Below are 44,835 nucleotides of genomic sequence, written 5' to 3'. Positions count from 1 at the left end.
GTCATGGGGCGGCGCAGGGACGGTCGCGGGTCCGTCGTCCTACAAGCATATCGGTGTTTGCGGAGTCGACCGCGCGCGGGCCGGTCGCACAATGCGGCGGCTGTCCCCTGTGCGTCAAGTCTCCAAAGAACAAGCCATGCATCCATCGACCCCCGACTCCGTCCATGACCCGGCCGCGCCCGAGGCGGCCCCCACGCTTTCGGCCGAACTCGCCGCGCCCACCGTCAGCCGCGCCTACCGCTGCCAGTGCGGGCGCCCCGTGTTCCTGCGCAACAGCGAGTGCCTGGCCTGCCACACGCCGCTGGGCTACGTGATCGACCGCCTCGGCGTGGTGCCGCTGGCGCCCGCCGAAGGCGAGGGCGCCTTGCCCGACACCTTCACTGTCTTCGGCGACCCGCACGGCGCCACCTACCGCCGCTGCGCCAACCTCATGACGCCGGCCGCCTGCAACTGGATGGTGGCGCAGCCGCGCGAGGGCGAGACCATTCCGGCCGACACGCAGGGCCTGGCGCCCGGCTACTGCCTGGCCTGCAGCGTCACGCGCACCATCCCCGACCTGTCGGTGGAGGCCAACGGCGAACTCTGGCGCAAGCTCGAGATGCCCAAGCGCCGCCTGATCTCGCAGCTGCTCGCGCTCGGCCTGCCGGTGGTGAGCCGCCATGCCGATCCGGTGCACGGGCTGGCCTTCGACTTTCTCAGCAACATGCCGGGCGCCCCGCACGTGATGACGGGCCACGAGCACGGCCTGATCACGCTCAATGCCGAGGAGGCCGAAGACGCCGTGCGCGAGCGCATCCGCGCCGAGATGCACGAGCCCTACCGCACGCTGCTGGGGCACTTTCGCCACGAGATCGGCCACTACTACTGGGACCTGCTGGTGCTGCCCACGCGCTGGATCGACGACTACCGCGTGCTCTTCGGCGACGAGCGCGCCGACTACGGCGCCGCGCTGCAGCAGCACTACGAGCAGGGCCCGCCGCCCGACTGGGCGCAGCGCTTCGTCAGCAGCTACGCGAGCATGCACCCGTGGGAAGACTGGGCCGAGACCTGGGCCCACTACCTGCACATGGCGGACACCGCCGACACGGCGATGAGCTTCGGCATCGACGCGAGCAATGTGGAACTCACGAGCGACCTCTTCACCGCCGCCGACCTGTGGCAGCCCGAGCATCCCGACGCCGCGAAATTCCTCGACTTCATCAACGGCTGGGTGCTGCTGACCAGCATGCTCAACGAGCTGTCGCGCAGCATGGGCCAGCCCGACTACTACCCCTTCGTGCTGCCGCGCGCGGCGGTGGGCAAGCTGCAGTTCATCCACGGCGTGGTCACCGCGCAGCGCAGCGGCACGGCGCCGACGATGGTGACGGCGGGGGATGTGGCGGAAGCCGCGACGGAGGCTGCCGAGCCTGCACAGGGGCAGACCCAATCGCAGTCGCAGGGCGACGTCGCTCAGTCCTGAGGCGGCGGCTTTCCTGCGGCACAGCGCGCGCAGATGCAGGCCTGGCCGCGCAGCGCCGGCGGCAGCGTGTCGAGCGGCGCCAGCGAAAAATCGGCGGCCATGCACCAGCAGGGCGGCTGCGCCTGCCCGGTCTCGCGCTCGACCTCCATCGCGCAGCGGTTCGCCTCGCCGCACAGCGGACAGCGCGCGGTGTCGATGACCACCGTCATGCGAGCGCGAAGGCCGGCAGCTTCTTCGGCACCGCCACGTTGCGCAGCGTCGCGTACACCGGCAGGCCGTCGCGGTAGGCGGGGTAGTCCTCGCCCGCGATCAGCGGCAGCAGGTAGCGGCGGCACTTCTCGGTGATGCCGTAGCCGTCGTCCGAGATGAAGTCGCGCGGCATCGGCTTCTCGACATTGGCCACCGCTTCGAGCGGCGCCGCGCCCAGCGTGTACGCATAGGGCACGTCGCTCGTGCGCTCGATGGTCGGCATCACCGCGTTGCGGCCTTCGAGCGCCAGCTCGACCGCGCGCTGGCCCAGCTCGTAGGCCTGCTTCACGTCGGTGGCCGAGGCGATGTGCCGCGCCGCGCGCTGCAGGTAGTCGGCCACCGCCCAGTGGAACTTGTGGCCCAGCGCCTCCTTCACCATCTGCGCCACCACCGGCGCCGCGCCGCCCAGCTGGGCATGGCCGAAGGCATCGCACGCGCCCTGCTCGGCCAGGAAGGTGCCGTCGGGATGGTGGCAGCCTTCGGACACCACCACCGAGCAGTAGCCGTGCTGCTGCACCATGGCATCGACGCGCGCCAGGAAGCGGGCCGCGTCGAACTCGATCTCGGGGAACAGCACCACCACCGGAATGCCATGGTCGGCCACCAGCCCGCCGGCCGCGGCGATCCAGCCGGCATGGCGGCCCATCACCTCGAGCACGAACACCTTGGTGGAGGTGGCGGCCATCGAGCGCACGTCGAACGAGGCTTCGAGCGTGGACACCGCCACGTACTTCGCCACCGAGCCGAAGCCCGGGCAGCAGTCGGTCAGCGGCAGGTCGTTGTCGATGGTCTTGGGCACGTGGATGGCCTGCAGCGGGTAGCCCATCGACTGCGACAGCTGGCTCACCTTGAAGCAGGTGTCGGCCGAGTCGCCGCCGCCGTTGTAGAAGAAGTAGCCGATGCCGTGCGCCTTGAACACCTCGATCAGGCGCTCGTACTCACGGCGATTTTTTTCGAGCGACTTGAGCTTGTAGCGGCACGAGCCGAAGGCGCCCGAGGGCGTGGTGCGCAGCGCCGCGATCGCCTCGGCCGGCTCGGCGCTGGTGTCGATCAGGTCCTCGGTGAGCGCGCCGAGGATGCCGTTGCGTCCGGCATAGAGCGTGCCGATGCGGTCCGGGTGCTGGCGCGCCGTCTCGATCACGCCGCAGGCCGAGGCGTTGATGACCGAGGTGACGCCGCCCGACTGGGCGTAGAAGGCGTTGAGGATGGGCATGCGCGGCATTCTCCCGCAGCCCTTTCCATGGCGCCAGTGGTGCCAAATGCGGGGAGCTTCAGCGCCCGCCGAGGCCCATCGCGCGCGTGATCACCTCTTTCATGATCTCGTTGGTGCCGCCGTAGATGCGCTGCACGCGCGCGTCGGCGTACGCGCGGGTGATCGGGTACTCCCACATGAAGCCGTAGCCGCCGTGCAGCTGCACGCACTCGTCCATCACCTTGCACTGCAGGTCGCTGGTCCAGTACTTGGCCATGCTCGCGGTGGCGGTGTCGAGCTTCTCGGCCATGAGCAGCTCGATGCACTTGTCGACGAACACCTGCGCCACCTGCACCTCGGTCTGCAGCTCGGCCAGCGTGTAGCGCGTGTTCTGGTAGTTACCCACGGGCTGGCCGAACACCTTGCGCTCCTTCACGTAGGCCACGGTGTGGTCGATGGCCGCTTGCGACGCGGCCACCGCGCTGATCGCGATCTGCAGCCGCTCCCACGGCAGCTGCTCCATCAGGCAGACGAAGCCGCGGTTGACCTCGCCCAGCAGCGCGTCGGCGGGCAGGCGCACGTCGTTGAAGAACAGCTCCGAGGTGTCCTGCGCCTTCAGGCCCAGCTTCTTCAGGCGCTTGCCCTTCTCGAAGCCCGGCATGCCGCGCTCGACGAGGAACAGGCTCGTGCCCTTCGCGCCCGCGGCCGGGTCGGTCTTGGCGACCACGATCACCAGGTCGGCATGCCAGCCGTTGGTGATGAAGGTCTTGCTGCCATTGAGCAGGTAGCTGCCGTCGGCTTGCCGGATGGCGCTGGTCTTCACGGCCTGCAGGTCGCTGCCCGCGCCGGGTTCGCTCATGGCGATGGCGCCGACCATCTCGCCGCTGGCGAGCTTGGGCAGGTAGTGCTGCTTCTGCGCCTCGGTGCCGTAGCGCAGGATGTACGGCGCCACGATCTCGTTGTGCAGGCCGAAGCCGATGCCCGTGAAGCCGCGTGCCCACAGCTCCTCGAACTGGATCACCGAATACAGCAGGTCGGCGCCCGCACCGCCGTAGGTGTCGGGCAGTGCCATGCACAGGAAGCCGTTCTCGCCGGCCTTGGACCAGACGGCGCGGTCCACATAGCCCTGCTCTTCCCAGTCGTCGTGGAAGGGCGCGATCTCCTTGTCCATGAAGCGGCGGAAGCTGTCGCGGAAGGCCTCGTGGTCGGCGGTGAAAAGGGTGCGTTCGATGGTCATGGGGACGTCAGCGGATTTCGAAAACTGGGGGGCGCTTCTGCAGGAAGGCGCTCACGCCTTCACGGAAGCTGGGGCGGTCGATGAGCGCGCGCTGGCGCTCGCTCTCGTAGTGCAGTTGTTCCTTCAGTGTGTGGTGCTCCGAGGCCTCGAAGGCCTCGCGCGCTTCGAGCACTGCGTGCGCCGGCAGGCGCGCGAGGCGCTGCGCGATGGCGCGGGCCTCGTCCATCAGTTGCTCGTCGTCGGCGCAGGCCCAGATCAGGCCCCACTGCACGGCGCGTCCGGCGCTCAGGCGCTCGTCGAGCAGCGCCATGCCCATCGCGCGTGCACGACCGGCGCGTCGTGGAATGGCCCAGGTGCAACCCAGGTCGGGCACGATGCCCAGCTTGGGCAGGAACGGGAGGTAGAAGTAGGCACTGCGCGCCGCAATGGTCACGTCGGCCGCGAGCGCCAGGCCCACGCCCGCACCGGCCGCCGGACCGTTGACCGCTGCCACCACCGGCACCGGCAGCGTGCGCAGCGTCTCGATGAGCGGGTTGCTGAGCTTCTGCATCCACTCGGCGGTCTGGTCGCCGAGCGTCTGGCCGGGTTCGCCGGGCGGCGCCATCGCGCTCAGGTCGGCGCCCACGCAGAAGGCCTTGCCGGCGCCGGTGAGGATCACGGCGCGCACCGTGCGGTCGTCGCGGATGCGCTCGAGCGCGTCGCGCAACTCGACCTGCAGGTCTTTCGCGATCGGGTTCAGCTTGTGCGGCAGGTTCAGCGTGAGCGTGGCGATGCCGTCGGCCTGCTCGCACAGCACGCAGGGTTGGGGTGTGGGTTGCGGCGCGGTCATGCGAGCGCTGCGCCAGAAGTGGTGGTCATGGGCGTGTCCCTTTCAAGGCCAAGAAGGAAAACGGACGCCCAAAGCAAAAAGCCGCCTGTCGTCACGGCGGCGCGCGGTGCTGCTCCCTGCGGGGGCGGTCCATGGCATCGAGGTTCGATGCCACGGCGCCCGCGGTCAAGCCGGGGACAACCCGTGCAGTGCCAGTCGCCAAGGCGACCGCACGCGAGCTTGTGCGCGCGAGGCCGGGTTCGGCAGCGCGGCGGGCTGCGCGTCCGACACCGAGATGCACGACGACTCCAGCGCCGACACCAGCACGCGCCGGTGCTCGGTGCTCTCGAAGCGCTCGCCCGGCCCGAGCACGATGTCGCGCGGGTCGCGGTCGAGCGTGATCCACACCGCGCCGCTGCGGCATTCGATGCCCACGCCCGCGCCGTCGGGCACGGCGAAGACGGCGCGGCTGGGCAGGCTCACGTGGAAGCGCGAGCTCGACGAGGAGAAAAAGGTGGAAGGGGACCGGTCGGTGGTGCTCATGGGAACCTCCATTGCATTCGTGATACGAATGAATATAGTGAGCCGAACCCTCTCTTACACGCGGTCATTCGGAACTCGTTGCATGCCTACAGAGAATGCGAAAACCCCTGCCGGCGAGCTCCCGCCGCTCGAGCTGCTGCGCAGCTTCGAGGCCGCCGCGCGCCGGCTCAGCTTCACGCTGGCGGCGGGCGAGCTGCACCTCACGCAGTCGGCCGTGAGCCGGCAGATCCAGCAGCTCGAAGCCAGCCTGGGCGTGCTGCTGTTCGAGCGCCGCCACCGTGCGCTCGCGCTCACCGAGGCCGGCGGCGTGCTGCAGCGCGCCGTCACCGACAGCCTGGAGCGCCTGCGCGACGCCACCGCGCGCGTGCGCGCCAGCGCCGCGCCGCGGCAGGTGTCGATCACCACCACGCCGGGCTTCGCGTCGCTGTGGCTCATTCCGAAACTGGCGCGCTTCACCAGCACGCATCCGCAGGTCGACGTGCGTGTGTCAGCCACGCTCGACGTGCTCGACCTGGACGTGAGCCGGCTGGACCTTGCGGTGCGCTTCGTTCCCATCGGGCGCGGCGTGGGCCCGGCGCTGTTCGAGGAATCGGTGATCCCGCTGTGCGCGCCGCAGGTGGCCGCGTCGCTGCGCGAGCTGTCCGATTTTTCCAAGCTCACGCTGCTGACCATCGAATACCCGGACCACAGCGAAGCCCCGACCGCCGACTGGGAGCCGTGGCTCAAGGTGATGGTGCTGGAAGACCTGCGCATGAAGAGCACGCTGCGCTTCTCGCAGTACGCCGATGCGGTGGCCGCCGCGGTGGCGGGGCAGGGCGTGGTCATCGGGCGCCTGCCGCTGCTGCGCGAACTGGTGCGCGACGGCCGGCTCGTGGCGCCGCTCGGCCAGGGCGTGGCATCGCACCGCGGCTACTTCATCGAGATGTCGCGGCGCGCCGCGGGCAACCGCGACGCGCAGGACTTCGCGCAATGGCTGCGCGACGAGGCGGAGGCCGCGCAGCGGAGCTGACGAAGGGCCGCCGCCCGCCTGCCGATCAACCTGGCAGCAGCACCTTGTTGACGACGTGGATCACGCCGTTCGACTGGTAGACATTGGCGATCGTCACCGCCGCCGTGCCGCCCTTGGCGTCGGTCACCCACACCGTGCCGCCGCTCATCGTCGCCGTGAGCGTGCCGCCGCTGGCGGTCTTGAGCATCGCCTTGCCGCCGCCTGCGTTGATCGCGCTCGTCAGCGCCGCGCTGTCCATGCGCCCGGGCACCACGTGGTAGGTCAGCACCTTGGTGAGCGTGGCCTTGTTCTCGGGCTTGAGCAGCGTGTCGACCGTGCCGGCCGGCAGCGCCGCGAACGAGGCGTTGGTGGGCGCGAACACCGTGAACGGGCCCGGGCTCTTGAGCGTGGCCACCAGGTCGGCCGCCTTCACCGCGGCGACCAGCGTCGTGTGGTCCTTCGAATTCACCGCGTTGTCGACGATGTCCTTCGTCGGGTACATCGGCGCGCCGCCGACCATGGGGGTGGCGGCACTGCTGCTGGCGTTGCTCATGCCACTGCCGGCGCACGCGCCGAGCAGGACCGACACGCCGAGGGCGATCACGAGTTTTTTCATGGATGTCTCCTGGAAGGAAAGGCTCTGTGGAAACCGCCAACAGCTCGGAGGCGCGATGCGCTTGAGATGCCATACGGCGCGATGTGCGAAGCGGATTCAACCGATGTGCCCTGTCAGCTTTGCGCCACAGCGCGCCGCGCCGGGCTTGCGCACGGCGAAGGCCCTCGCCAGAATCCGCCCTTCCTTTTTCAGCGACCGTTTTTCCAGACACCGCGCACGGCGACGATCAACCTCCCGGGCGAGAACACCATTCAATGAACCGTTCACTGAACACCTGACGCACACCGACCGCCCCGGCCGGATGTGCACCTTCGCATCCGCCGCGGCCGAATCGACAAGGGCCCCGCGCGCAACTGCATTCGCCGGGGCCTTTTTGTTTTTTCGGAGTGTGTGCACATGAGTGCTCAACGAAAGGCCCGCGACGACGACAAGCGTCTGGGCCGGTTCTACTTTGCGGTGCCCGCGTCGGCACCGCGCAATCCCGTGGTGGCCGCGATGGCCCGCCGCGAATCCAGCCAGGGCGCGGGCCGCCACCTGCGCACCCACCGCGCCGAGCGGCGCGCGCAGAAGGTGGCGTTGCAGAAAGCCGCGCGCGACTTCGGGCGGAGGGCCGACGATGCGTGACGACATGGACAAGGTGATCGTCGAGCGTCCGCGCGGCGGCTGGCGCGTGCAGGGCGATGGCCGCCCGTGGCGCAACAGCCCCGAGCGCGGTTCGCACCTGGGCATGAAGCGCGGCCTGCAGCATCCGAAGTGGCTGAGCGAAAACCTCCAGCCGCTCAAGCGCTGGCTGCACAAGCAGGTGCACCGGCCGTGGGACAAGGTGTACGCCGAGCTGTGCGCGGGCATCGATCGCCGCAGCACGGTGCAGGCGCACATCTTCCTGCACGTCGACGACTTCGTGGCGCGCGACGCGGTGCTGTGCGACGGCGAAGTGCGGGTGCGGCCCTACCGCTGGGGAACCCGCGACGGCGTGCCGCTGCACGAAGCGCCGGGCGTCGAGCTGTTCGTGCACCCGGTCACCGGCATCCTGCTGCCGAACCGGCGTCTGCGCGAGGCGCGCGCGGCGCGCCGTGTGGACCGGGCCGCGCGGCGCGGCGGCACGCCTTACGCGGTCTTCCACGTGATCGACGAGACCACGCAGTGGCACTGCGTCGAGGGTTGCTGGTTCGAGGTCGTGCTGGCGAAGTTTCCCGAGCGCACAGGCACGGCGCAGCCGGAGCCCAGGTGCTATGACGTGCTGCGCCGCTGCATGGTCACGCGCTGCGGTGCGGCGCGACGTTCCGCGCCGGGCCTGCCCACGCACTTCGACATGTATGGGCGTCACGATGTCTATGCCGTCGCCAAGCGCCAGCTGAGCCGGCGCGAGGTGCGGGCGCGGTTGGGGGATGCGGCGTGAGGCGGCGTGTCGGTGATCAGGGCGTGGGACGTACCGGCACCTTCGCCCGCGGCAGCAGCAGAAACGCCAGCGTCCCCGCCGCCAGCATCCCGCTCACCGTAAGGAACACCGCGCGGAACGGCTCGCTGCCCTGGGCCACGGCCCAGGAGGCGGCGACGCCGGTGGTCCATTGCATCAGCGAGACGCCCAGGAACATGGCCATGTTGAGCAGCGCCATCGCACGGCCCGTCACGGCCGCCGGGTAGGCGTTCTTGGTGTACGCGTACAGCAGCACGCTGTAGCCCGAGAGCATGCCGTAGACGATCGGCAGGCCGATGTCGATGGCGCGCGACTGCGTGAGGGCCATGGCGGCGAACATCGCCGCGCCGGCGAAGGCGCAGCGCATCATCCAGCGCGTGCGGCGCGCGCCGCCGGGGTCGAGGCGGCCGAACAGCATGGGGCTGGCCATGCCGGCGACGGTCATCACCAGCGCCACGTTGCCGCTGGCCACGAGCGAGAGGCCGTGGCGGTCGTGCAGCACGGGGCCGAGCCACAGGCCGCGCAGCGTGATGAAGGCGGCATACGACACGCAGGCGAAGCACAGCAGGCCGAGCGTGTGCGGCATGGCGAACAGCGGCAGCAGGTCGCGCACGGCCTGGCGCAGCGACTGGCGCTCGGGTGCGGGTTCGTCCGATGCGATCGTTGTTGTCGTGCGTGCGGGCTCGTGCACGCGCCAGAAGATGACGATCCACGAGAGCACGGCGAAGGCGGTCAGCGCGGCATAGCCGGCGCGCCACGAGGCGGCCTCGATCAGCAGCGCCAGCGGCGTGCCGGTGAACAGGATGCCCATGCCCGCGAGGCTCATCACCAGCCCCGACATGGCGGTGAAACGCGCGGCGTCGAAGTGCCGCGCGATGAACACGGTGCAGGCCAGGAAGGCCGGCGCGCAGCCCACGCCGATCAGCGCCTGCCCCAGCAGCAGCGCGCCGAAGCCCGGCGCCACGGTGCACAGCGCGGCGCCCGCAATGGCGAGCGGAAAGGCGGTGAGCACGGTGCGGCGCACGCCGAAGTGGTCGATCGACACGCCCATCGCGAGCTGCATGATGCCGAAGGTGAAATGGAAGGTGCCGGCCCACGTGCCCAGCGCCTGCGGCGTGAGTCCGAAGTGCTGCGTGAGCGGCGTGGCCATCATGGCGCCGACGGTGCGAAAGGCCTGGCTCAGCGCGAAGGCGGTGGCCAGTGCGACCAGCATGGCCGCGGCCGAGGTCGACCCGCGGGTCGGGGGCGGCGAAGCCGCGTGCTTGTTCATCGGGAGAGACGGAGACCGGAGAGAGAAGAGGGCGGCGTCGATGCTACCGGCATGTCGCGCCCCATGCAGAACGGCGCCCGAGGGCGCCGTTCGTTGCGTGTCTCCGAGGCGTCAGCGCCGGCGGTGGCCGGCACTGCGCAAGGCGCGCGTCAGGCCGCGGCCTTCACCTTCAGGCGCCAGGCGTGCAGCAGCGGCTCGGTGTAGCCGCTGGGCTGCTCGATGCCCTTGAACACGAGGTCCTGCGCGGCCTTGTAGGCGGCCGAGGTGTCGAAGTGGCCGGCCATCGGCTGGTACAGCGCGTCGCCGGCGTTCTGCTCGTCGACCACCTTGGCCATGCGCTGGAAGGCCTCGTCGACCTGCGCCTTCGTGACCACGCCGTGCAGCAGCCAGTTGGCGATGTGCTGGCTGGAGATGCGCAGCGTGGCGCGGTCTTCCATGAGGCCGACGTTGTGGATGTCGGGCACCTTCGAGCAGCCCACGCCCTGGTCGACCCAGCGCACCACGTAGCCCAGGATGCCCTGCACGTTGTTGTCGATTTCCTGCTGCTTCTCGGCGTCGGTCCACTTGGCTTCGGCGGCGATCGGCACCTGCAGCAGCGCGTTCAGGATGTTCTCGCGCTCGCCGTCGGCGTCGATCTTTTCCAGTTCCTGCTGCACCGCGGTCACGCTGACCTGGTGGTAGTGCAGCGCGTGCAGCGTGGCGGCGGTGGGCGAGGGCACCCAGGCGGTGTTGGCGCCGGCCTTGGGGTGGGCGATCTTCTGCTCGAGCATGGCGGCCATCAGGTCGGGCATGGCCCACATGCCCTTGCCGATCTGCGCCTTGCCGCGCAGGCCGCAGTTCAGGCCGACGAGCACGTTGTTCTTTTCGTAGGCACCGATCCAGGCGCTGGACTTCATGTCGCCCTTGCGGATCATCGGGCCGCCCTGCATGGCGGTGTGCATCTCGTCGCCGGTGCGGTCCAGGAAGCCGGTGTTGATGAAGGCCACGCGCGCGGCGGCTTCGGCGATGCAGGCCTGCAGGTTCACGCTGGTGCGGCGCTCCTCGTCCATGATGCCGAGCTTGACGGTGTTGGCGGGCAGGCCCAGCAGCTGCTCGACGCGGCCGAACAGCTCGCTGGCAAAGGCGACTTCGGCCGGGCCGTGCATCTTGGGCTTGACGATGTAGATGCTGCCGGTGCGCGAGTTGCCCTTGCGCTTGACGTCGATCATGGCGATGGTGGTGGTGACCACGGCGTCCAGGATGCCTTCGGGGATCTCCTTGCCGCCTTCGTACAGGATGGCCGGGTTGGTCATCAGGTGGCCCACGTTGCGCAGGAACATGAGCGAGCGGCCGTGCAGCTTCAGCGGCTGGCCGTTGGCGCCGGTGTACTCGCGGTCGGCGTTCAGGCCGCGCGTGAAGGTCTTGCCGCCCTTGGCGACTTCTTCGGTGAGCGTGCCCTGCACGATGCCCAGCCAGTTGGCGTACGCGACGACCTTGTCGGCCGCGTCGACCACGGCCACCGAGTCTTCCAGGTCGAGGATGGTCGAGAGCGCGGCTTCGAGCACGAGGTCGCTCACGCCGGCCGCATCGCTCTTGCCGATGGCGGTGCTGCGGTCGATGCGGATGTCCAGGTGGATGCCGTTGTGCTTGAGCAGCACCGACGACGGCGCGGCGGCGTCGCCCTGGTAGCCGACGAACTGCGACGCATCGGCCAGGCCGGTGGTGCTGCCCTGCAGCGCGACGACCAGCTGGCCGTCCTTCACGCTGTAGCCGGTGGCGTTCTTGTGCGAACCGTTGGCCAGCGGGGCGGCCTGATCGAGCACGTTGCGTGCGAACTCGATGACCTTGGCGCCGCGCACGGGGTTGTAGCCCTTGCCCTTTTCGGCGCCGCCGGTTTCGGGAATGGCGTCGGTGCCGTACAGCGCGTCGTACAGCGAACCCCAGCGCGCGTTGGCGGCGTTCAGGGCGTAGCGCGCGTTCAGGATCGGCACCACCAGCTGCGGGCCGGCCTGCAGCGCGAGCTCGGAGTCGACGTTGGCCGTGGTGGCCTTCACGCCCTTGGGTTGCGGCAGCAGGTAGCCGATCTTTTCCAGGAAGGCGCGGTAGGCCGGCATGTCGGCGATCGGGCCGGGGTTCTTCTTGTGCCAGGCGTCGAGTTCGCTCTGCAGGCGGTCGCGCTCGGCGAGCAGGGCGACGTTCTTGGGCGCCAGGTCATGGACGATGGCGTCGAAGCCCTTCCAGAACACGTCGCTGGCCACGCCGCTGGCGGGCAGGACCTTCTCTTCGACGAAGCGGTGCAGTTCGGTCGCGACCTGGAGTCGGTGGGCGGTGGTGCGGTCGGTCATGTGTTTCTCCTTGGGGAACGCAATGCAAAAAACAGGAAATCGGGGGCGGCGCAGCAGTGGGGCGCACTTGCCCCAGGTGAAGCCATGGGAGAACTGTATTCGATACTTTGTCGGCCAGTAAGAGCCGAAAGTGAGATTTATCTGTGACAAAAATGAAGGTAATCGAACAAGGTCCCAGTCCCGCTTCAAAGGGTAGGCCCTGAGGCCGGGCCGGTGGCAGCTGTATATATTTAACTTCTTAAATAATCAGCTCCCGCCGCAATGATCCTCCTGGCTTCCAACGAAAACCCGCTCGGCATGCCCGAGTCGGCCCGCCGCGCCGCCGCCGCCGCCCTCGAAGGTGCGGGCAACTACCCCGACAGCAACGGCACCGCGCTCAAGCAGGCGCTGGCCGCGCGGCTCGACGTGCCGCCCGAGTGGCTCACGCTGGGCAGCGGGTCGAGCGAGATCCTCGAGCTCGCGGCGCAGGTCAGCCTCAAGCCGGGCGAGAACGTCGTCTATTCGCAGTACGGCTTCATCGTCTATGCGGCGGCCACGGCGCACGCCCACGCGCGCGCCACCGTCGTGCCTTCGCGCGACTTCGGCCACGACCTGGACGCGATGCGCGCCGCCATCGGCGACGACACCAAGCTGGTCTTCGTGGCCAACCCGAACAACCCGACCGGCACCTTCATCGATGCTGCGCCGCTGCGCGAGTTTCTGCAATCGGTGCCCGCGCACGTGACGGTGCTGCTCGACGAGGCCTACACCGAGTACCTGTCGCCCGCGCAGCGCTACGACAGCATCGAATGGGTGCGCCGCCTGCCCAACCTGATCGTGGCGCGCACTTTTTCCAAGGCCTTCGGCCTGGCGGGGCTGCGCATCGGCTACGGCGTGTCGCAGCCGGCGCTCACGGCGCGCATGAACGCGCACCGCCCGCGCTTCAACGTGACGACGCCGGCCCAGGCTGCGGCCGTGGCGGCGCTGGGCGACGCCGACTTTCTGGCGCGCACCTACGAACTCAACACCGCCGGGCGCGAACAGCTCGCCGCGGGCTTCACCGCGCTGGGCCTGCCGCACGTGCCGTCGTCGGGCAACTTCGTGATGGTGCAGGTCGGTGATGCGCCGGCCGTGCACGCGCGCCTGCTGGCCGCCGGCATCGAGGTCTCGCTGCTCGGCCCTTATGGCCTGCCGCAATGGCTGCGCGTGAGCGTCGGCCTGCCGGCGCAGAACGAGGCGCTGCTGGCCGCGCTGCGCTGAAGACCCCACGCACACCGAAGAACAACCACCCCGAGGAGACCGCCCCATGCAACGCCGCCAGTTCGCAGCGCAGGCCGCTGCCGTCATCACCGCCACGGCCCTCGCGCCGATGGCGTTCGCGCAGGAGCGCACGGTGCGCATCCTGATCGGCTTTCCGCCGGGCGGCTCGGCCGACGTGGTCGCGCGGATCCTGGCCGACAAGATGCGCGTGTCGCTCGGACAGAACGTCATCGTCGACAACAAGCCCGGCGCGGCCGGCCGGCTCGCGCTGGCCGAACTCAAGCGCTCGCCGCCGGACGGCAGCGTGCTCATCTTCTCGCCCAGCGGCGCGATGGTGATCCACCCGTGGCTGTACGCGAACCTCGGCTACGACACGGTGAAAGACTTCACGCCGATCTCGCTCGGCAGCACCTTCGACTTCGCGGTGACGGCCGGACCGGGCGCGCCGGCGGGTGACCTGAAGGCGGTGCTGGCCTGGATGAAGGCCAACCCGGGCAAGGCCAACTACGCGACCTCGGGCGCCGGCACGGTGCCGCACTTCGCGGGCCAGCTGCTGGCGCAGGCCTCGGGCGTGCCGATGACGCACGTCGCCTACCGCGGCGGCGCGCCGGCCGCGCAGGACCTCATCGGCGGACAGGTGCCGCTGATGGTCGACACCGCCTCGGAAACCATCGAGCACCACCGCGCGGGCAAGGTCCGCATCCTCGCGGTGACAGGCGAAAAGCGCAGCCGCGCGCTGCCCGACGTGCCGACGCTGAAAGAGGCCGGCATCAACGTGACGGCCGATGCCTTCTTCGGCTTGTATGGCCCGCCGGGCATGTCGCCCGAGCTGGTCGCGCGCATCGACAAGGCCGTGGCCGACGCGCTGCGCCTGCCCGACGTGCAGGAAAAGATCTACGCGCTGGGCCTCGTGCCGGCGCATGCGGGGCCGGCGGAGCTGGCGACGATCCAGGCGACGCACCTGAAGCGGTGGGAACTGCCGATCAAGAACTCCGGCTTCAAAGCCGAATCCTGATGCTCAGACCTGCCCGCTGAGCGCCTTCGCCGCCGCGCGCACGGGCTCGATGTAGGCCGCGTCATAGCGGTGCGTTGGCATCGTCAGCGTGACCGCCGCGGCCAGGCCGCCATCCGCATGGAACACCGGCGCCGAGATGCCCGCCAGCTCGGCCGTGCGGTCGCCCACCAGCGCGCAATAGCCTTGCGCGCGGATCGCGTCGTACAGCTTGCGCTCCCTGGCGCCGCGCGGCCGTTCGGCCTCGGGCCCGAAGGCGATCAGCACGCGCGCGCCCGCGCCCCGGTCGTTGGGCAGCAGGTCGCCTGCGCGCACGTGGTCGCGCACGACGTGCGACGAATCGACGCGGAACTGGCACAGCCGCACCCAGCTGTCGCCCTGGTCCTGCCGCACGTGGTACGCCGCGCTCTCGCCGGTGGCGGCGGCGAGCGTGCGCAGCACCGGCACCACGAGGCGGTCGAGCGACTGCGACGCCGCGTACAGCCCGTGCAGCCGCGCGATCTCCAGCCCCAGCGCATAGCGCCCGTCGTCCTGCCGGCGGATCAGCCGCGCATGTTCGAGCGAGGCCAGCAGGCGCAGCACCGTGCTCTTGTACAGCTGCGTGCGCTCGGCGAACTGCGCGAGCGACAGCGCCTCGTCGCCGGGCCGGAAGGCCGACAGCAGGCTCAGCGCGCGGTCGACCGCGGCGGCGCCGCCGGGGGCGGCGTTGAGGTCGGACACCGATTCGGTCTGGGCTTTGCGGGGCATGGCGTGGCTTGACAGTCGGCGGGCTTGCCGATTTAATTCTGTTTGTCAGAATATAGTTCTGCAAGATAGAACAGTCAAGAAAGCACCCGATGACCTCCCCCGACGTTCTCATCAGCGAGGTCGGCCCGCGCGACGGCCTGCAGTCCGTGAAGGCCACCATGCCCACGGCCGACAAGCTGCGCTGGATCGACGCGCTGCATGCCGCCGGCCTGCGCGAGATCGAGGTCGCCTCCTTCGTGCCCGCGAAGCTGCTGCCGCAGATGGCCGATGCCGCCGAGGTGGTGCGCCATGCCGTCACGCTGCCCGGCCTCGTGGTGATGGCGCTGGTGCCCAACCGCAAGGGCGCGCAGGCCGCGCTCGAGGCGGGCGTGCACAAGCTCACGATGCCGGTGTCGGCCAGCGTCGCGCATTCGCTGGCCAACGTGCGCAAGACGCCGACCGAGATGGTCGAGGAGGTGCGCGCCATCGCCGAACTGCGCGGTGCCCTCGCGCCGCAGGTGAGGCTCGAAGCCGGCATCTCCACCGCCTTCGGCTGCACGCTGCAGGGCTTGGTGCCGGAAGACGACGTGATCCGCCTGGCGGTGCAGTGCGTCGAGGCCGGCGCGCAGGAGGTCGGCCTGTCGGACACCGTGGGCTACGCCAACCCCGCGCAGGTGCGCCGCCTCTTCAAGCGGCTGCGCGCCGAACTCGGCGTGCACGCGGGCGCGGCCCACATGCACAACACGCGCGGCCTGGGCATTGCCAACTGCCTGGCCGCGTGGGACGAGGGCGTGCGCACCTTCGACGCCTCGCTCGGCGGCCTCGGCGGCTGCCCGTATGCGCCGGGCGCGTCGGGCAATGCGGTCACCGAAGACCTCGTCTTCATGTTCGAGGCCATGGGCGTGCGCACCGGCATCGACATCGACAAACTCATCGCGGCGCGCGCGCCGCTCAAGGCCGGCCTGCCCGGCGAACCGGTCTACGGCATGACGCCCGAAGCCGGCCTGCCCAAGGGCTTTGTCCAGGAAACCCTCTCGCATGTCTGAAGCCAATCCCTTGCCCTACGCGGGCGTGCGCGTCGTCGAATTCACCCACATGGTCATGGGCCCGACCTGCGGCCTGCTGCTGGCCGACCTGGGCGCCGAGGTCATCAAGGTCGAGCCCATCGAGGGCGACAACACGCGCCGCCTGCTGGGCTCGGGCGCGGGCTTTTTCCCGACCTTCAACCGCAACAAGAAGAGCATCGCGCTCGACCTGAAGAAGCCCGAGGGCGTGGAGGCCGCGCTGCGCCTCATCGCCACCGCCGACATCGTGAGCGAGAACTTCAAGCCCGGCACGATGAAGAAGCTGGGGCTCGATTACGACACGCTCGCCAAGCTCAACCCGCGCCTCATCTACGTGAGCCACAAGGGCTTTTTGCCCGGCCCGTACGACCACCGCACGGCGCTGGACGAGGTGGTGCAGATGATGGGCGGCCTGGCCTACATGACCGGCCGCGCGGGCGATCCGCTGCGCGCGGGCACCAGCGTGAACGACATCATGGGCGGCATGTTCGGCGCCATCGGCGCGATGGCCGCGCTGCGCCAGCGCGACCTCACGGGCAAGGGCTGCGAGGTGCAGTCGGCGCTGTTCGAGAACAACGTGTTCCTCGTCGCGCAGCACATGATGCAGTTCGCCGCCACCGGCAAGGCCGCCGACCCGATGCCCAGCCGCATCTCGGCCTGGGCCGTGTACGACGTGTTCACGGTGAAGGACGGCGAGCAGATCTTCCTGGCGGCCGTGAGCGACAAGCAGTGGGCCATCTTCTGCAAGGCCTTCGGCCTCGAGGAGATGCTGGCCGACCCGCGCCTGAAGACCAACAACGACCGCGTGCGCGCACGCGAGTGGATGATGCCGATCCTGCGTTCGCACCTGGCCAACCACAGCGCGGCCGAACTCAGTGCGGTGTTCGAACAGAACGAGCTGCCCTTCGCGCCCATCACCAAGCCGCAGGAGCTGTTCGACGATCCGCACCTGAACGCCACCGGCGGCCTCGCGCCCGTGCGCATGAACGACGGCCACATGGCCAAGGTGCCGCTCGCGCCGTTCACGCTGGGCGGCGAGCGCCCCGGCATCCGCCTGCAGCCGCCGCACATCGGCGAGCACAGCGCGGCGCTGCTGAAGGAAGTGGGCTACAGCGACGGCGACATCGCCGCGCTGCGGGCGCAGGGCGTCACGGCCGGCGACTGATCTTCGGTGGCGGGCGATATAGTTCCCGCGCCATGGACCGCCTCAAGCAGCTCGAATCCTTTGTCTCGGTCGCGACCCGCGGCAGCCTCACCGCGGCGGCCAAGGCGGAAGGCGTGGCGCCCGCGATCATGGGTCGTCGCATCGACGCGCTCGAAGAACGCCTGGGCGTCAAGCTGCTGGTGCGCACCACGCGCCGCATCGCGCTCACGCACGAAGGCAGCGCCTTTCTCGAAGACTGCCAGCGCCTCTTGACCGAGTTCGCGAACGCCGAGGCCAGCGTGAGCGCCGGCGGCGTGAAGGCCAGCGGCCACCTGCGCGTGACCGCGCCGGCCGGCTTCGGCCGCCGCCACGTCGCGCCGCTGGTGCCGCGCTTCCATGCGCTGCACCCCGAGGTGACGATCTCGCTGAACCTCAGCGACCGCGTGGTCGACGTCACGGGCGAGAGCTTCGACTGCGCCGTGCGCGTGGGCGATCTGCCCGACTCGTCGCTCGTGAGCGTGCGCCTGGCCGACAACCGCCGCCGCTGCGTCGCCACGCCCGAGTTCCTGCGCCGCCACGGCGCGCCCAAACACCCGAGCGAACTGTCGCGCTTTGCCTGCCTCACGCTGTCGAGCGATGCCTCGCAGACGCGCGGCTGGGCCTTTCGCATTACCAGCGAGGAGGGCGTGCAGGAACTCATCCACCTGCGCCCCAGCGGTCCGCTCGATTGTTCCGACGGCCAGGTGCTGCACGACTGGTGCCTGGCGGGCCACGGCATCGCCTGGCGCAGCACCTGGGAGGTCGAGGCCGAGATCGATGCCGGCCTGCTCGTGCCCCTGCTCGACGACTTTGCCGCACCGCCCAACGGCATCTATGCGGTGTTCACAGGCACCAAGCACCTGCCGCTGCGCGTGCGACTGTGGCTTGATTTCCTCAAAGCGCAGTACGGGCAGCCGGAATTCTGGGGCGGGAGGTCCTGAAATCGTGACCGGGCGGCACAATGCTTTTTGCATTTGCTTGCAACCCCGATGAAGAAAGTTTCCGATGACCCTCGAAGCCATCCTCGCCTACTTGCATCTGTTGGCCATCCTCACGATGGTCGTGTTCATCTCCAGTGAAGCCGCGCTGTGCCGTGTGCAATGGCTCAACGCCGCCGTGGTCGAGAGGCTGGCCAAGGTCGACATGGTCTACGGCATCGCCGCCATCGCGGTGCTGGCCACCGGCATCGCGCGCACCTGGTGGGGCGTGAAGGGCACGGCCTGGTACTGGACCAACCCGCTGCTGCACGTGAAGCTCACGCTGTTCATCATCGTGGGCGTGCTGTCGATCTTCCCGACGCTGACCTACTTCCGCTGGCGCAAGACGCTGCGCGCCACGGGCAAGCTGCCGGCGGAGGCCGACATCCTGAAGACGCGCAAGCTGGTGATGATCCAGGCGCACCTGATCGCGCTGATCCCGCTGGTGGCGGTGTTTCTGGCGCGCGGCTTCGGCAAGTAATCAACACACAGGAAAAAAAAGAAAAGGCCCGCGCGAGCGGGCCCTTCGGGAGTAACAAATGTCAGCGCCACACGGCGCTGCGCCGGATCAGGCCTTGGCGGCGCCGGCTTCGCACTTCTTCATGAAGCTGTTCTTGGCGGCACCGGCCAGGGCCTTGCCGTTCTTGTCGATGGCCTTGGCGGCGCAGGCGGGTCCTGCGGCTTCCTTGGTGCACTTCTTCATGAAGCTGTTCTTGGCGGCACCAGCCAGGGGCTTGCCGTTCTTGTCGATGGCCTTGGCATCGCAGCTGGCGCCACCGGCGGGTGCGGCTGCAGCGGCAGGGGCTGCCGCAGGTGCGGCGGCGGCAGCGGGGGCCACGACCGGGGCGGGAGCCTTGTCCTGCGCGTAGGCGCTGAACGACAGGCAGGCGCCGAGCGCGACGGTGGAGGCGACCAGGGAAAGGAGCTTCTTCATGGTGGATATGTCCTTGCAAGGTTGGGTTGTGACAGACGCCCCGCCTCGGGGCCGACCATCCTAACGGGCGACATCGCCCATCGGATGACGATCGTTAACTGGGTCCGGGTTTGCCCCCGGTAAAATTCACAGATGCTATTGGTCAAACAGGAGCTGCTCGCGGCGCTCGCGAACACGCTCGAAACCCTCTCTCCCGGCGCCGGTGCCAAAGCCGCGTTCGAGTCGCCCAAGGTGGCGGCGCACGGCGATTTCGCCAGCACCGCTGCCATGCAGCTCGCCAAGCCGCTGGGGCGCAAGCCCCGCGAACTGGCCGAGGAACTGAGCGCTGCGCTGCTCGCCACCCCCGCTTTCGGCCAATGGGTCGAGGCCATCGAGATCGCCGGCCCCGGCTTCCTCAACATCCGCCTGAAGGCTGCCGCCAAGCAGCAGATCGTGCGCGAGGTGCTGGCCGCCGGCGAAGCCTTCGGCCAGCAGCCCGCCACCGGCGAAAAGGTGCTGGTCGAGTTCGTCTCGGCCAACCCGACCGGTCCGCTGCACGTCGGCCACGGCCGCCAGGCCGCGCTGGGCGACGCCATCTGCAACCTGCAGGCCTCGCAGGGCCAGAGCGTGTGGCGCGAGTTCTATTACAACGACGCCGGCGTGCAGATCCAGACGCTGGCCAACAGCACGCAGCTGCGCGCCAAGGGCTTCAAGCCCGGCGACCCCGAGTGGCCCAGCGGCGAAAAGGCCCCGGCCTACAACGGCGACTACATCGCCGACATCGCCGAGGACTTCAAGGCGAAGAAGACCGTCAAGTCGGACGACCGCGAGTACACCGCCAGCGGCGACATCGACGACCTGGACAGCATCCGCGAATTCGCCGTGGCCTACCTGCGCCGCGAGCAGGACCTCGATCTGCAGGCCTTCCGCGTGCGCTTCGACAACTACTACCTCGAGTCCAGCCTCTACACCAGCGGGCGCGTCGAAGCCGCCGTGGCCAAGCTCGTGGCCGCCGGCAAGACCTACGAACAGGATGGCGCGCTGTGGCTGAAGTCGACCGACTACGGCGACGACAAAGACCGCGTGATGAAGAAGCAGGACGGCACGTACACGTACTTCGTGCCCGATGTGGCGTATCACATCGCCAAGTGGGAGCGCGGTTTCCACAAGGTCGTGAACATCCAGGGCACCGACCACCACGGCACCATCGCGCGCGTGCGCGCCGGCCTGCAGGCCGCGGGCGAAGGCATTCCCGAGGGCTACCCCGACTACGTGCTGCACACCATGGTGCGCGTCATGAAGGGCGGCGAAGAGGTCAAGATCAGCAAGCGCGCCGGCAGCTACGTCACGCTGCGCGACCTGATCGAGTGGACCAGCACCGATGCCGTGCGCTTCTTCCTGCTCAGCCGCAAGCCCGACACCGAATACACCTTCGACGTCGACCTCGCGGTCACCAAGAACAACGACAACCCCGTGTACTACGTGCAGTACGCCCACGCGCGCATCTGCTCGGTGCTCGCGGCGTGGGGTGGCGACGTGGCCGCGCTCAAGGCGGTCGACCTGTCGCCGCTGGACAGCCCGGCGGCCCAGGCGCTGATGCTGCTGCTGGCCAAGTACCCGGCCATGCTGACGGCGGCGGCGAAGGATTTCGCCCCGCATGACGTGACTTTCTACCTGCGCGAACTCGCGGCCAGCTACCACAGCTACTACGATGCCGAGCGCATCCTGGTGGACGACGAGCCGGTCAAGCTGGCGCGTCTCGCACTCGTCGCAGCGGCCGCGCAGGTGCTGCACAATGGCCTCGCGATCCTCGGCGTCAGTGCGCCGAGCAAGATGTGAATCACCCTCTGAACATGAAGAAGACAAGCAGACAACGCGGCAACATCGTCATCGGGCTGATCATCGGCCTGGTGCTCGGTCTGGGCGTCGCCCTGGGCATCGCGGTCTACGTCACCAAGGTGCCGATCCCGTTCGTCAACAAGACGCAACGCGGCGGTGCCGAGCAGGACGAAGCCGAAGCCCGCAAGAACCGCGACTGGGATCCGAACGCGCCGCTGGCCGGCAAGGCCGGCGCGCCCAAGCCCGCCGCCACGCCGCCGGCCGCCACGGCCACCGGCCCGGTGAATCCGATCACCGGCGCGCCCGCCACCGTGGCGCCCGGCACGCCGCCCGTCGCCACCGCGCCGGTCACCGCCCCGGCCCCCGTGGTGGTGGCGCCCAAGCCGGCGCGCCCCGCGCCGGTGCCGGCCGAAGCCAACGCCCTGCCGCCGTCGAACGATCCGCTGGGCGACTTGGCCCGAGCCCGCGCAGGCGGCAGCACGACCACCGCGTCCGCCGCGCCGAGCCACACGGCCGCCGCGCCGTCGTCGTCGGGTGCCGACCCCTTCATGTACTTCGTGCAGGCTGGCGCCTTCCGCACCACCGACGACGCCGAGGCGCAGCGCGCCAAGCTGTCGCTCATGGGCGTCGAGGCCAAGGTCACCGAGCGCGAGCAGGCTGGTCGCACGGTCTACCGCGTGCGCGCAGGCCCGTTCAACAAGAAGGACGACGCCGACCGGCTCAAGGAACGGCTCGACGGCGGCGGTCTCGAATCGGCGCTGGTGCGCGTGCAGCGCTGACCGACGCTTTTCCTGAACAGCCTTTAAGCTCTCGCCCGCGCGGCATCTGCCGCACTCGTTTGTCAATTCCAGCGCCTCGGTCGCGCCGTCCACGGGGAACTCCCGGCGGCGCGCCGGCTCTGTACTGCGGTACCCACAGGAGAACCTTTTCCATGAAACGTCGTGACTTTTCGCTGGCCGCCACTTCGATCGGGCTGCTTTCGCTGGCTGCCGTTCCGGCACACGCCCAGCGCGCCCCCAAGGCCGGCACCGATTTCCTCGTGCTCGACAAGCGCGTGCCCGTCGATGCACCCGTCGGCAAGGTCGAGGTGGTCGAGTTCTTCTCGTACAACTGCCCGCATTGCAATGACTTCGAGCCCTCGCTCGAAGCCTGGGTCAAGGCAGCCCCGAAGGAAGTGGCCTTCCGCCGCATCCCGGTGCCCTTCGTGGGCAACGACGTCGAAGCCAAGCAGCGCCTGTACTTCACGCTCGAAGCCATGGGCAAGCTCGACGAGTACCACCCGAAGGTGTTCGCCGCCATCCACGCGCAGCGCCAGAACCTGAACGGCGACGCCAACATCCAGGCCTGGGCCGAGCGTGCCGGCCTCGACGGCGCCAAGTTCAAGGAAGCCTTTGCGTCCTTCGGCGTGGCCAGCAAGGCCCGCCGCGCGGCGCAACAGACCGAGGCCTACAAGGTCGCCGGCGTGCCGGCCCTGGCCGTGGCGGGCCGCTGGTATGTCGACGGCGAAACCGCCGGCAGCATGTCCAAGGTGCTGCAGGTCGCGACCTTCCTCATCGGCGAAGCCAAGAAGGGCTGACCGACCCGGCGACCTGGTTCTTCGGTCGAATGCAAGGCCCGCTTCGGCGGGCTTTTTCATTGGCGGCGGTGGGCAATTGCCATCCCACGCATACAATGTTTCAGAGCAAGTTTCGTGCCTTTATGACATTGCCCTCCATCCCCACATTCCCCACCCTTCGTCGCCTCGGCCGCCTGGCTTTCGGCGCGCTGTTGCTGGCCGGCGCCGCCTCGGGCGCCCTGGCCGAAACCGCCGACCGCACCAAGCCGATGAACATCGAGTCCGACTCGATGCGCTACGACGACCTGAAACAGACCAGCGTGTTCACCGGCAACGTGCTGGTCACGAAGGGCACGATCATCATCCGCGGCGCGCGGCTGGACGTGCGCCAGGACGCCGAGGGCTACCAGTACGGCGTGGTCACGGCGGCGCCCGGCAAGCTGGCCTATTACAAGCAGAAGCGCAACGCCGGCGACGAGTGGATCGAGGGCGAGTCGGAAGTCATCGAGTACGACAGCCGCGCCGACAACGTCAAGTTCATCCGCCGCGCCGTCATGCGCCGGCTGATCGGCGCCACGGCCAACGACGAGAGCAGCGGCGCGCTGATCGTCTACGACCAGAGCAACGACACCTACACCGTCAACGGCTCCCTCGTGCCGCCGAACGCCGGCGTCTCGGCGGGCGGCGGCGGCCGCGTCAAGGCCATCCTCACGCCGAAGGCCACGCCGGCCCCGGCGGCGCCCGGCTCCGCACCCGCGGCCGGCGGCAAGAAGCCCGCGGCCCCGGCACCCACCCCCGCGCCCGGCGCCGGGCTGCGCCCGAGCACCACGCTGGGCGGCACCGAAGGGGAAGGGCGCAAGTGATCGAAACCGCAGGAACCCAGACCGCCGACGGCATTCCGGGCAGCCGCCTCGTGGCGCGCGGCCTCAAGAAGAGCTACGGCAGCCGCACGGTCGTGAAAGACGTCTCGCTCGATGTGCAAAAAGGCGAGGTCGTCGGACTGCTCGGCCCCAACGGCGCGGGCAAGACCACCTCGTTCTACATGATCGTCGGGCTGGTGCGCGCCGACGCCGGCGAGATCACCATCGACGGCGAGCCCATCGCCCACATGCCCATTCACCGCCGCGCGCGCATGGGCCTGAGCTACCTGCCGCAGGAAGCCTCGATCTTCCGCAAGCTCACGGTCGAGGAAAACGTGCGTGCCGTGCTCGAGCTGCAGCGCGAGCCCGACGCCAACGGCCGCATGATGCCGCTGACCAAGCAGCACACCGAAGAGCGCCTGGCCGACCTGCTGGCCGACCTGCGCGTGGACCACCTGCGCGATTCGCCCGCGCTCGCGCTGTCGGGCGGCGAGCGCCGCCGCGTCGAGATCGCGCGCGCACTGGCCACGCAGCCGCGCTTCATCCTGCTGGACGAGCCCTTCGCCGGCATCGACCCGATCGCGGTGATCGAGATCCAGCGGATCATCAGTTTCCTGAAAGAGCGCGGCATCGGCGTGCTCATCACCGACCACAACGTGCGTGAAACGCTGGGCATCTGCGATCACGCGTTCATCATCAGCGACGGGCACGTGCTGGCACAAGGCACACCCTCGGAGATCGTCGACAACGCCGAGGTACGCAGGGTGTACCTCGGCGAGCACTTCCGCATGTAAGGGAGGGTCGGGTCTCCATGAAGCAAGGGCTGTCCCTTCGCGTCTCGCAGCATCTGGCGCTGACGCCACAGCTGCAGCAGTCCATTCGCCTGCTCCAGCTCTCCACGCTCGAACTGAGCCAGGAAGTGGAGCAGATGCTGGACGAGAACCCGTTCCTCGAACGCACCGCGGAAGAAGCGGCGCGCGAGGAGTTCGGGCTGGACACGGCCGATGCGCCGGTGCCGCGCGACGACGCGGGCGAGGGGGAGGCCGAGTTCACGCCGTCCGCCGCCAGCACTTCCTCCACGTCCAGCGACACCACCTCCTCGACCCCCGACACCGACGGCCCCGCCGCCGAGATCGCTGAGCGCGAGCCCGACTGGGAAGGCGACGGCACCGTCGACATGGCGCCCGACGACAGCGAGTGGGGCAGCGACGCACCCGCGCGCCAGAACAACCTGGGCGACGACGAGCGTGCCGATGCCACCGAACTCGCGCGCAGCCAGGAGTCGCTGCAGTCCTTCCTGCACCGCCAGGCGCTGAGCCTGCGGCTCAATGAAAACGACTGCGCCGCGCTGCGCTTCCTGATCGAGTCGCTCAACGACGACGGCTACCTCGAAGACTCGCTGCCCGCGCTGGCCTCGGGCCTGGCGGGCGACGACAACGACCAGTTCGACGACCTCGTGCACCACTTCCAGGTGGCGCTGGGCCTGCTGCAGAGCCTGGAGCCGGTCGGCGTCGGTGCGCGCGACCTGGGCGAATGCCTGAGCATCCAGCTGAAGGCGCTCGCCAGCGAAGACGAGACCGAGGCCGAAGCGCTCATCCGCAAGACCGCCATCGCGATCTGCAAGCAGCCGATGGAGCTGCTCGCGCGGCGCGACTTCAAGCGCCTGGCCACGCTCACGCGCACCAACGAAGAGCTGGTGCGCTCGGCGCTGCAAGTCATTGCGCGGCTCGAACCCAAGCCAGGGCGCCGCTTTGTCGACGTCGAGCGCAACATCGTCATTCCCGACGTGATCGTGACCAAGACCGGGCGCGGCACGAACGTGAAGTTCCGCGTCATGCTGAACCCCGAGGTCATGCCGCGCCTGCGCGTGCACGACATCTACGCCGGGGCGCTCAAGTCGCACAAGGGCGAGGGCAGCCAGGCGCTGTCGCAGCGGCTGCAGGAGGCGCGCTGGTTCATCAAGAACATCCAGCAGCGCTTCGACACCATCCTGCGCGTGAGCAACGCCATCGTCGAGCGCCAGAAGAGCTACTTCGTGCACGGCGAGCTGGCCATGCGCCCGCTGGTGCTGCGCGAGATCGCCGACGAGCTGGGCCTGCACGAGTCGACCATCTCGCGCGTGACCACCGCCAAGTACATGGCCACGCCCTTCGGCACGGTCGAGCTCAAGTACTTCTTCGGCTCGGCGCTGGGCACCGAGACCGGCGGCAACGCGTCGAGCACCGCGGTGCGCGCGCTGATCAAGCAGTTCGTGAGTTCGGAAAGCATCAAGAAGCCGCTGTCCGACAGCCAGATTTCCGAGATGCTGAAAGAGCAGGGCATCGAGTGCGCGCGCCGCACCGTCGCCAAGTACCGCGAGGCCTTGCGCATCGCACCGGCCAACCTGCGCAAAGCCCTGTAGAAAGCCCACGATGACCCGTCGCCTGCTGTCGCGCTGGGGGCATTGGGTCTTCGCCCTCGTGGCTGCATCGCTGTTCGCCGGCTGTGCCACCTTGCCCGACGAGGCACCGCGCCCGCCCACCAAGGCCATCGCCGTCTCGGCCGACACCGCGCTCGGCAAGATCGCGCTGGCCTCGCAGCCCGACCCCGACCTCAGCGGCTTTCGCCTGATGCCCGGCGGCGATTTCGCCTTCGACACGCGGCTGCAGCTGGCGCGCCGCGCGCAGCGCACGCTCGACGTGCAGTACTACCAGATCGAGAACGACGAGACCGGCCGCTACCTGCTGCGCACCCTGCGCGATGCGGCGCAACGCGGCGTGCGCGTGCGCCTGTTGATGGACGACCTGTACACCTCCGGCGAAGACGAGCTGCTGCTCGGCCTGGCCGCCACGCCGAACGTGGAGCTGCGCCTGTTCAACCCGTTCCCGGCCGGGCGCGGCAGCCTGCTCAAGCGCTTCACCGCGTCGCTGTTCGACTTCAGCCGCGTCAACCGCCGCATGCACAACAAGCTCTTCATCGCCGACGGCGCGATGGCGGTGGCGGGCGGGCGCAACATCGGCAACCAGTACTTCCGCCGCACCACCGGCCCGAACTTCATCGACCTCGACACCTTCGTCACGGGCGCGCTGATCCCGCGACTGGGCGTGCTGTTCGACCAGTACTGGAACAGCCCGCATGTGCGCCCGATCGGCGCGGTCGTGCACACCGACCTGCCGCGCGAAGAGCTGCAGCGCCGTTTCGACGCCGCCACCGGCCCCGACACCACGCCGCCGCCGCCCAGGCCTGCGCCCAACGACCTGCTCGGCTACAGCCCCGTGGCCGACGACCTCGACGCCGGCAAGCTCGGCCTGATCTGGACCACCGCCGAGGCTTATGCCGATTCACCCGACCGCGTGATCGGCAAGACCGCGTCGTATGGCGGCGTGCCGCTGCTCGACGTGGACAGCGTGCGCTACAACGTGGTCGAGCAGATGCGCCGCGCGCGCAGCGAGGTGACGCTGGTGTCGCCCTACCTGATTCCGGGCGCGTCGGGGCTGGAGGTGATGCGCGAGATCCGCGGGCGCAACGTGAAGATCAGCGTGGTCACGAATTCGCTCGCTGCCACCGACGAACCGCTGGTGCACACCGCCTACCGCCGCTACCGCGCCGACATGCTGGCGCTGGGCGCCGAGCTGCACGAGCTGAGTTCCGCGCGCACGCGGCGCAGCGTGCGGCTGGGTTTGTTCGGCACGTCGGTGGGGCGGCTGCATGCCAAGTCGGCGGTGATCGACCAGCGCATCCTGTTCGTCGGCTCGATGAATTTCGATCCGCGCTCCGAGATCCACAACACCGAGATCGGCCTGTTCATCCGCAGCCCCGAGATGGCGCAGCAGACCCTGAAGCTGCTCGACGTGCTCAAGCAGCAGGGCGCCTACCGGCTGCGTTTTGCCGAAGGCGCCGATGCGGGCGCAGTCGGCTCGCGGCGCATCGAATGGGTCAGCGAGGAAGGCGGCAAGACCACCGTGCTGCACGAAGAACCCGACTCGGGCTTCTGGGACCGCACCATGCTCGAGTTGCTGGCGCCGCTCACGCCCGAGAGCCTGCTCTAGGGCCTCAGGTGCCGCGCACCGCCGACCACACCAGCCGCAAGCCCAGCAGGCCCATCACGCCGCCGGCCGCGCGGTCGATCCAGGTCTTGTAGCGCAGGTAGGCCGCGCGCGGCGCGGCCGAGGACAGCGCCAGCGCAACGATCGCGTACCAGCCCGTCTCGATGCAGAAGATCACGGCCGGCACGGCGAGCGCGAGCACCAGCGGCACCTCGCGCGGCAGGAAGGCCGCGAAGATGCTCGCGTACACCACCGCCGTCTTCGGGTTGCTGATCTGCGTGGCCAGGCCGAGCAGGAAGGTGCGTCCGCTGCGGCCTTGCTGGCGCGGCGAGGCGAGGGTGTCGGGCGTCACCGCGAGCGGCTGCCGCGCGCCGCGCCAGATGCGAAAGCCCAGGTAGATCAGGTAGGCACCGCCGAAGGCCTTGATCGCGAGGTACAGCGCCGGTACCGCGAGGAACGCCGCCTGCAGCCCGGCCAGCGCCGCGATGGAGAACGCCAGCCCGCCGGCGCCCATGCCCAGCGCCGCCGCGAGCCCGTCGCTGCGCGAGGCCACGGCCGTGCGCGCCACCATCACGAAGCTCGGGCCCGGGCTCATCGCGCCCACGGCCATGGCGCCGGCGATGCCGAGCAGGGACAGGAAGTGGGCGTCGGTCATGAGTGGGCTCCGGTGGGGGATGGGTTCATTGCACGTTCACGGCTTCGACCTGCACCAGCAGCTTCACCTTGTTCTCGAAGCCGAAGTTCAGGCCCCAGGTGATGCCCCAGTCGCTGCGCTGCACGGTGGCCTCGAAGTCGCCGCCGCAGACCTGGCGGTTGATCAGCGGGTTCAGGTAGCAGTTGAAGCGCACGGCCTTCAGCGTCACCGGCTTGGTCTGGCCCATGAGCGTGAGCGTGCCGGGCACGTCGGTCACCTTGTCGCCGCTGAAGTCGATGCGCTCGGCCACGAAGCGGCCGGTGGGGAATTCGGCCACGTTGAAGAAGTCCTTGCTCTGCACGTGGCGGTTGAGCAGGTCGACGCCGGTGTTGATGGAGCTGATGTCCATCGTGATGTCGACCTTGCCGCTGGCGCCGGTGCCGTCGATCTTCACCGAGCCGTCCTTGGTGCTGAAGCGGCCGCGGTTGGTGGTGGTGCCGTAGTGGCCCATCTCGTACATGACGAAGGTGTGGGTCGGGTCGATCACGTAGCTCGCATTTTTGACCGGCCCGCCCGCGGGCTTGGCGGCCAGCGGCGGCGCGGTGTATTCCTGGGCCGTTGCGGCCAGGGGCAGGGCCGCGCCCGCACACAGGACCGCGGCGAAGAAGAGCTTGTTCATGGCAAGGGAAGAAGGATGCATGGGAAATGAAATCGTCGTCACAGCGGCCCGAGGCCCGCGAGCGTCAGCTTGAAGCGCACCTGCACCTCGTTGCCGACCACCGAGGTGTCGGTCCATTCGCCGTCGCCGACCTTGTAGTCGAGCCGCTGGATCGTGAGCGTGCCCGTGGCGACCGAGTACGCGCCGCCCGACGAGGCGATGCTCACGGGCACCGTCACGTACTTGCTGACGCCCTTGATGGTGAGCTTGCCGGCCATCTCGAAGCGGCCCTCGCCCAGCGCCTTGATGGCGCTCGAGCGGAAGCTGGCCTGCGGGAAATGCGCGGTGTCGAACCAGGTCGGCTTGGGCAGCTCGGCATCGCTCATGGGCACGCCGAAGCCGGCGCTGGCGGTGTCGATCTGCAGCACGACCGAGCCGCCCTCGGGCTTCTTCGGGTCGAAGGCGACCTGCGCGTCGAAGCGCTTGAAGCTGCCTTCCACCGGCACGCCCATCTGCTTGCTGACGAAGGCGATCTGGCTCTTCTCGGGCACCAGTTTCGCGGTGGTGGCCGGCATGGGTTCGGCCGCGGCGTGCAGCGCGAGGCCGAGGAGGGCGGCGGCGCCCCACAAAAGACGGGTCGTCATCCGGCGGATTCCTTGCGTGGCGCGGGCCACATGCGTTGCAACAGACCGTCGTGGTCGATCCAGTGGTGCTTGAGCGCCGCCGCCACGTGCAGCAGCGTGACGCCGGCCAGCAGGAAGGCGCTGCGCTGGTGCAGCGGCTTGAGCACGGCCTCGGCGAAGTCCTTGTCGACCGCCACCAGGTCGGGCAGCGGCAGCAGGCCGAACCACACGACCGGCACGCCCATGCCCGAGCTGTAGGCCCAGCCGAACAGCGGGACCGCGAAGAACAGCAGGTACATCAGCGCATGGCTGATGCGGTGCGCGGCCCGCTGCCAGGCCGGCATGGCCGCCAGCACCCGCGCCGACAGCGGCGGCGGGCGGTGCGTGAGGCGCCACAGCAGCCGCAGCGCCGACAGCAGGAGGATGGTGATGCCGGCCCACTTGTGCCAGCTGTAGAGCTTCAGGCGCTGCGGGGAGAAGGGCAGGCCCGTCATGTAGAGCCCCACGCCGAGCGAGCCGACGATCATCGCCGCGAGCAGCCAGTGCAAGGCCATCGCGACCCGCCCGTAGCGGGGCTCGCGCAGGGCGGCGGCGGCCTGTGCGCGGAGCATAGCTCGGAAGCGATGACACCGCAGCGGGGCCGGCCCGCGCCGAGCGCTACGACGGCGACGGCGGTTGTTGCTGCTGCTGGGCCCGCAGCAGCACGCGCCGCAGCGCGTCCGGCTGCACCGGCTTGCGCAGCGCGTGCCAGCCGCGCGCGGCTGCCAGCTGCTGCGTGGCTTCGGTGATGTCGGCCGAGATCAGCGCGATCGTCAGCGCGGGCTTGCGCTGCGCCAGCCGCTCGGCCAGCGCGATGCCGTTGAACGCGCCGGGCAGGCGGATGTCGCACAGCGCCACGTCGAGCGCGTCCAGGTCGGCCAGCGCGAGCGCCTCGGCGGCGCTGGCGTAGATGCGCGGCGCCACGTGCCAGTGCCGCAGCAGCGCCGAGAGGCTGTCGGCCACCACGATGTTGTCTTCGACCACCAGCACGGCGAGGCCGGGGCGCAGCACGGCGTCGGCATCGGGCTCGTCCAGCGCCACGGAGGGCGCGGGCGCCGGCACGGCCGCCGCACCAGGGCGGGCCGCCGGCAGCTCGAAGCTGAAGACCGAGCCCTTGCCCGGCGCCGAGCGCAGCGCGACCTCGATGCCCAGCTGCCCCGCCAGCCGCCGCACGATCGCCAGCCCCAGGCCGTGGCCGTGCTGCAGGTTGCGCTCCACGTTGCCGACCTGCTCGAAGTCGTCGAACACGCGCGTCTGCGACTCGGCCGCGATGCCGATGCCGCTGTCGCGCACCTCGACGCGCCAGGCGCGCCCGGTGTCGGTGCCGGGCCGGCGGCGCGCCCGCACGGCCAGCAGCACGCGCCCGCGCGGCGTGAACTTGAGGGCGTTGTCCAGCAGGTTGGAGAGCACGCGGCGCAGCGCCACCGCGTCGGTCCAGGCCACCGCCTCGGCCGGGCAGCGCACCGCGACGCGGCCTTCGCCGGCCTGGCGCGCCAGCTCGTTCAGCAGCGGCGCCAGCGCCACCGCCGCCGGGCGCAGCGGATCGACCGCGGCCTCGATGCGGCCGATCTCGAGCAGCTGGTTGGTCAGGCCCTCGAGCGCCTGCTGCGCGCGCGAGAGCGAGGCCACCGTGTGCTGCACCGCCGCGCTGTCGGTGCCGTGCTGCAGCTGCTGGCGCAGCACCTCGGCCTGCAGCCCGATGGCCATCACCGGCTGGCGCAGGTCGTGGTTGGCCGCCGAGAAGAAGCGCAGCCGCTCGGCCTGGGCCTGCTCGGAGGCGCGCAGGCCGGCCAGCGCCTGCTCGCGCAGCGTGCGCTCGTTCAGGCGCAGGCCGATGTTCTCCTCGAGCTGGCGCGAATGGTCGGCCACCAGCTTCCACATCATCGCGGTCAGGCCGATGCCGATCACCGCGACCGCCATCATCACCGGCGCCCCGAGCCACAGGCCTGTGACGATCACCGGCGCCAGCAGCAGCGTGATCGCCAGCTGCGTGGCCGGCGTGTAGAACGACACCGAAAACGCCGACGACAGCGTCATGCCCATGAGGATCAGGCCCAGCAGCAGCTGCAGGTCGGGCCGCTCGGGGTTGAACAGCAGCACGCCCGCCAGGCCGTGCGCCAGCTCCCAGATGGCCGTGCGCAGCGTGTGCTGGCGCTGCGCGGCGCGCAGGGTGGCGGGGGTGAAGGGCTCGGGCAGGCGCTGCGGAAAGAAGCCGCGCATCACCGTGACGCCGGTGACCAGCGCCAGCCACACCAGCGCGCGCACCGGCGAGAACTGCCAGGCGAAGAGCGCCGCCACGCCGCAGTTGAGCAGGTACTGCACCAGCAGCACCGGCCCGAGCGGGCGGATCGACAACCGCAGCACTTCGCACTGGATCGCGAAGCGGTGGTCGCCGTCGCGGGCGTCTGCCGGGGGGGCCGCGGAGGCGGGGGTGGGCGTCATGGGCAAATCGACTATATAGAGAAGGCCCCAGCCCCGGCGACAATGGGGGCCCTTAGCGGGCTTCCCGATGGCCGACTTTCCGTGAACGATCTCTCATTTTTCCTGCCTTGCGCCGCCGGCGTCGAGGAATTCCTTGCCCAGGAGGTGCATGCCCTGACCGGCCGTGCCGGGCAGGACCTGCTCACCCTGCGCGGCGGCGTGCGCGTGCGCGCCGACTGGCGCGACGGCCTCAAGCTCAACCTGCACAGCCGGCTCGCGCAGCGCGTGCTGGTCGAACTGGCCCATGGGCCCTACCGCAACGAGAACGACCTGTACGCCATCGCCAACGGCGTGGCCTGGGAGATCTGGTTCACGCCCAAGCAGACCTTCAAGATCGAGACCACGGCCCAGCACAGCCCGCTGCAGAGCCTGAACTTCGCCACCCTGCGCATCAAGGACGCCGTGGCCGACCGCTTCCGCGCCAAGGCCAACGGCGTGCGCCCGAGCATCGAGACCCAGTGGCCCGACTGCCGCATCTTTGCGCACCTGACCACCGACAGCTGCACGCTGTACATCGACACCTCGGGCGAGCCGCTGTTCAAGCGCGGCTGGCGCCAGGACAAGGGCGACGCCCCGCTGAAGGAAACCCTGGCCGCCGCCATGCTGGCCGCCAGCGGCTGGTGGAACCCCGAGACCGGCGAGGTCGCCAAGGCCCCGCTGTACGACCCCTGCTGCGGCAGCGGCACCATCGCCATCGAGGCCGCGCAGATCGCCAGCGGCATCGCGGCGGGCTCGCTGCGGCGCTTCGGCTTCGAGAAGCTGCTGCCGTTCCAGGCGCACGTCTGGGCGGCGATCAAGAATGAAGCCGCCAACGCGCAGCATGCGAGCGCCATCGCCGTCTTCGGCTCCGACGTGTCGCACCGCATGGTCGACTTCGCCGAGCGCAACGCCGAACGCGCGGGCGTGGCCGGCGCTATCGAGTTCCGCGGCGGCGACGCCCTGCAGCGCATGCCGCCGGCCGAGGGCGGCGTGATCATGCTCAACCCGCCGTATGGCGAGCGCATCGAGGTCGGCGGCGTGGCCCGCTTCGGCGCCCGCGAAGCCGCCCAGACCTCGGGCGATGGCGAAGGTGGCGACGGCGGCGACTTCTTTCCGCAGCTCGCCACCCACTGGAAGAAAAACTACGCGGGCTGGACCGCCTGGGTGCTCACGCCCGACCTGAAGCTGCCCAAGCAGATGCGCCTGAAGGAGTCGCGCCGCGTGCCGATGTGGAACGGCCCCATCGAATGCCGGCTGTTCCGTTTCGACATGGTGCGGGGCTCGAACCGGGCAGCGCCGCCAGACGCCTAGGACTGCAGCTTCAGGCCTGCAATGCCCAGGAAGATCAGCGCGATGCACACCAGCCGCAGCGGCGCGGCGCTCTCCTGGAAAAAGAAGATGCCGATCAGCGTGACGCCGATGGCGCCGATGCCGGTCCAGATCGCGTAGGCCGTCCCGACCGGCAGCGTCTTCATTGCGGCGGTGAGCAGCACGATGCTCGCCAGCGCGGCGCCCAGGCCCAGCGCGCCGGCGCCGGGGCGCTCCCAGCCCGCCGCGGCCTTCAGCGCGAGGGCCATCACGATCTCCACCAGTCCGGCGGCAAGCAGAAGGAACCAGGCCATGGCGTTCGCTCCCTTCACAGCAGCTTGATGATGGCCACGCCGAGCAGCAGCACGGCCACGCCCGCCATGCGCAGGCCCGACACCGGGCGCTGCGGCAGCCGGAACCAGCCGTAGCGGTCGACGAACACCGACGCCACCTGCTGCCCCGCCACCGTCAGCCCGACCGCGGCCGCGGCGCCGATGGCCGGGATCGCCGTGAACACCGTCGTCACATAGGCCGCGCCCGCAAGACCGCCGAGCCAGCCCCACCACGGCATGCCGCGCAGCGCGGTGCCTTGCGGTGCCGTGGCCGCAGGCGCACGCCGGAACAGCGTGACGAGCAGCAGCGCCGGGGCCATCGCCAGCGTCGCCACGAAGAAGCTCACCGCGCCCACCGCGAAGGGCGCGCCCAGGTCCTGCCGCAGCAGGCCGTTGACCACGCCCTGCACCGGCAGCACCGCGCCGGCCAGCAGCGCCAGCACGATCCAGCCGGACTTGCCCGCCAGCGCCTGGCGCAGGCTGCCGGCCTGCCCGGCGACGATGGCCCCGGCCCCGAGCAGCACCGCCAGCGTGCCGCCGGCCATGGCCGGCGTCAGCGCCTTGGGCGCCACGCCGAGCAGGCCGAAGGTGTCGAGCGCGAACGAGGCCAGCATCTGCCCCGCGATGAACAGGCCGACCGCCACCACCGCGCCCAGGCGCGGGAACAGCAGGATGGTCGAGACCACGTAGAAGGCGCTGGCCGTGCCGCCGATCACGTGCCACCACGGCACGCCCGGCAGGCCGGCCAGCGCCGTCAGCGTGCCCGTGGCAAGCGCCACCGCCAGCAGGGCCAGCGTGCCGACTGACAGCTGCAAGGTCGTGGCGGTGAACGGGCTGCCCGTGGCCTTGGAGAGCTGGGCGTTGGCGCCGGCCTGCACCGCGAGCAGGCCCCCGGCGACGAGCGAGGCGGGAATGAAAAACGCGTCCATGGTGGTTCGACCTCCGTGTGTTGTGAGTGCGGGGCAGGCGAATCGCGCCCCCTTGCGGACGACTGTAGGATCGGCACGTTTGCAAAGCCATTCGAAAAAATTGCATCCGGGGTATGCACAAATGCAGGGCACAGACTGGGACGACTTTCGCGTGTTCCTGGCCGTCGGCCAGGCCGGCTCGCTCTCCGGCGCCGCGCGGCAACTGGGCGTGAACCACTCCACCGTGCTGCGGCGCCTGGGCGCGCTCGAGGCGCGCATGGCGGTGCGCCTGTTCGACCGCCTGCCCGCCGGCTATGCGATGACGCTGGCCGGCGAGGCGCTGCGCGAGCGCCTGCAGGGCGTGGGCGAGCAGATCGACGCCGCGCAGCGTCACCTCATGGGGCTCGACCTGCGGCTGACCGGCGTCATCCGCATCACCAGCACCGACACCTTCATGGCCGGGCTGCTCGGGCCGATCCTGGCGGACTTCCGGGCGCTGCACCCGGGCATCGAGCTGCAGGTGGTGATGAACAACCTCTTCCTGAGCCTGACCAAACGCGAGGCCGACGTGGCGATCCGCCCGACCAACGCCCCGCCGGACCACCTGGTCGGGCGCCGGGCGGGGCGCCTGCAGACGGCGGTGTACGCGTCGAAGGCCTACCTCGCTAAGCACCCGGCGACGACCCCGCTGGCTGCGCACGACTGGGTCGCGCCCGACGAAGGCCTGTCGCACCTGCTGCAGGCCAGGTGGCTGCGCGAGCAGGTGCCACCGGCGCGGATCGCGGCGCGCGTCGACAGCCTCGTCGGCATGACGCAGCTGGTGAAGCGCGGCCTGGGCCTGGGCATGCTCCTGTGCATGCTGGCCGACGCGGAAGACGAGCTGGTGCAGGTCGAGCCGCCGCGGGAGGCGCTGGACACGCAGGTCTGGGTGCTGACGCACCCCGACCTGAAGGAGGTGGCGCGGATCAAGGCCTTCACCGACTTCGCCTACGCGCGGCTCGTCGCCGACGCGAAGGTGCTGGCCATGCCCTCAGGGCGGCCGGCGGCCCGCTAGAAGCCCGGGCGCCGCATGGTGCAACATCGGCGATAGACAGATTTCACGCGACCATGACCTTGCCAGCCCCCGACCTCGTCGTCATCGACACCAACATCGCCCTCGACCTGCTGGTCTTCGAAGACCCCGCCTGGGCACCGCTGGTCGACGACCTCGCGCGCGGCGCGCTGCGCTGGCTGGCCACGCCCGCGATGCGCAGCGAACTGGAACGCGTGCTGGGCTACCCGCTGATCGCCCGGCGCATGGCGCAGCGGGAGCTGACGATTCCCGTGGTGCTCGCGGATTTCGATGCGCGCGTGCAGCTGGTGACCGAGGTGCCGGCGCGTGCGCCCTGCGTGTGCAGCGATCCGGACGACCAGGTGTTCATCGACCTGTCCGTGGCCCACGGGGCGCAGCTGTTCAGCAAGGACAAGGCGGTGCTATCGATGAAGAAGCGGCTGGCGCTGCGCGGGGTGGCGGTGCGGTCGGCGCTGGCGTAGGCCACGCCGATCTGGCTCAGGCCTTGTTCAGCTCGTACCACTGCCCCAGCAAGCGCGCGACGGCCCGCACGCGTTGCGTGTCGCGCCCCCAGCGCCGGCTGGCCGGCAGCTTCTGCGCCCACTTCATGCGCCGCGCCGCATTCGCGATGCGCTCGCGCACTTCCTCGTTCACGCTGCTCAGTGCCGCATGCCAGTGCTGGCCCGCGGCCTGCGGCGCGGCGGCCTCGAGCATCATGGCCGTGGAGTGCAGGTAGCTCAGCCAGTCGCGGGCCTGGCATTCGGCCAGGGTCATGACCTCGGAGGGGTCGTCCTCGAAATCGATGTAGCCGATCACGCCGTCGGGGCACTGCACGAGGTTGCGGTCGAAGGCCTGGCTCAGGTGCTGGCCGCACAGGTGCACGGCGGCGATGGCGGCCAGGCCCTCGCGCCACACGGCGAGCAGGGCGGCGGGGCCGGCGGCGGCGGCCTGGTCGATGCGCTCCTGCAGCACCACGGTGGCACGGCCGCTTTCGCCGAGGTCGGAAATCAGCAGCCCGTCGGCCTGCTGCGCCAGCACGATCGGCACGCGCAGGCCCGCGGCGGCCAGTTGCTTCAGGCGCCGGGCCTCGGTGGCGATGGCGGCTTCGCCGCCCGGGTTGGGCACGGGCTTGATCACGTCGAGGCCGGCCAGCCGCGCGGCCAGCGCCATCACGCGGTAGCCCCACTTGCCGTGGCGCGGGCCGGCCTTCTTGAGCCAGACGCGCTCGCTGCCGAAGCGGTGGCTGGCCACGTTCTTGGCCTGCCTGGGCAGGGTGACGCGCAGGAACTCGGCGTAGTCGCCGGGCGCCGAGCCCGGGGCGTTGTCGAGCGGCGCGGGCGCTGATGCGGCACCCCGTTGGCTGTACAGGCGCGTCGCGGCGCCTCCTCGTCTCAGTGGATTCATGCGGCCATGGCGAAGCCCGGCGCCAGCAGCCCGTGCGGGCCCTGCGTCACGGGCTGGAAACTCTGTGCACTGGCCAGCGGCCAGTAGGTGCGGAAAACGGTGTGCTGGTTGTCCAGCGGCCCGAGCAGCGCGCCGGGCTGCACCTGCATCACCAGGTTGCTCAGCAGGCGCACCTCGGTGTCGGAGATGCGGCGCACGATGTGGTGCGCGGTGATCTGCTGCGGGTGGTCCAGGCCCGCGGCCTGCACCAGCTCCTGCAGCGCATGCAGCGTGCTGCGGTGGAAGTTGCGCACGCGGTCGGCCTTGGTCGGCACCACCAGCGCCTGCTGGCGCACCGGGTCCTGCGTGGTCACGCCGGTGGGGCAGTGGCCGGTGTGGCAGCTCTGGGCCTGGATGCAGCCCAGCGCCATCATGAAACCGCGCGCCGCGTTGCACCAGTCGGCGCCCAGCGCCATCATGCGCGCCACGTCGAAGGCGGTGATCACCTTGGCCGCGCAACCGATCTTGATGCGGTGGCGCAGGTTCACGCCGATCAGCGTGTTGTGCACCAGCAGCAGGCCTTCCTGCAGCGGCGCGCCCACGTGGTCGCTGAACTCGACCGGCGCCGCGCCCGTGCCGCCCTCGGCGCCGTCGACCACGATGAAGTCGGGCGTGATGCCCGTGGCCTGCATCGCCTTGACGATGCCGAACCATTCCCACGGGTGGCCCAGGCAGAACTTGAAGCCGGTCGGCTTGCCGCCCGACAGCTCGCGCAGCTTCGCGACGAAATGCATCATCTCGGTCGGCGTGGAGAACGCGCTGTGCGACGAGGGCGAGACGCAGTCCACGCCCACCGGCACGCCGCGCGCCGCCGCGATCTCGGGCGTGACCTTGGCCGCCGGCAGCACGCCGCCGTGGCCGGGCTTGGCGCCCTGGCTGAGCTTGATCTCGATCATCTTCACCTGCGGATCGCGCGCGTTGGCGGTGAAGCGCTCGGCGTTGAAGGTGCCGTCGTCGTTGCGGCAGCCGAAGTAGCCCGAGCCGATTTCCCAGATCAGGTCGCCGCCGTGCACGCGGTGGTGCTGCGAGATCGAGCCCTCGCCGGTGTCGTGCGCAAAGCCGCCCATCTGCGCGCCCTGGTTGAGCGCGAGGATGGCGTTGGCCGACAAGGCGCCGAAGCTCATCGCCGAAATGTTGAACACGCTCGCGCTGTAAGGCTGCGTGCAGACCTGCGCCAGGTTCGCATCGGCCGGCTGCGGCGTGCCGCCGATCACGATGCGGAAATCGTGCCCGTCCAGCTTCGTGGGCTGCATCGAGTGGTTGATCCACTCGTAGCCCGCGGCCGACACGTTCAGCTGGGTGCCGAAGGGCCGGTTGTCGGGCTCGCCCTTGGCGCGCTGGTACACCAGCGAGCGCTGGGCGCGCGAGAAGGGCGCGGCCTCGGCGTCGCTCTCGATGAAGTACTGCCGGATCTCGGGGCGGATGAACTCGAGCAGAAAGCGCAGGTGCCCGATGACCGGGTAGTTGCGCAGGATGGCGTGGCGCGCCTGGCGCAGGTCGTGCACGCCGGTGCCGGTGAGCACCGCGAAAGCGGCCACACCGATCCACGCGAGCCACAGGTGCGGCGAGGCCAGAACCAGTGCCAGGCAGGCGACCAGACCCAGCACACACAGGGCGAACGCGCTGTAGCGTGCGGGAAACGGAATAATCGTGGGCATAGTCATCAGATGTCGGCTGGAGCCTGCTGCATCATAGAGGGCTGCCCCCAACCTGCCATGACTGCTGCCATGACGACCACACCCGACACCCCCGATACCCCTGACACCGCCCTGGCCGTCTCCTCGCAAGCCCTGGGCCCCGACGATTTCGACGCCCTCGACAGCGCGCTCGACGCCATGCGCGAGCACGACGAGGAAATTCCCCAGTGGGAGTTCTGCGAAGGCTTCATGGCCGCGCTGATCTGCACGCGCCGCCCCATCGACCCCACCGAATACTGGCCCGTGCTGCTGGGCGACCACTTCGTGCCGGCCCAGCACATGGAGTTCGTCTGGAACTGGAAGCGCCGCTGGCGCGAGATCGAAGAAGGCCTCGACGCCCCGGTCGAATCGCTCGAAGACGAGCGCAGCTGGCAGCCCGAAGTGCTCGACACCCGCGGCGCCATCGCCTCGCTGCCCGAGGAAGAACGTGCCGAGATGGCCGCCGAAGAGATCCCTTCGTTCGCCCAGGTCTGGGCGCTGGGCTTCATGTACGCGGTCGAGAACTGGCCCGAAGACTGGGCCGCCCCGCGCGACAAGGAAGCCGCGCAGATGCTCGACGACGCGCTCGACAACATCGTCGCGCTGACCGAGGACGACACCGCCAAGCCCACGCTGTCGATGTACGACGAGAACGGCCCGCCCAGCGTGAGCCAGCAGCGCCTGGACGACTTCGGCGCCGCGATCTGGGCGGTGTACGACCTGCGCCAGCTCTGGAAGAGCCTGGGCCCGAAGGTCGAGACGATCCGCAAGGAAGCCGAACCCGGCCGCAACGACCCGTGCCCTTGCGGCAGTGGAAAAAAGTACAAGAAGTGCCACGGGGCATGAGTGCCGTCGCGCCGACGCAGCGCCCTGCCGCGCAACCCCTGACGCCGCAGGCGGCATGGGTCATGGTCCTCGCGCTCTGCACCGGGGTCGCGCTCAGTCAGGCGTTTCGCACCGTCGGCGCCATCATGGCGAGCCCGCTGCAAGCGGACTTCCACCTTTCGGCTCAAGCCCTCGGGATCTTCTCGGGGGCTTTTCACTTCGCGTTCGGCGCGATGCAGCTCTTCATGGGCATCGGCATCGACCTGCACGGCGTGCGCCGCACCGTGCTCGTGGCCTTTCCCGTCGCGATCGCGGGTGCGCTGCTGTCGGCCGTGTCGCCGAACTACCTCGTGCTGGTGGCCGGGCAGGCGCTGATCGGCGTCGGCTGCGCGCCGGCCTTCCTGGTGTGCACCGTGTTCATCGCGCGGCACTTTCCGGCGGCGCGTTTCGCCACCGTGTCGGGCCTGGTGCTGGCCATCGGCGGCCTGGGCATGCTGGCCACCGGCACGCCGCTCGCGTGGCTGGTGCAGGCCTACTCGTGGCGTGCAGGCTTCCTCGTGCTCGCGCTGGCGTCTGCATTGGCCTGGCTTGCCATCTGGCGCTGGGTGCACGAGCCTGCGTCGGCCGTGCCGCAGGTGAAAGAGTCGATTCCCGAAGCCGTGCGCCAGTTCGGCGCGCTGTTCGCCATGCCGCACACGCTGGGCATCATGGTGCTGGGCGCGGTGACGTATGCGGCCTTCATCTCGCTGCGCGGGCTGTGGCTGGGTCCGCTGATGATGGAGCGCCACGGCTACTCGCTGGTGCAAAGCGGCAACGTCGCGCTCGCGGTGTCGGTGATCGCGCTGTTCGGCTCGCCGCTGTTCGGCCGCTTCGATCGCGACGGCGCCGCGCGCCGGCGCTGGATCGTGGCCTGCGGCCTCTTCTACGCCGGCCTGTTCGCGCTCATCGCCGTGGTGCATTCCGCCTGGCTGGACATCGCGGGCATGGTGCTCATCGGCGTGCTCTCGGGCTTCATCGTCTGGCAGTACGCCGACGTGCGCGTGGCCTACCCGGCCGCGCTCACGGGCCGCGCGATGGCCGTCTTCACCATGGCGATGTTCCTGGGTGTCGCGTTCATGCAGTGGGGCACGGGCGTGGCGGCCTCGGTGGCCGCGGCGCACGGCGGCGATCCGCTGACCGCCGTGCTGGCGGTCATTGCGGCGCTGCTGGTGATCGGCATCGCGGCCTTCGCGTGGCTGCCCGCGCCGAAGGCGAACGCCGTCAGATCTTGAAGGCGCGTTGAATGTCCGGCCGCACGAGGTCGGCGTACTCGCGGTGCTTGCGGATGTAGCCCGCGATGAACTGGCACACCGGAATCACATGCCGCCCGTTGGCGCGCGCCTCGTCGAGCACGTGCCTCGCAATGCCCGAGCCCACGCCCTTGCCTTCATGCTCGGGCAGCACCTCGGTGTGCGTGAACATGATCGCGTCGGTCAGCAGGTTGTACTCGGCATAGGCCGCGAGCTTGCCGTCGAGCGTGGCTTCGTAGCGGTGCTGCGCTTCGTTGTTCGTGAAGGTGAGGGCGGTCGAAGAAGAAGTGGTCATGAGGGTTGGCGTGCAAGAAAAGTGGCGAGGTTGGCGGCGGCGGTGGCGCGCACCTTGTTGCGCAGCATCGGCGTCCAGCCCAGCAACAGGCCCGGCGTGCCCAGCGCCTGTCGCGACCAGGTCCAGAACGGAAAGCTGTCGCGGTGCGTGGCGATCAGGCCGTCGGGCGTGAAGGTGAAGCGCGCGTCGATGCTGTTGTCGACCAGGCGGCCGGTGGCGCTGAAGCGATAGTGCGCGTCCCAGTGCGCGCTGCCCGTGCGGGCGTCGGCCTGCACGTCGCGCCAGCTCAGGCGCCACACGTCGGCGCCCTTAGCCTTCGTGGCGTCGCACAGCATGCGCCACATGCCGCCGATCTCGCGCCGGCCGCGCAGCGAAAAGGCCTCGTCGTCGAACACCGCGTCGGGCGCGTAGCAGGCGGCCATGGTGGCGGCGTCGAGTTGCGAGAACGCGCTGTAGAAGCGCTCGATGGTCGGGGCGTGGGTGGCTGCGGTCATGGGGCCTCGGGATGGGTGGTGCCGGATCATCGCCGGGATGCGCCGTGCAAGGAAGTGCACGGGCGATTCCGGGTGTCCCGCATTAACATGCGCCCCGATGCCGGTCCTTGCAGGGCCGGCGCCCTGGCGGTGGCGCAGAAAAACCAGAACCACAGTCGCTGCGCCCGCCGCACACAACCCGAGGGGACGCATCCATGGCCGAGGTGATCAACGACTGGCAGTTCGTCGAGGCCGTCATGGCCGCCCGCACGCTCGAGGAGGTCGCGCAGGTCAACCGCCGCGCGATGCGGGCGATGGGCTTCAACCACGGCGCCTACGTGCTCAAGCGCCCGGTGCCCGCGCCCCGTGCCGACGCCCCCGCGCAGGACGCGCTGGTGTTCTTCCACGACCTGCCCCCGGCGTGGGCCCGCACCCGCTACGAGTCGCTGCGCAGCAGCGCCGGCGAACAGGCCGACGCCCGCGTGCAGCATGTGCGCGCCGGCATGCCGGCCACCGCGTGGAGCTGGCTCGGGCAGGTGAGCCACACGCGCGCCGACATCGGGCAGCGCGCCCGCGGCCTGCTGCGCAGCGCTGGCGAACACGGGCTGAAGGCGGGGCTGACCGTGCCGCTGTGGACGCCCGGCATCGACTGGGCCTTCATGACCCTGACCACCGACGCCACCGCCGACCTGCGCGAACTGCGCGCGACGTTGGCGCCGATGAACTACTTCGCCTCCTGCCTGCATTCGACCGTGCGCCGGCTGCAGGGTGACGCGAAGGTGCCGGTGCTGAGCGCGCGCCAGCGCGAGGTGCTGCACTGGGTGGCCGTGGGCAAGTCGACCTGGGAAATCTCCGAGATCCTGCACATCAGCGAGCGCACCGTGTACTTCCACCTCGTGGGCGCCGCCCGCAAGCTCGACACGCAGGGCCGCACCGCCACCTGCGCGCGGGCCCTGGCGCTGGGCCTGCTCACGCCCTGAGCCGGCCCACCCCTGTCGGAAACGACAGGGGGCCGCATGGTGCCGCGCGGCGCGGTGCTGCAATCGGCCACGGGCAGGCCGTGTGTCACGCGCCCGATGCTTCAACCGATCGAGCCCATGAGAGAACGCAGAAATTTCGTGCGCCTGCTGGGCGGCGGCCTCGCGGTGGCGGCGGGCGCCACGGCCCTGGCCACCTGGTGGCTCCACGCCGACGTGCCGGCCGCCGCCTTCGAGATCTGGAACGGCCCGGGCGACGAGCCCGACGTGCGCAAGCGCGCCGTCGCCTATGCCGTCACCGCGCCCACGGCCTACAACGGCCAGCCCTGGCGGGTCGACCTGCGCGAGCCCGACGCCATCGTGCTGCACGCCGACCGCGCCCGCGTGCAGCCCGCCACCGACCCCTTCGGCCGCCAGCTCATGATCGGCCACGGCGCGTTCATCGAGCTGCTGGTGATGGCGCTGGCCCAGCAGGGCGTGCAGGCGCGCGTGCAGCTGTGGCCGCAGGGCGAGCTGGTGGGCGATACGCCGCAGCAGTGGCCCGACCTGCCGGTGGCGCGCCTCACGCTGTCGCGCGGCGGCACGCCCGACCCGCTGTTCGCGCAGGTGCTGCGGCGGCGCACGCCCAAGCAGCGCTTCGACACCGGACGCAGGGTGTCGGCCGACATGCTGCAGGGGCTCACCGCGGCCGTGGCTTCGGCTTCAAGCGGGGGCGTGCAATCGGCCGGCACGGTCGACATGGCCCGCGTGCTGCCGCTGCGCAAGCTGTGCGCGGCGGCGGCGCGCGTGGAGCTGGTCACGCCCCACACCGCGCGCGAGAACCTGCGCCTGCTGCGCATCGGGCCGCAGGAAATCCTGGCGCACCGCGACGGCTTCTCGCTCAACGACCCGGCGCTGCGCATGGCGGTCGCGCTGGGCCGCTTCGACCGCGAGGTGCCGGCCGCCGAAGACAGCCTCTCCTTCCGGCAGACGCTGCGGATGTTCGAGGACCAGGCCCACACGGCGATGGGCTTCGTCTGGATCAGCACCGGCGGCAACAGCCGCAGCGAGCAGATCGCCGCGGGCCGCGCCTACGTGCGTCAGCAGCTGCGCGCCACCGACCTGGGCCTGGGCATGCAGCCGATGAGCCAGCCGCTCGAGGAATTTCCGGAGATGGCGTCGCACCACGCGGCGGCGCACGACATGCTGATCGGCGCCGCGCCGTCGCGCCATGCGCGCAGCCCGACCGTGCAGATGATGTGCCGTCTGGGCTTTCCGACGGCGCCGGTGCCGCCCGCGCCGCGCCGGCCGGTCGGCGATTTCATGCAGGCCTGAACAGCCCGCGTGCGATCAGCGCGGCAGCAGCTGGATCAGCGTCTGCAGCGCGTAGTGCACCGTCGCCGCGCGCACCGTGGCGCGGTCGCCATCGAAGCGGCGGCGCTCGGTGCGCACCTGCCCGTCGACCGACCAGCCGAACCACACGGTGCCCACCGGCTTGTCGGGCGAGCCACCCGCGGGGCCGGCCACGCCGGTCACGGCCACGGCCGCGCGCGCCGGGGCGCCGCGGGCAATGGCACCCTCGGCCATCGCCCGCGCCACGGGCTCGCTCACGGCGCCGTGGGCCTCGATGAGCGCGGCGTCCACGCCCAGCATCTCGGTCTTGGCGGCGTTCGAGTAGGTGACGAAGCCGCGCTCGAACCACACGCTGGAGCCCGCCAGGTCGGTGCAGGCGCCGGCAATGAGGCCGCCGGTGCAGCTTTCGGCGGTGGCCATCATCCAGCCCCGGGCCTGCAGCCGTTCGGCCAGCGTGGCGACGAGCGCGGGGACGTCCTGTTCGGCCAAGGCCGGGGAAGCGGAAGGTTGCATCGGGTTCACCATGCGCGCCACAGCGCAATGACCAGCAGCGTGCAGAAGGCCGCCACCAGGTCGTCCAGAAGAATGCCGAAGCCGGCACGCCACCACTGCACCCGCGCGGGGTCGTGCGGCTTGAAGGCGGCGTCGGCCCAGCCCACGGGGCCGGGCTTGGCGGCGTCGAAATAACGGAACAGCGCAAAGGCCACGACCTGCGCCCACAGGCCGGCCGGCGTCACCAGCCAGAGCACGAGCCAGAAGGCGACCACCTCGTCCCACACGATGGCGCCGGGGTCGGACACGTTCATGTTGCGCGCAGCGACCGTGCAGGCCCACCAGCCGATCGGCAGGCCGGCGAGGATGATCCAGCCGATGGTCGCGGGCGTGAACCACAGCTGCATCACCACGAACGCGGCCCAGGCCCACAGCGTGCCCACGGTGCCGGGCGCGAAGGGCGACAACCCCGAGCCGAAACCCAGCGCGATGAAGTGCGCGGGGTGCGAGAGCAGAAAGTGCAG

Annotated in this window: 46 protein-coding genes and 1 pseudogene; 24 read left to right on the top strand and 23 right to left on the bottom strand. The window is 70.0% G+C overall.

Going from position 1 to position 44,835, the window contains the following annotated elements:
• The first annotated feature begins 136 nt into the window (after positions 1–136).
• The gene (locus AC07Y4_RS23815) at positions 137–1,459 is read left to right on the top strand and encodes a zinc-binding metallopeptidase family protein (protein WP_487848745.1); all 1,323 of its coding nucleotides are present in this window, start codon (positions 137–139) and stop codon (positions 1,457–1,459) included.
• Here the strand turns inward: AC07Y4_RS23815 and AC07Y4_RS23810 are convergent.
• The 5 genes from AC07Y4_RS23810 to AC07Y4_RS23790 form a co-directional block, all read right to left on the bottom strand.
• Positions 1,450–1,668, bottom strand: coding sequence for a cysteine-rich CWC family protein (locus tag AC07Y4_RS23810; RefSeq protein WP_095743338.1), 219 nt, complete (start codon positions 1,666–1,668; stop codon positions 1,450–1,452). The genes AC07Y4_RS23815 and AC07Y4_RS23810 overlap by 10 nt on opposite strands.
• Positions 1,665–2,921, bottom strand: coding sequence for a 6-phosphofructokinase (locus tag AC07Y4_RS23805; RefSeq protein WP_487848744.1), 1,257 nt, complete (start codon positions 2,919–2,921; stop codon positions 1,665–1,667). The genes AC07Y4_RS23810 and AC07Y4_RS23805 overlap by 4 nt, the downstream gene beginning before the upstream one ends.
• A gap of 58 nt (positions 2,922–2,979) precedes the next feature.
• Positions 2,980–4,137 carry an acyl-CoA dehydrogenase family protein gene (locus tag AC07Y4_RS23800; RefSeq protein ID WP_095949712.1) on the bottom strand — a complete coding sequence of 386 codons (1,158 nt, stop codon included), beginning with the start codon at positions 4,135–4,137 and terminating at the stop codon, positions 2,980–2,982.
• Positions 4,138–4,144: 7 nt separating this feature from the next.
• Positions 4,145–4,966, bottom strand: a complete 822-nt coding sequence (locus AC07Y4_RS23795; RefSeq protein WP_487848743.1) for an enoyl-CoA hydratase-related protein — start codon at positions 4,964–4,966, stop codon at positions 4,145–4,147.
• Positions 4,967–5,131: 165 nt separating this feature from the next.
• Entirely contained in the window at positions 5,132–5,488 is a 357-nt protein-coding gene (locus AC07Y4_RS23790; RefSeq protein ID WP_062479754.1) for a DUF2917 domain-containing protein, read from the bottom strand.
• A gap of 82 nt (positions 5,489–5,570) precedes the next feature.
• Here AC07Y4_RS23790 and AC07Y4_RS23785 point away from each other — a divergent pair, with 82 nt between their 5' ends.
• Positions 5,571–6,497 carry a LysR substrate-binding domain-containing protein gene (locus AC07Y4_RS23785; RefSeq protein ID WP_487848742.1) on the top strand — a complete coding sequence of 309 codons (927 nt, stop codon included), beginning with the start codon at positions 5,571–5,573 and terminating at the stop codon, positions 6,495–6,497.
• Positions 6,498–6,522: 25 nt separating this feature from the next.
• Here the strand turns inward: AC07Y4_RS23785 and AC07Y4_RS23780 are convergent, their stop codons facing one another.
• Positions 6,523–7,092, bottom strand: a complete 570-nt coding sequence (locus AC07Y4_RS23780; protein ID WP_139702187.1) for a fasciclin domain-containing protein — start codon at positions 7,090–7,092, stop codon at positions 6,523–6,525.
• A 396-nt stretch (positions 7,093–7,488) separates the two neighbouring features.
• On the opposite strand from AC07Y4_RS23780, the gene AC07Y4_RS23775 reads away from it, so the two are divergent.
• A complete protein-coding gene (locus tag AC07Y4_RS23775; RefSeq protein ID WP_062479749.1) occupies positions 7,489–7,716 on the top strand; it encodes a hypothetical protein in 228 nt (75 codons plus the stop codon).
• Positions 7,709–8,491 (top strand): hypothetical protein, encoded by a 783-nt coding sequence (locus AC07Y4_RS23770; RefSeq protein WP_487848741.1) that lies wholly within the window; start codon positions 7,709–7,711, stop codon positions 8,489–8,491. Before AC07Y4_RS23775 ends, AC07Y4_RS23770 begins: the two co-directional genes overlap by 8 nt.
• Before the next feature lie 16 nt (positions 8,492–8,507).
• Here the strand turns inward: AC07Y4_RS23770 and AC07Y4_RS23765 are convergent, their stop codons facing one another.
• Both AC07Y4_RS23765 and AC07Y4_RS23760 read right to left on the bottom strand, forming a co-directional pair.
• Entirely contained in the window at positions 8,508–9,779 is a 1,272-nt protein-coding gene (locus AC07Y4_RS23765) for an MFS transporter (protein ID WP_487848740.1), read from the bottom strand.
• 149 nt (positions 9,780–9,928) lie between these two features.
• Positions 9,929–12,103 (bottom strand): malate synthase G, encoded by a 2,175-nt coding sequence (locus tag AC07Y4_RS23760; RefSeq protein ID WP_487848739.1) that lies wholly within the window; start codon positions 12,101–12,103, stop codon positions 9,929–9,931.
• 255 nt (positions 12,104–12,358) lie between these two features.
• On the opposite strand from AC07Y4_RS23760, the pseudogene hisC reads away from it, so the two are divergent.
• Both hisC and AC07Y4_RS23750 read left to right on the top strand, forming a co-directional pair.
• A pseudogene (gene hisC, locus AC07Y4_RS23755) lies at positions 12,359–13,342 on the top strand (histidinol-phosphate transaminase); the annotation flags it as partial.
• 46 nt (positions 13,343–13,388) lie between these two features.
• A complete protein-coding gene (locus AC07Y4_RS23750; protein WP_159273627.1) occupies positions 13,389–14,357 on the top strand; it encodes a Bug family tripartite tricarboxylate transporter substrate binding protein in 969 nt (322 codons plus the stop codon).
• A 3-nt stretch (positions 14,358–14,360) separates the two neighbouring features.
• Here the strand turns inward: AC07Y4_RS23750 and AC07Y4_RS23745 are convergent, their stop codons facing one another.
• Positions 14,361–15,101 carry an IclR family transcriptional regulator gene (locus AC07Y4_RS23745; protein ID WP_487848738.1) on the bottom strand — a complete coding sequence of 247 codons (741 nt, stop codon included), beginning with the start codon at positions 15,099–15,101 and terminating at the stop codon, positions 14,361–14,363.
• An 89-nt stretch (positions 15,102–15,190) separates the two neighbouring features.
• Here AC07Y4_RS23745 and AC07Y4_RS23740 point away from each other — a divergent pair, with 89 nt between their 5' ends.
• From AC07Y4_RS23740 to AC07Y4_RS23725, 4 genes are all read left to right on the top strand, one after another.
• Positions 15,191–16,126 (top strand): hydroxymethylglutaryl-CoA lyase, encoded by a 936-nt coding sequence (locus AC07Y4_RS23740; RefSeq protein WP_487848737.1) that lies wholly within the window; start codon positions 15,191–15,193, stop codon positions 16,124–16,126.
• On the top strand, positions 16,119–17,309 hold the full coding sequence (locus AC07Y4_RS23735; RefSeq protein ID WP_095743347.1) for a CaiB/BaiF CoA transferase family protein: 1,191 nt from the start codon (positions 16,119–16,121) through the stop codon (positions 17,307–17,309). The genes AC07Y4_RS23740 and AC07Y4_RS23735 overlap by 8 nt, the downstream gene beginning before the upstream one ends.
• A 32-nt stretch (positions 17,310–17,341) precedes the next feature.
• The gene (locus AC07Y4_RS23730) at positions 17,342–18,268 is read left to right on the top strand and encodes a LysR family transcriptional regulator (protein WP_070063730.1); all 927 of its coding nucleotides are present in this window, start codon (positions 17,342–17,344) and stop codon (positions 18,266–18,268) included.
• 64 nt (positions 18,269–18,332) lie between these two features.
• Positions 18,333–18,785, top strand: a complete 453-nt coding sequence (locus AC07Y4_RS23725; RefSeq protein WP_056584391.1) for a DUF2214 family protein — start codon at positions 18,333–18,335, stop codon at positions 18,783–18,785.
• 87 nt (positions 18,786–18,872) lie between these two features.
• On the opposite strand, the gene AC07Y4_RS23720 is transcribed toward AC07Y4_RS23725, so the two are convergent.
• Entirely contained in the window at positions 18,873–19,238 is a 366-nt protein-coding gene (locus AC07Y4_RS23720; protein ID WP_095743349.1) for a hypothetical protein, read from the bottom strand.
• A gap of 132 nt (positions 19,239–19,370) precedes the next feature.
• Between AC07Y4_RS23720 and argS the strand changes: the two genes are divergently transcribed.
• The 7 genes from argS (at position 19,371) to AC07Y4_RS23685 (ending at position 27,499) form a co-directional block, all read left to right on the top strand.
• Positions 19,371–21,056, top strand: coding sequence for an arginine--tRNA ligase (argS, locus tag AC07Y4_RS23715; protein ID WP_487848736.1), 1,686 nt, complete (start codon positions 19,371–19,373; stop codon positions 21,054–21,056).
• A 14-nt stretch (positions 21,057–21,070) separates the two neighbouring features.
• Positions 21,071–21,835: an SPOR domain-containing protein gene (locus AC07Y4_RS23710; RefSeq protein ID WP_095949698.1), complete on the top strand. Its 765-nt coding sequence runs from the start codon at positions 21,071–21,073 to the stop codon at positions 21,833–21,835.
• 152 nt (positions 21,836–21,987) lie between these two features.
• On the top strand, positions 21,988–22,632 hold the full coding sequence (locus AC07Y4_RS23705; protein WP_487848735.1) for a thiol:disulfide interchange protein DsbA/DsbL: 645 nt from the start codon (positions 21,988–21,990) through the stop codon (positions 22,630–22,632).
• Between the two features lie 122 nt (positions 22,633–22,754).
• The gene (lptA, locus tag AC07Y4_RS23700) at positions 22,755–23,474 is read left to right on the top strand and encodes a lipopolysaccharide transport periplasmic protein LptA (protein ID WP_070063776.1); all 720 of its coding nucleotides are present in this window, start codon (positions 22,755–22,757) and stop codon (positions 23,472–23,474) included.
• Positions 23,471–24,265 carry an LPS export ABC transporter ATP-binding protein gene (gene lptB / locus AC07Y4_RS23695; protein WP_070063734.1) on the top strand — a complete coding sequence of 265 codons (795 nt, stop codon included), beginning with the start codon at positions 23,471–23,473 and terminating at the stop codon, positions 24,263–24,265. The genes lptA and lptB overlap by 4 nt, the downstream gene beginning before the upstream one ends.
• Positions 24,266–24,282: 17 nt before the next feature.
• Positions 24,283–25,872, top strand: a complete 1,590-nt coding sequence (rpoN, locus tag AC07Y4_RS23690) for an RNA polymerase factor sigma-54 (RefSeq protein WP_487848734.1) — start codon at positions 24,283–24,285, stop codon at positions 25,870–25,872.
• Between the two features lie 10 nt (positions 25,873–25,882).
• Positions 25,883–27,499, top strand: a complete 1,617-nt coding sequence (locus AC07Y4_RS23685) for a phospholipase D family protein (protein WP_495275200.1) — start codon at positions 25,883–25,885, stop codon at positions 27,497–27,499.
• Between the two features lie 4 nt (positions 27,500–27,503).
• Here AC07Y4_RS23685 and AC07Y4_RS23680 read toward each other — a convergent pair whose 3' ends face one another.
• Genes AC07Y4_RS23680 through AC07Y4_RS23660 form a run of 5 tightly spaced genes read right to left on the bottom strand, consistent with a single transcriptional unit; the run spans position 27,504 to position 31,892 of the window.
• Entirely contained in the window at positions 27,504–28,151 is a 648-nt protein-coding gene (locus AC07Y4_RS23680; RefSeq protein WP_495275199.1) for a LysE family translocator, read from the bottom strand.
• Between the two features lie 25 nt (positions 28,152–28,176).
• Entirely contained in the window at positions 28,177–28,809 is a 633-nt protein-coding gene (locus tag AC07Y4_RS23675; RefSeq protein WP_492699084.1) for a YceI family protein, read from the bottom strand.
• A gap of 38 nt (positions 28,810–28,847) precedes the next feature.
• Positions 28,848–29,432 carry a YceI family protein gene (locus AC07Y4_RS23670; protein ID WP_495275198.1) on the bottom strand — a complete coding sequence of 195 codons (585 nt, stop codon included), beginning with the start codon at positions 29,430–29,432 and terminating at the stop codon, positions 28,848–28,850.
• Positions 29,429–30,022: a cytochrome b gene (locus AC07Y4_RS23665; RefSeq protein ID WP_495275197.1), complete on the bottom strand. Its 594-nt coding sequence runs from the start codon at positions 30,020–30,022 to the stop codon at positions 29,429–29,431. Before AC07Y4_RS23665 ends, AC07Y4_RS23670 begins: the two co-directional genes overlap by 4 nt.
• A gap of 46 nt (positions 30,023–30,068) precedes the next feature.
• Positions 30,069–31,892, bottom strand: coding sequence for a sensor histidine kinase (locus AC07Y4_RS23660; protein WP_495275196.1), 1,824 nt, complete (start codon positions 31,890–31,892; stop codon positions 30,069–30,071).
• Between the two features lie 81 nt (positions 31,893–31,973).
• Between AC07Y4_RS23660 and AC07Y4_RS23655 the strand changes: the two genes are divergently transcribed.
• Positions 31,974–33,221: a THUMP domain-containing class I SAM-dependent RNA methyltransferase gene (locus AC07Y4_RS23655; RefSeq protein ID WP_495275195.1), complete on the top strand. Its 1,248-nt coding sequence runs from the start codon at positions 31,974–31,976 to the stop codon at positions 33,219–33,221.
• Here the strand turns inward: AC07Y4_RS23655 and AC07Y4_RS23650 are convergent.
• Positions 33,218–33,532 (bottom strand): DMT family transporter, encoded by a 315-nt coding sequence (locus AC07Y4_RS23650; protein ID WP_062480310.1) that lies wholly within the window; start codon positions 33,530–33,532, stop codon positions 33,218–33,220. The genes AC07Y4_RS23655 and AC07Y4_RS23650 overlap by 4 nt on opposite strands.
• Before the next feature lie 14 nt (positions 33,533–33,546).
• Entirely contained in the window at positions 33,547–34,479 is a 933-nt protein-coding gene (locus AC07Y4_RS23645) for a DMT family transporter (RefSeq protein WP_495275194.1), read from the bottom strand.
• A 121-nt stretch (positions 34,480–34,600) separates the two neighbouring features.
• On the opposite strand from AC07Y4_RS23645, the gene AC07Y4_RS23640 reads away from it, so the two are divergent.
• Positions 34,601–35,512: a LysR family transcriptional regulator gene (locus AC07Y4_RS23640; RefSeq protein WP_487848727.1), complete on the top strand. Its 912-nt coding sequence runs from the start codon at positions 34,601–34,603 to the stop codon at positions 35,510–35,512.
• A gap of 53 nt (positions 35,513–35,565) precedes the next feature.
• Entirely contained in the window at positions 35,566–35,991 is a 426-nt protein-coding gene (locus tag AC07Y4_RS23635) for a PIN domain-containing protein (protein WP_062480304.1), read from the top strand.
• A gap of 16 nt (positions 35,992–36,007) precedes the next feature.
• On the opposite strand, the gene AC07Y4_RS23630 is transcribed toward AC07Y4_RS23635, so the two are convergent.
• A complete protein-coding gene (locus AC07Y4_RS23630; protein WP_495275193.1) occupies positions 36,008–36,913 on the bottom strand; it encodes a BUD32 family EKC/KEOPS complex subunit in 906 nt (301 codons plus the stop codon).
• On the bottom strand, positions 36,910–38,610 hold the full coding sequence (locus AC07Y4_RS23625) for an FMN-binding glutamate synthase family protein (RefSeq protein WP_495275192.1): 1,701 nt from the start codon (positions 38,608–38,610) through the stop codon (positions 36,910–36,912). The genes AC07Y4_RS23630 and AC07Y4_RS23625 overlap by 4 nt, the downstream gene beginning before the upstream one ends.
• Before the next feature lie 69 nt (positions 38,611–38,679).
• On the opposite strand from AC07Y4_RS23625, the gene AC07Y4_RS23620 reads away from it, so the two are divergent.
• Positions 38,680–39,474, top strand: a complete 795-nt coding sequence (locus tag AC07Y4_RS23620) for a UPF0149 family protein (protein ID WP_495275191.1) — start codon at positions 38,680–38,682, stop codon at positions 39,472–39,474.
• A 62-nt stretch (positions 39,475–39,536) separates the two neighbouring features.
• A complete protein-coding gene (locus tag AC07Y4_RS23615; protein ID WP_495275201.1) occupies positions 39,537–40,724 on the top strand; it encodes an MFS transporter in 1,188 nt (395 codons plus the stop codon).
• Here the strand turns inward: AC07Y4_RS23615 and AC07Y4_RS23610 are convergent.
• A complete protein-coding gene (locus AC07Y4_RS23610) occupies positions 40,714–41,037 on the bottom strand; it encodes a GNAT family N-acetyltransferase (RefSeq protein ID WP_159278737.1) in 324 nt (107 codons plus the stop codon). The genes AC07Y4_RS23615 and AC07Y4_RS23610 overlap by 11 nt on opposite strands.
• Positions 41,034–41,531, bottom strand: coding sequence for a nuclear transport factor 2 family protein (locus AC07Y4_RS23605; protein WP_369631040.1), 498 nt, complete (start codon positions 41,529–41,531; stop codon positions 41,034–41,036). The genes AC07Y4_RS23610 and AC07Y4_RS23605 overlap by 4 nt, the downstream gene beginning before the upstream one ends.
• A gap of 194 nt (positions 41,532–41,725) precedes the next feature.
• On the opposite strand from AC07Y4_RS23605, the gene AC07Y4_RS23600 reads away from it, so the two are divergent.
• Together AC07Y4_RS23600 and AC07Y4_RS23595 are read left to right on the top strand one after the other, a co-directional pair.
• Entirely contained in the window at positions 41,726–42,490 is a 765-nt protein-coding gene (locus tag AC07Y4_RS23600) for a helix-turn-helix transcriptional regulator (protein ID WP_139702162.1), read from the top strand.
• Positions 42,491–42,607: 117 nt separating this feature from the next.
• Positions 42,608–43,801, top strand: coding sequence for an Acg family FMN-binding oxidoreductase (locus tag AC07Y4_RS23595; RefSeq protein ID WP_495275190.1), 1,194 nt, complete (start codon positions 42,608–42,610; stop codon positions 43,799–43,801).
• 15 nt (positions 43,802–43,816) lie between these two features.
• Here AC07Y4_RS23595 and AC07Y4_RS23590 read toward each other — a convergent pair whose 3' ends face one another.
• Together AC07Y4_RS23590 and AC07Y4_RS23585 are read right to left on the bottom strand one after the other, a co-directional pair.
• Positions 43,817–44,344 carry a CinA family protein gene (locus tag AC07Y4_RS23590; protein WP_492687381.1) on the bottom strand — a complete coding sequence of 176 codons (528 nt, stop codon included), beginning with the start codon at positions 44,342–44,344 and terminating at the stop codon, positions 43,817–43,819.
• Positions 44,338–44,835: phosphatidylglycerophosphatase A family protein (locus AC07Y4_RS23585; RefSeq protein ID WP_495275189.1), on the bottom strand; the 498-nt coding region annotated here is incomplete at its 5' end. The genes AC07Y4_RS23585 and AC07Y4_RS23590, both read right to left, overlap by 7 nt.

It is taken from the genome of Variovorax sp. GW460-12-1-14-LB1, assembly GCF_059423605.1.
Note: the sequence above shows the minus strand (reverse complement) of the source record. Positions and strands in the feature narration are given on the sequence as shown.

Coding starts and splice junctions, on each gene's coding strand:
- lptA (WP_070063776.1), top strand. CDS start 22,755: ATGACATTGCCCTCCATCCCCACATTCCCCACCCTTCGTCGCCTCGGC.
- AC07Y4_RS23815 (WP_487848745.1), top strand. CDS start 137: ATGCATCCATCGACCCCCGACTCCGTCCATGACCCGGCCGCGCCCGAG.
- AC07Y4_RS23730 (WP_070063730.1), top strand. CDS start 17,342: ATGGACCGCCTCAAGCAGCTCGAATCCTTTGTCTCGGTCGCGACCCGC.
- AC07Y4_RS23685 (WP_495275200.1), top strand. CDS start 25,883: ATGACCCGTCGCCTGCTGTCGCGCTGGGGGCATTGGGTCTTCGCCCTC.
- AC07Y4_RS23705 (WP_487848735.1), top strand. CDS start 21,988: ATGAAACGTCGTGACTTTTCGCTGGCCGCCACTTCGATCGGGCTGCTT.
- AC07Y4_RS23635 (WP_062480304.1), top strand. CDS start 35,566: ATGACCTTGCCAGCCCCCGACCTCGTCGTCATCGACACCAACATCGCC.
- AC07Y4_RS23670 (WP_495275198.1), bottom strand. CDS start 29,432: ATGACGACCCGTCTTTTGTGGGGCGCCGCCGCCCTCCTCGGCCTCGCG.
- AC07Y4_RS23590 (WP_492687381.1), bottom strand. CDS start 44,344: ATGGTGAACCCGATGCAACCTTCCGCTTCCCCGGCCTTGGCCGAACAG.
- AC07Y4_RS23800 (WP_095949712.1), bottom strand. CDS start 4,137: ATGACCATCGAACGCACCCTTTTCACCGCCGACCACGAGGCCTTCCGC.
- AC07Y4_RS23625 (WP_495275192.1), bottom strand. CDS start 38,610: ATGCCCACGATTATTCCGTTTCCCGCACGCTACAGCGCGTTCGCCCTG.
- AC07Y4_RS23675 (WP_492699084.1), bottom strand. CDS start 28,809: ATGAACAAGCTCTTCTTCGCCGCGGTCCTGTGTGCGGGCGCGGCCCTG.
- AC07Y4_RS23680 (WP_495275199.1), bottom strand. CDS start 28,151: ATGACCGACGCCCACTTCCTGTCCCTGCTCGGCATCGCCGGCGCCATG.
- AC07Y4_RS23780 (WP_139702187.1), bottom strand. CDS start 7,092: ATGAAAAAACTCGTGATCGCCCTCGGCGTGTCGGTCCTGCTCGGCGCG.
- AC07Y4_RS23645 (WP_495275194.1), bottom strand. CDS start 34,479: ATGGACGCGTTTTTCATTCCCGCCTCGCTCGTCGCCGGGGGCCTGCTC.
- argS (WP_487848736.1), top strand. CDS start 19,371: ATGCTATTGGTCAAACAGGAGCTGCTCGCGGCGCTCGCGAACACGCTC.
- AC07Y4_RS23785 (WP_487848742.1), top strand. CDS start 5,571: ATGCCTACAGAGAATGCGAAAACCCCTGCCGGCGAGCTCCCGCCGCTC.
- AC07Y4_RS23775 (WP_062479749.1), top strand. CDS start 7,489: ATGAGTGCTCAACGAAAGGCCCGCGACGACGACAAGCGTCTGGGCCGG.
- AC07Y4_RS23790 (WP_062479754.1), bottom strand. CDS start 5,488: ATGAGCACCACCGACCGGTCCCCTTCCACCTTTTTCTCCTCGTCGAGC.
- AC07Y4_RS23665 (WP_495275197.1), bottom strand. CDS start 30,022: ATGCTCCGCGCACAGGCCGCCGCCGCCCTGCGCGAGCCCCGCTACGGG.
- AC07Y4_RS23735 (WP_095743347.1), top strand. CDS start 16,119: ATGTCTGAAGCCAATCCCTTGCCCTACGCGGGCGTGCGCGTCGTCGAA.
- AC07Y4_RS23770 (WP_487848741.1), top strand. CDS start 7,709: ATGCGTGACGACATGGACAAGGTGATCGTCGAGCGTCCGCGCGGCGGC.
- AC07Y4_RS23615 (WP_495275201.1), top strand. CDS start 39,537: ATGGTCCTCGCGCTCTGCACCGGGGTCGCGCTCAGTCAGGCGTTTCGC.
- AC07Y4_RS23650 (WP_062480310.1), bottom strand. CDS start 33,532: ATGGCCTGGTTCCTTCTGCTTGCCGCCGGACTGGTGGAGATCGTGATG.
- AC07Y4_RS23745 (WP_487848738.1), bottom strand. CDS start 15,101: ATGCCCCGCAAAGCCCAGACCGAATCGGTGTCCGACCTCAACGCCGCC.
- AC07Y4_RS23660 (WP_495275196.1), bottom strand. CDS start 31,892: ATGACGCCCACCCCCGCCTCCGCGGCCCCCCCGGCAGACGCCCGCGAC.
- AC07Y4_RS23805 (WP_487848744.1), bottom strand. CDS start 2,921: ATGCCCATCCTCAACGCCTTCTACGCCCAGTCGGGCGGCGTCACCTCG.
- AC07Y4_RS23605 (WP_369631040.1), bottom strand. CDS start 41,531: ATGACCGCAGCCACCCACGCCCCGACCATCGAGCGCTTCTACAGCGCG.
- AC07Y4_RS23795 (WP_487848743.1), bottom strand. CDS start 4,966: ATGACCGCGCCGCAACCCACACCCCAACCCTGCGTGCTGTGCGAGCAG.
- AC07Y4_RS23740 (WP_487848737.1), top strand. CDS start 15,191: ATGACCTCCCCCGACGTTCTCATCAGCGAGGTCGGCCCGCGCGACGGC.
- rpoN (WP_487848734.1), top strand. CDS start 24,283: ATGAAGCAAGGGCTGTCCCTTCGCGTCTCGCAGCATCTGGCGCTGACG.
- AC07Y4_RS23600 (WP_139702162.1), top strand. CDS start 41,726: ATGGCCGAGGTGATCAACGACTGGCAGTTCGTCGAGGCCGTCATGGCC.
- AC07Y4_RS23725 (WP_056584391.1), top strand. CDS start 18,333: ATGACCCTCGAAGCCATCCTCGCCTACTTGCATCTGTTGGCCATCCTC.
- AC07Y4_RS23750 (WP_159273627.1), top strand. CDS start 13,389: ATGCAACGCCGCCAGTTCGCAGCGCAGGCCGCTGCCGTCATCACCGCC.
- AC07Y4_RS23710 (WP_095949698.1), top strand. CDS start 21,071: ATGAAGAAGACAAGCAGACAACGCGGCAACATCGTCATCGGGCTGATC.
- AC07Y4_RS23640 (WP_487848727.1), top strand. CDS start 34,601: ATGCAGGGCACAGACTGGGACGACTTTCGCGTGTTCCTGGCCGTCGGC.
- AC07Y4_RS23595 (WP_495275190.1), top strand. CDS start 42,608: ATGAGAGAACGCAGAAATTTCGTGCGCCTGCTGGGCGGCGGCCTCGCG.
- AC07Y4_RS23810 (WP_095743338.1), bottom strand. CDS start 1,668: ATGACGGTGGTCATCGACACCGCGCGCTGTCCGCTGTGCGGCGAGGCG.
- AC07Y4_RS23765 (WP_487848740.1), bottom strand. CDS start 9,779: ATGAACAAGCACGCGGCTTCGCCGCCCCCGACCCGCGGGTCGACCTCG.
- AC07Y4_RS23720 (WP_095743349.1), bottom strand. CDS start 19,238: ATGAAGAAGCTCCTTTCCCTGGTCGCCTCCACCGTCGCGCTCGGCGCC.
- AC07Y4_RS23620 (WP_495275191.1), top strand. CDS start 38,680: ATGACGACCACACCCGACACCCCCGATACCCCTGACACCGCCCTGGCC.
- AC07Y4_RS23760 (WP_487848739.1), bottom strand. CDS start 12,103: ATGACCGACCGCACCACCGCCCACCGACTCCAGGTCGCGACCGAACTG.
- AC07Y4_RS23630 (WP_495275193.1), bottom strand. CDS start 36,913: ATGAATCCACTGAGACGAGGAGGCGCCGCGACGCGCCTGTACAGCCAA.
- AC07Y4_RS23610 (WP_159278737.1), bottom strand. CDS start 41,037: ATGACCACTTCTTCTTCGACCGCCCTCACCTTCACGAACAACGAAGCG.